The organism is Nocardioides antri, assembly GCF_008373765.1.
GTDB lineage: Bacteria > Actinomycetota > Actinomycetes > Propionibacteriales > Nocardioidaceae > Nocardioides > Nocardioides antri.
Window position 1 is genome coordinate 1 of record NZ_VUJW01000006.1, and the last position, 54,611, is coordinate 54,611.

Here is a 54,611-nt window from a genome sequence, read left to right on the forward strand (position 1 = left end):
CCGCGGAGCCGGCGTGGGTCCGCGACGCCAACCACCCCGCCACATCCCGAGCGCCGCGGGCGTCGGCGACGTCGGCCGCCGCGGCGATCACCCGCAGCCTCAGCTCAGCCAACCTCCGCTCGGCATCAGTGAGCGCGAGCAGCGCGGCGCGCTTGTCCTCGGGGCTCATGTACACCGCCGGCACCCCAGCGACCTCCGCAAGCACGGCGGAGAGCTGGTCGGCGCAGGCCGTGATCGGGTGCGGCCGGGGCATCAGCTGCGCGACCACGGCACCGCCCGAGACAACCATCGACGTTGAGTTCATAATAGAACATCTGATCGAGCCGGACAAGCGCGTCCACAGGACATCCGGGGGTGGTCTCGAGACGGTCGCTGCGCGACCTCCTCGACCAGCGAGCCCGTCAGCCGAGGCGGTCCTCGGGGGTGTGCGGCAGGATCACCGCAGCGATTCCCGGCCAGGCGTCGTCGATGAGCGCGGCCATGTCGAAGTCGGTCGCGCGGCGTACGTAGGGCTTGGAAAGCTCGGTGCGGACGACCTTCACCAGGAAGCGCCGCAGCTCGGGCTCGAGCCGCGCGAGCTTCTGGAGCACGGCGCCGCGACGGGTGTCGCTCTGCAGGGTGAGCGCGACGTCCTCGTCGGACGGCACGGTGATGTCGATCCGGATCCGCAGCGGGGCGACCGTGTGCACGGTCAGCGTCAGCGGAACGACGACGTCGGCGGCGAAGTGGTGCTTGTCGACCCGCAGGTCGACGTCGAAGTCGACGCTGATCGGCAGGAACACCCGGTAGGAGAGCAGGTCGCCGGGGATCTCCTCGCCCTTGGTCTGCCGGAAGGTCCCGACCGCGCTGATCGTGGCGGCCTTCCGCCCGGGGCCGGCGCCGATCGGGCCGAGCCTGATCTCCGGGCCGAGGACGTCGTTGACCATCTGGAGGATCCGGTCCTTGTGGAGGACCCGGCGGATGTACTCGTTGCCGAACTGCTCGTAGGAGATCTCCTCGCGCTGCTGGGTCTCGCCCGTGCCGCCCACCGCGACGGGGGCGCTCGCCTCGTCCGGGTCGAGCGCGGCGAAGCCGCTCAGCTCGTCGGCGCTGACGAGCACCACCTCGAGCAGCGCATCGACGGAATCGTCCTGCTGGGCTGCCTCGGTCACGCGTCCCCCGGTCTCGTCGTTCACTCGGCCTCCATCGACCCAGCGAGTCTAGTCAGCGGGCCGGGACGATCCGCCCTCGCACCTCGCCGAGCCCGACCACGGCGCCGTCCGGTCCGGGTGCCGTCGCGGTGATCACGACCTCGTCGCCGTCCTCGAGGAACGTCCGGGTCCCCCCGTCGGGCAGCACGATCGGCTCCGAGCCGTTCCACGACAGCTCGACGAACGAGCCCCGCTCGTCGCGCTCCGGCCCGCTCACCGTGCCGGACGCGAACAGGTCGCCGGTCCGCAGTGACGCCCCGTTGACCGTGAGGTGGGCGAGCTGCTGCGCTGCCGTCCAGTACATCTGAGCGAACGGCGGCGTCGCCACCACGTGGCCGTTGAGCCGCACCTCCAGCCGCAGGTCGAGGCCGTACGGCGGTGCCCCCGCGTCGTCGAGGTAGGGCAACGGCTGCGGGTCCCGCGGCGGGGGCGCGACCCAGGCCTCGCTCAAGGCAGCGAGCGGTGTGATCCACGGCGACACCGACGTCGCGAACGACTTGCCGAGGAACGGGCCCAACGGCTGGTACTCCCAGCCCTGGATGTCGCGCGCCGACCAGTCGTTGACCAAGCAGACGCCGAAGACGTGCTCGTCGAACGACTCCAGCGGCACGGGACGACCGAGCTCGGAGGGCATGCCGACGACGTACCCGACCTCGGCCTCGATGTCGAGGCGCGTCGTCGGCCCGAACACCACGTCACCGTCCGGCGTGCGGCGCTGGCCGCTGGGCCGGACGACGTCGGTGCCCGACACGACGACCGTGCCCGCGCGGCCGTGGTAGCCGACCGGCAGGTGCAGCCAGTTCGGCGGCAGCTCGGGCTGGCCGGGCCGCAGGATCCGGCCGAGGTTCCGGGCGTGGTGCTCGGAGGAGTAGAAGTCGACGTAGTCGGCGACCGTGAACGGCAGCTCCAGGCGGACGGCGGACAGCTCGGTCAGGTTCGCCTCCACGACCGGCCGGCAGGCCGGGTCGGTGAGCCAGCTCGTCACCGCACCGCGGGTCGCGGCCCAGGTGACCGGGCCGGCGGCGAGGAGCCGGTCGAGGTTGTCGCCCTCGACCATCGGCACCAGCCGCGGCTCCAGCTGCACCGCGGCGCCGACCAGGTCGAGCACGGCGTCGCCGACCCGCACCCCGATCCGGGTGCGGGGGTCGCCGGGAGGCGCGTAGGCGCCGTACGGCAGGTGCGCGACGCCGAAGGGGTGGTCGGCGGGGAGATCCAGCCAGGTCACCTACGTCCTCCCGCCCAAGACCACGCGTAGACGCCGTCGTCGCTGGCCCGCCCGGCCTCGCCGAGCTCCAGCGGCCGGAACGTGTCGACCATGACCGCGAGCTCGTCGAACCGCTCGGCGCCGAGGCTGGCCTCGATCGCGCCCGGCTGCGGTCCGTGGGCGTGCCCGCCCGGGTGCAGGGTGATCGAGCCGATGCCGATCCCCGAGCCCTTGCGCGCCTCGTAGTCGCCGGCCACGTAGAACATCACCTCGTCGCTGTCGACGTTGGAGTGGTAGTAGGGCACCGGCACCGCGAGCGGGTGGTAGTCGACCTTACGGGGCACGAAGTTGCAGACCACGAAGTTGTGGCCCTCGAACACCTGGTGGACCGGCGGCGGCTGGTGCAGCCGGCCGGTGATCGGCTCGAAGTCGGCGACGTTGAACACGTAGGGGTAGAGGCACCCGTCCCAGCCGACGACGTCGAACGGGTGGTGCGGGACCACGTGGACGGAGCCGGCGAGCCCGCCCGGGCCGGTGCCGCGGTGCTTGATGAAGACCTCGACCCCTTCGCTGGGGGTCTCGTCGCGGACCTCCGGCGGCTCCGTCCACACGGGCAGCCGCAGGTCGCGCTCGCAGTACGGCGCGTGCTCGAGGAACTGCCCGTAGCGCGACAGGTACCGCTTCGGCGGCGCGATGTGGCTGTTGGCCTCGATGGCGTAGAGCCGCAGCGGGCCGTCGTCCAGGCTCGTCGGCACCCAGCGGTGCGTCGTCGCCCGCGGGATGACGACGTAGTCGCCGGTGTCGACCGTGAGGTGGCCGAAGACCGTCTCCACGGTCGCCGTACCGCTCTCGACGAAGACGACCTCGTCGCCCACCGCGTTGCGGTAGAGCGGCGAGGTCGTGCCGACGGCGGCGTAGCTGATCCGCACGTCGGCGTTGCCGAGGACGAGGCGGCGCCCGGTCACCGCGTCGACGTCCTTCCACTCCTGGCCCGGGAACAGGTCGTGGAGCGCCAGGTGCCGGGGCGCCAGCGGCGCGTTCGGCTGGGTCGCCTGGTCGGGCAGGTCCCACGTGCGGGCGTCGACCATCGCCGACGGGACGTGCCGGTGGTAGAGCAGGGACGAGTCGGAGGAGAACCCCTCCTCGCCCATCAGCTCCTCGTAGTAGAGGTTCCCGTCGGGGTCCCGGTGCTGGGTGTGCCGTTTCGGCGGTACGTCGCCGACCCGCTGGTAGTGCGCCATCTCTCCCGCTTTCGGTGGTCGAGCCTGTCGAGACCCCTAGAGGTTGCCGCGCCGCTCCTGCTCGCGCTCGATCGCTTCGAACAGGGCCTTGAAGTTGCCCTTGCCGAACCCCAGCGAACCATGCCGCTCGATCAGCTCGAAGAACACCGTCGGCCGGTCGCCGATCGGCTTGGTGAAGATCTGCAGCAGGTAGCCGTCCTCGTCGCGGTCGACGAGGATCCCGCGCTTCTGGAGCTCCTCGATCGGCACCCGGACGTTGCCGATCCGGGCCCGGAGCTCGGGGTCCTCGTAGTAGGAGTCGGGCGTGACGAGGAACTCCACGCCGGCAGCGCGCAGGTGGTCGACGGCGGTGAGGATGTCGTTGGTCGCCAGCGCGAGGTGCTGGGCGCCGGGACCCTGGTAGAACTCGAGGTACTCGTCGATCTGGCTCCGCTTCTTGGCGATCGCCGGCTCGTTGAGCGGGAACTTCACCCGGTGGTTGCCGCTGGCGACGACCTTGCTCATCAGGGCCGAGTAGTCGGTGGCGATGTCGTCACCGATGAACTCCGCCATGTTCGCGAAGCCCATCACCCGCCGGTAGAAGTCGACCCAGTCGTCCATCCGGCCGAGCTCGACGTTGCCGACGACGTGGTCGAGCGCCTGGAACAGCCGCTTCGGGGCCCCCGCCGGGCGGACGTACGACGACCGGCGCTCGACGTAGCCGGGCAGGTAGGGGCCGTGGTACCGGCTGCGGTCGATCAGGGTGTGCCGGGTCTCGCCGTACGTCGCGATCGCGGCCCGGCGGATGGTGCCGTGCTCGTCGGTGACGTCGTGGGGCTCCTCCAGGACCGTGGCGGCCTGGGACGCGGCGTGCGCGACGCAGCGGTCGACGTCGGGCACCTCGAGCGCGATGTCGACGATGCCGTCACCGTGGCGGGCGTGGTGCTTGATCACGTCACTGTCGGGGTGTACGCCGCCCTCGACGACGAACCGGACGGCGCCGCTCTCGAGGACGTAGGACTTGCGGTCGCGGTTGCCGGTCTCCGGGCCGGAGTAGGCGACCAGGTCCATCCCGAAGGCGGAGATGAAGAAGTGCGTGGTCTGGGTCGCGTTGCCGACCGCCCAGACGACCGAGTCCCACCCGGTCACGGGGAACGGGTCGTGGCTGGCGTCGTACTCCACGAGGCCGACCAGCTGGTGGAGCTGCTCGAGGCTGAGGTGGGCGAGTCGCTCCGCGTCGGTGAGCTGTTCCAGGGTCATGGCACCAGCCAAGCCGGTCGGGGAACTGCTGTTCAACCGCGCCAGCACCTCCTGGGCGGATTGGCAACTACTGACCAGTTGCGGCCCATTGAACTAGGCTGTCTGCCTACCATGCACCTCGACCGGCTCGACCTCGCCCTGCTCACCGCGCTGCGGGAGCATCCGCGCGCCGGCGTGCTGGAGCTGTCCCGCCTCACGAAGGTCGCCCGCGCGACCGTGCAGGCGCGGATCCAGCGCCTCGAGTCGACCGGCGTCGTCACCGGCTACGGCCCCGACATCGACCTCGAGGCAGCCGGCCAGCACGTCTCGGCGTTCGTCACCCTCGAGATCGCGCAGGGGGCCCTCGACCAGCTCGCGCCCGAGCTCGAGGCGATGCCGACGATCCTCGAGGCCTACGTCACCACCGGCACCGCCGACGTGCTCTGCAAGGTCGCCGCGACCTCGCACGGCGACCTGCAGGAGACCCTGATCGAGCTCAACCGGTCGCCGTCGGTGGTGCGTACGACGAGCGTCGTCGTGCTCGGCACCGTCGTCGCTCCGCGCGTGCTGCCCCTCCTCGAACGGTCCGCCGAGGAGCGCGACGCGCGCGCCCCGGCGTACCGCTCCCGCCGGGACGCGTGACCCGGAGGGGCTAGAACGCGTTATCCTCCCGGGACCCCGGGGAGGGAGATCGCATGCGTCGTCGCCAGCTCGTCCGCACCGCGCTCGTCGCAGCCGTGGCGCTCGTCGGCATCACCGCGAGCCTGCCGGCCGCGCCGGGCCATGCCGGGGACGACGACCTCCCGGTCACCTACAACTTCCTCGTCAGCGCGATCGCCGCCGGCAGGCAGGTCGACGCAGACCCGCCGGGCGGCAACGACTGGGACTGCCGGCCGACCAAGCGTCACCCGCGGCCGGTCGTCCTCGTCCACGGGACCGGCGGCAACAAGAACACCAACTGGCAGACGTACTCACCGCTGCTGGCGAACAACGGCTACTGCGTCTTCGCCCTGACCTACGGCGTCGAGCCCGGCACGCCACTGCCCCTCAACCAGCTCGGCGGCATGACCCGCATGCAGGACAGCGCCCGCCAGCTCAAGGCGTTCATCAGGCGGGTGCTGCGCGCGACCGGTGCCCGCAAGGTCGACCTGCTCGGGCACTCCCAGGGCACGTTGATGCCGGAGTACTACGTGAAGTTCCTCGGGGGCGCCAAGCACGTGAAGCGCTACGTCTCCCTGTCCCCGCTGTGGCACGGCACCCGGATCGCCGACATCGGGCTGCTGCTGACCAGGGTGTTCGGCGTACCCGAGGACGGCGGCCCCGTGTGCCAGGCCTGCAACCAGTTCGGGACGGACTCGCGGTTCATGCGTCGCCTGCGGGCAGGCGGGCTCGTCGTCGGCGACATCGAGTACACCAACATCATGACCAAGTACGACCAGCTGGTGGTCCCCTACACCAGCGGCCGCCAGCGCGGGATGCGCAACATCGTCGTCCAGGACAGGTGCGCGAAGGACTACGCGGAGCACTTCGAGATCGCCGCCGACCCGGTCGCCGCGCGGATCGTGCTCAACACCCTGGATCCGAAGCACAAGCGGCCGGTGCCCTGCATGGTCGTGCTCCCCTTCACCGGTCCGGTGTCCTAGCCCGGTCGGCGGCCGCACCTAGGCTCGGCGCATGCCGCTGCCCTTCCGCCAGGTCGATGTCTTCAGCACCCAGCCGCTGCGCGGGAACCCGGTCGCAGTCGTGCACGACGCCGACGGGCTGGACGACGAGCAGATGGCGGCGTTCGCGCGCTGGACCAACCTGTCCGAGACCACGTTCCTGCTCCGGCCGACGTCCGCGGAGGCCGACTACCGGCTGCGCATCTTCACGCCCGGCGGCGAGCTGGCGTTCGCCGGGCACCCGACGCTGGGGTCGGCACACGCCTGGCTCCAAGCAGGCGGGGTGCCGCGCGGCGAGCAGGTCCTGCAGGAGTGCGGCGTCGGGCTGGTGCGCCTGCGGCTGACCGATCGGCTGGCGTTCGCCGCGCCGCCGCTGATCCGCTCCGGCCTGGTCGAGGACGCCGACCTCGACCGCATCGCGACCGCGCTGCGGATCGACCGCTCCGACGTCGTCGACAGCCAGTGGGTCGACAACGGCGCCGGCTGGGTCGCCGTCCGGCTGCGTGACGCGGCGGCGGTGCTGGCGCTCGAGCCCGACTTCGGCGCGTTCCACGGGCTCGACGTCGGTGTCGCCGGCCTGCACCCCGACGGCAGCGAGGCGCAGCTGGAGGTGCGCGGCTTCGCGCCCGACGTCGGCATCCCCGAGGACCCGGCGACCGGTTCGCTGAACGCAGGTCTCGCGCAGTGGCTCACGGAGAGCGGCATCCTGCCGCCGTCGTACGTCGCGGCGCAGGGTACGGCGATCGGCCGCGCCGGCCGCGTGCACGTCGACACCGACGACGACGGCACCATCTGGGTCGGCGGCGACACCAGTACGACGATCAGCGGCTCGGTCAGCCTCTGACGACCCGGACCCGGGTGCCGACCCGGCCGAAGTCCCACAGCCGCGCCGCGAACGCCTTCGGGAGCCGCACGCAGCCGTGCGACTGCCGCAGGTTGGTGCCGACCAGCCACGCCGGGTGGATCTGGGAGCCGCTGCGGTGGGTCGGGATGCGGTGGAAGCCGATCCCGCAGGGCGCGAAACGGGTGAAGTGCTCCAGGACGAGGGCGCCGCTCGTGTCGGTGTTGCGCCGGATCTTCGCGGACCGCCCGCAGTAGGAGCCGACCTTCTTCCAGCCCGTGCCGAGCTCACCGGGGTTGTCGATCATCCCGCTCTGGCCGACGACCCGGCCGCCGCTCGCGACCAGCCATACCCAGTTCTGGCGCTGGCTGACGACGATCCGGCGTCCGGTCCCGCTGCGCGGCGGCACCGGTCGTACGTCGCACCGGCGCGCGTCGTCGGCGTACAGCCTGCGCGTGGTGGCGTTGTTGAGGTTGCCGGTCTGGCTGAGCCGGTGCCGGGACTGGAAGCGGAGGACGGCCGAGCGGGTCCGCTCACCCATCGCCCCGTCGGCCGGGCCGGAGTCGCACCCGAGCTGGTTGAGCCGACGCTGCGCGCGCTCGACCGCCGGGGTGGCGTCGGCCGGCGCGACCGGCGCCGCTGCCAGGACCAGGCAGGTCACGACGAGGGCGAGCAGGGCGCGGAGCATGACTCAAGTCTGCGCCGGATCGACCCGGCGGGAGACCAGATAGCCCCAACCGGCAGCGAAGACGAACATGAAGATGGAGTAGACCGCGGCCGGGATCGACGCCTCCGTCTCGTCGAGGACCTCCACGGCGATGTAGATCGCCAGCGTCGCGTTGTGCACGCCGATCTCCATCGACGAGGCGATCGCCTGCTTCTCCGTCACCCCCACCACGCGCGGGACGGCGTATCCCACGAGCAGGCTGGTCGCGCAGAACAGGGCGGCCACCAGGCCGACGTCGGCGAGGTAGCCGGTCACGTTGTCGCGCTGGTCGACCAGGATCGCGACCACCAGCGCGGCGAGGATGAGCGCCGAGCCGACCCGCACCGGCTTCTCCATACGCCCGGAGAACCCGGGCGACCGGCGGTGGACCCACATCCCGACCGCGACCGGGACCAGCACGATCGCGAACACCTTGACCACCTCGACGAGCGGCAGCGACACCGAGTCGCCCTGGTCGAAGTAGTCGATCGCGAAGTTCGTGATCAGCGGCAGCGTGACCAGCGACAGGACCGAGTTGATCGCCGTCAGGGAGATGTTCAGTGCGACGTCGCCACGGAAGAGGTGGCTGAACAGGTTGGCCGAGGTGCCGCCCGGGGACGACGCCAGCAGCAGCATGCCGATCGCCAGCAGCGGCGGGAGGTCGAGGAGCAGCACCAGGCCGAAGCACACGGCGGGGAGCACCAGCAGCTGACAGGTCAGCGCGGTGACGACGGCCTTCGGGCTACGGCCGACCCGGCGGAAGTCGTCGACGGTCAGGTCCAGGCCGAGCCCGAACATGATGACGCCGAGGGCCAGCGGCAGTGCCACCGTGGTGAGGATCGTGTCCATGGTGCGCGCTCCTCGCCGGCGTGCTCGTCGTCGATGTCAGGTCCCGGGGATGACCTCGAGCGACAGCCTGACAGCACGCTCGGTGCCGGACCAGTCGTCCGCGCCGCTCAGCTGGTCCTGGGTGTTCCCGGCGTTGAGGAAGGCGTCGATCCGGAACGCGTCGTCCTCCGGGCTCTCGGACCCGGCGGCGACGAGCTCGGACTCGAGCAGGTCGAGCCACTCGCGCTTGAGGCGTCGTACGGCGTCGGCCACGGGGCCGGTGCGGTGGCCGTACTCCACCGAAGTCGCGGCGATGAAGCACCCACCGGGGAAGACGCCCGCGTGCAGGTAGTCCACCCAGGACCGCAGGAGCGCGCGCAGCCGCGGTGCACCCGCCGGCTCCGACCAGATCGGCGCCAGCACGACCTCCTGGTAGATCCGGCGCGCCTCGGCGACGGCCGCGACCTGGATCGCCTCCCGGCTGCCGAAGACGGTGAGGATGCCGCTCTTGCTGACGCCCGTGCGCTCGGCGAGGAGCCCGACGGTGATCGAGTCGAGGCCGCTGATGGTGGCGACCATCGAGGCCTCGCGCGCCACCCGCTTGCGGGTCGCGTCGCCGCGCACGCGGCGGCCGTCGGTGACAGGGGCATCGGTGGCCATGGGCAAACTATAAGACCGACTGGACGTAAAGGTCGAGACGGAGTACGCTTTCGAAACAACACGACCGATCGAACGTATAGTTGGGAGCACCCGATGATCGACACCAGCGCCGGCGTCCTCGTCCGCAAGCGGATCTACCTCGACGACCTCGACGGGTTCGGGATGCTCCACCATGCGCGGTACGCCCTCCTCTTCGACAACGCCGTCATCGACTTCTGGGCGGACGCCGGCTGGGAGCTCGACCCGAGCCGCTCGGTCTTCGTGATCCGCGAGCTGACGATGACCTACCACCAGCCGGTCGTCGGCCTCAGCGAGGTCGACGTCCACTTCTGGGTCGACCGCGCCGGACGGACCAGCGTCACCTACGGGTTCCAGGTCATCTCCGCCGACCACACGGTCGTCCACGCCGACGGCCACCGGGTGGTGGTCAACCTCGACGGCAAGACGCTGCGGCCGGCGCCGATCGGCGACGACGTCTGGGAGCTCGCCGCGCCGTTGCTGGCGCCGGGGGTCGAGCGCCCCGCTGCGTGACCGGCCCCGGGCTCAGAGCTCGCCCAGGATGCGGGCACGGGCGGCGTCGTACTCCTCGCGGCTGAGCAGGTCCCGCTGGAAGAGGCTGTCGAGCTCGGCCAGGCGGTCGGCGATCGGTCGCTGGTCCGCAGGTACCGCCGAGGGCACGCCCACCGCGGTGAACGACGCCGGCCGGGCCGAGTCCCAGTCGAACTCCCACTCGAGCGTCTCGGGGTCGACCAGCACCGGCAGCGGGCCGGCATAGAGGAGCGGCAGCCGTACGTCGGAGATCACGCTCCTGGACTCGGCCTCGAAGGGCGTCACGTCCCCACCCTCGATCCGGAGCCGGAGCTCGAGCAGCGGCTGGTCGTTGATGCGGACGCCGGTCTGCTCGACCGACAGCACCTGGGCCAGCGCACGGCGGCCGGTGCGCCGCAGCCGGTGGGTGCGCCGCTGCGCGCGGGTCCGGCCGGCGGCGATCGCCACCGCGAGCACCACGTCGAGCACGGTCACGCCGAGGCCGGTCCACAGCATCCACCCGATCTCCGGGACGCTGCCGCTGGCGAGGTAGATCACGAGGAAGATCGGCCCGACGATGCCGCAGATCAACATGAACGGCAGCGTCCGCGCGAGGTTGCGCACGAACGACGGCGGTGGGGCGTCGGCCCGCTCCGCGGGTGGGCTCACGAGCCGGAGCGTAGTGCGACCCGGCGTCGCGTCGCAGCGGTTCGTCGCACTCGCCAGGGGTCAGAAGACCCAGCGGGTCGCGCCGTACGGCTCGATGGCCTGTACGGCGTGCGCCGAGCCGGGATCGAGCCGGAACACGTGCCACGGCGGTGGTCCCGCGGACTGCGCGCTGTAGGGCGCGGTCAGGGCCGTCCCGGACTCGTCGACCTGGCACGGCCAGCCCTCCTCGCCGGCGTAGATCCGGGCGACCTCGGCCACCTGCTCGGGGTCGTCGGCGACCGTCGCCCGCCCCTCCACCACGAGGTCGAGCTCGCGGAGGCTCAGCGCCATCAGGCAGCGCGGGTCGCGGACGAGGTTGCGGCCCCGGCGGGTCGTCAGGCCGGTCACGAACCAGAAGGTGCCGCGATGCCAGATCGCCCCGACGGCGTTGGTGTGCGGACTTCCGTCCGCGTTGACGCTGGTGAGCCAGCACGTGTGCCGGCCGGGGCCGCCGTCCTCCGCAGCCTGCGCGAATCCGGCGTCCAGCCGGCCGGCGACGTCGTCCCACGCCAGCGCCGGCCGGTCGTACAGCTCTGCCAGGTTGATCGTCTCCATGCCGGTGCAGACCCGCGGCCCGGCGCCGACTCATCGCGACCGGTCAGGCGACCGTGGCCTGCGGCTCCCGGAAGCTCTCGACGTGCTCGGCCACCCACTGCTCGAACGTGCGGGCGGGACGGCCGGTCACCTGCTCCACCGTGTCGACGACGGTCCACGCCTCGTCGGGCGGCGTGGCGTACCAACCGACGACGAAGTCGGCGTCGGCCCGCGAGACGCCGGTCGCCATCAGCCGGTCGACGGCCTGCTCGTGGGTGATCCGGACCAGGTCGATCGGCGTGCCCAGGGCGCGGGACAGGACGCGGATCCGCTGGCTGGGTGTCAGCGCCTCCGGGCCGGTGAGGGTGTAGACGCGGCCGTGGTGGCCGTCCTCCATCAGCGCTGCCGCGGCGACCGCGCCGATGTCGGCCTCGTGGACCAGCGCGCTCGGCAGGTCGTAGGGCTCGCGGACCACCCCTTCCGCCCGGATCGAGGCGCGCCACGTCAGCGTGTTGGACATGAACTCCTGGGGCTCCAGGCGCGTCCACTCGACGCCCGAGCCGGCGACGGCCTCCTCGACCGGGCCCACGTAGCCGCCCCAGAGCACGGTGATGCGGCGTACGCCGGCGTCGACCGCGCGGCGCACCAGCGCGGGCCCGACCTCGGCGAGGCCGCTCGTCACCGTGATGTGCAGCCGGTCCACGTCCTCGAGCGCGGCGTCCAGCGTCTCCGGCGCGGTGTGGGTGCCGCGGACCAGGTCGACGCCGGCCGGCAGCACCGCCGCGGCCGCGGCCGGGTCGCGGGTCAATGCGCGGACCTGCTCACCTCGCCGGACCAGCTCGGCCACCACCTGCCGGCCCGAGTTGCCGGTCGCTCCTGTCACCAGTGTCGTCATTGTCGTTCTCCCTTCGTCGGTGTCGACGGTAGAACTTCAAGTCCACTTGAGTTCAAGGACGAAGGAGGCGGGCGATCTCCTCGAAGCCGCGCTCCTCGGCGTGCTGGAGCACGGTCACCCCGTCGCCGTCCGGGATTGTCGGGTCGGCCCCGGCGGCGAGGAGGATCCGGACGATCTCCTGGTGGTCGGCTCCGCCGTCGCCGAGGATCACGGCCTCCAGGAGAGCGGTCCAGCCAAGGTCGTTGACGTGGTCGACGTCGATCCCGGTGCTGACGACCCGGCGCACGTAGTCGACGTGACCACGCTCGCTGGCCGGGATGACCGAGACGCCGCCGTACCGGTTGACGATCGTGAGGTCCGGCCGCGCGGGCAGCAGCGCCTCCAGCATCGCGACGCTGCCGGTCACGCCGGTGACCAGCCACGGGGTGTCGTGGCGATCGTCGAGCGCGTCGGGGTCGGCGCCCATCGCCACGAGCACCTGGGCGACGGCGACGTGGTCGTAGGTCGCGGCGAGGAGCAGCGCCGTGCGCCGGTGCTCGTCGCGGGCCTCGATGTCCGCGCCCGCGCGCAAGGCGAGCGCGACCGCGTCGGCGTCCCCGGCAGCGGCCGCCCGCAGCAGCGCCGCGTCCGGCTCGTCCGACACGTCGTCGGTCGTCAGCTCGGTCAACACCTGCTCCAATCCTGCGAGTCCTCGCCGGCGGGCCATCTCCAGCGGCGTCAGCCCCTCGGTCACCGACCGGTCGGACAGTCTCACGCCGCCCGCCGCGAGGACGCGGAGGGTGGTGGCGTACGCCGCCGTGTCCTCGCCGAGCCAGACGGCCTCGTGGATCGCCTGGTAGCCGATCCGGTTGACGTGGTCCCGGTCGATCCCGGCCCGGAGGAGCTCGCCGACCACGAGCGCGTGACCGCGCTCGGCCGCCCGGATCAGCCCGGTGCCGTTCCAGCTGTCCTTGTCGTCGACCCGGGCGCCGCTCCGGAGCGCGAGCCGGAGCAGCTCCAGGTAGCCCTCGCTGGTGGCGATGAGGTACGCCGACTGCTCGGTCTCGTCCTTGGCGTTGACGTCGGCGCCGCGGACGACGAGGCGCCGTGCCGTCGCGACGTCGTTCGCCCAGGCGGCGACGCGCAGCCGCTCGTCGAGCCTGCGCTGGTCCACCTCGTCGACTCCCTCGGGTGGGCGAGCCTCGCGGACGGCGCCGGGGTCGCGCGACGGTCGGGCGGTCTCCTCGACCTCCGCGGGCCGCTCGGCGGACCGCTCGGCCTCCGGCTCACCGCGGCAGGCGGCCAGCAGGAGGGCGAGCGGAAGGGCTGCCAGCGTCGTCCGTCTCATCGGGTGGGGTCGGTGACGACCTCGTAGGGACCGGTCGCGGTCGGCTCGTCGAATTTGCTGTCGACGTAGAGGATCCGGCCGTCGAGCACCTTCGCCGTGGTCAGCACCCGGCTCGGCGAGGTCGCCACCTGGCGCACGGGCGTCGCCGTACGACCGTCGGAGGAGAGGCGGAGTGTGGCCACCATCCGCGAGAAGTTGCGCATCACGGTGAGCGTGCTGCCACGGCGGACGAGGCCGTCGGCGTTGACCAGGTCCGCGCCTCCGGTGTCCACCTCGGTCACCGCACCCGTTGCCGTGTCGAACCGCCACAGCCTGCCGACGTTGCCCTGGGCGACCACGAACGCGCTCCGGTCGGCAGTCAGCACGATGCCGCCGAGGTTGAAGCCGGTCGTGCGGTCGACGGCGCCGCGGGCGTCCGCCCACAGCGTCGCCTCCCAGCCGTCGGCACCCGGCGCGACGCGGAAGACCTGAGGGTCGTTGGAGTTGGTGAAGTACGCCGCGCCGTCCGGCCCGATCGCGACGTCGTTGAGGAACACGTCGGTGCCGGGTGCGCGCAGCGCGGCGAGCAGGGTGCCGTCGGGGGCGTAGACCCAGAGGTCGGGACGTCCGGTGCCGATGCCGTTCGGGCCGCCGGCGACGTACACCCGGCCCTGGTCGTCGACGGTGATCCCCCGCGCGGTGAACCGGCCGTCGGTGCCGTCGCCGGCGAGCCACTCGACGGTCTGCTCCTGGTCGGCCGCACCGCGGTGGATCTCGCCGCCGGTGACCTCGCTGACGTAGAACAGGCCGCGCTGCTGGTCGGCGCCGATCCCCTCGAACCGGGAGCCGGCGGGGTCCCCGGTCAGCTGGTAGGTCGCCGGCCGGTCGACCTCGTCGGCGGCGGACGGCCCGGATCCGGCGGCAAGGGCGGCGAGGGCGGCCACGGAGAAGGCGGTGGCGGTCGCGAGTGCTGAGATCTGCATGGGTCCAGCCTCCGTCGCCGACGGGCCGTCGTACGTCGGCCGGGCGGCCACCGTCCGATAGCCGATTGGATGATGCCGGGACCATCCCTCCTCCCTACGCTGAGGCCGACATGAGCGCTCCGACGGATCCGACCGGTCCGACAGACAGCCGCGGCCTGCGCGGGATCCTCGCGCCGGTCGCGCTGCTCGACCGCTGGCTCCAGGTGGTCCTGGTGGCGCTGGTGGCGACCTGCGCCGTGCGGTACGTCGACCGCCACGGTCTCGACGCGCTCGGGGTCGCGATCCTGGCCGGTGCCGCCGTGCTCGCGCTGGCCTACGCCACCCGGGCCGCGCTGCCGGGACTCTCGTGGTGGCCGACGGTCTGGGTCGCCGGGATGGTGGCGATCTGGGCAGGACTGACGGTCGTGGCTCCGTCGTTCGCGTGGTGCGCGGTGCCGGTCGCGTTCGCGGTGCTGCGCGTGCTCCCGTTCGGATGGGCAGCGGCGACCGTGGTCGCGATGACGCTCCTCGTCGCCGGCTCGACCACGAGGATCAGCGACTCCCCCGACCCGACGCTGCTGGTCGGGCCGGTCGGCGTCGCGATCGTGACCGTGATCGCCTACCGCTCGCTCGAGCGGGAGTCGCGGGCCCGCCAGGACCTCCTCGACGAGCTGGGCGAGGCGCAGGCGGAGCTCGCCGAGGAGCAGCACCGCTCCGGCGCGCTCGCCGAGCGGACCCGGCTCTCACGCGAGATCCACGACTCCGTCGGCCAAGGTCTGTCGAGCATCAACCTGCTGCTGCAGGCGGCCGAGCGGGCGTGGGACGACCAGCCGTTGGCCGCCCGCGAGCACGTGCGCACCGCGGCAGCCACCGCCCGGGACGGCCTCGAGGAGGTGCGGCACGTCGTCCGCGACCTGGCTCCGGCCGAGCTCGGCGACGGGTCGGGGGACGCGCTGGCCGGTGCGCTGCGCCGTGCAGCCGACCAGGCGGTGCCGGGCCTGGCGGTCGAGGTCCGGGTCGACGGCGGTCCGGTGCCGCTCCGGCCCGAGGTCGCGGCCGCGCTGCTGCGGACGACCCGCGGTGCGCTCGCGAACGTGCGCGAGCACGCCGGGGCCGGCCGGGTCGCCGTGACGCTCACCTACCTGGGCGACGAGGTGCTGCTCGACGTCCGCGACGACGGCCGGGGGTTCGCGCCCTGGCAGGGGCGCGGTCCCCAGGGGTTCCGCGGGCACGGGCTGCGCGGGATCCGCGACCGCGCCGCCGCGCTGGGCGGGACGGCCGAGGTCGAGAGCGCGCCCGGCGAGGGGACGACGGTCTCGGTACGGTTCCCGGTGTGATCCGCATCGTGCTCGTCGACGACCACCCGGTGGTCCGCGCCGGGCTGCGCGCGCTCGTCGAGAGCCAGCCCGACCTGGCGGTGGTCGGCGAGGCGGACGGGGCCGAGGCCGCGATGACCGTGGTGGGCAACACCGCCCCGGACGTCGTGCTGATGGACCTCAGCCTCGGCGCGGCCGCGGTCGGCGGCGCGGAGATCACGGCCCGGCTGCGGACGCTGCCGGAGCCCCCCGAGGTGCTGGTGCTGACGACCTACGACACCGAGTCCGACATCCTGCGTGCCCTCGACGCGGGTGCGCGCGGGTACCTGCTCAAGGACGCCCCGTCCGAGGACCTGTTCGCCGGCATCCGGGCGACCGCGCGGGGTGAGACGGTGCTCGCGCCAACGGTCGCGGCAACCCTCGTCCGTCGTACGTCGAACCCGGCGCCGACCATCACCGAGCGCGAGGTCCAGGTGCTCGAGCTGCTCTCCCGCGGCCTCGGCAACAAGGAGATGGCGCGCGAGCTGTTCGTGTCCGAGGCGACGGTCAAGTCCCACCTCTCGCACATCTACACCAAGCTCGGCGTCGACACCCGGGCCGGCGCGGTCGCCGCGGCGATCGAGCGGCGGATCATCCGCACCTGACCGCCTCGTCCGGGACTGGTCAGGAATCGAGAAGCGGCCGGACCGGGCCCGCTCCTAGCGTCACGGGCATGAACTCCATCGACTCCATCACCCTCGAGGTGGCCGACCCGGCCGCCGCCCGTGCCTTCTACGCCGAGGCCTTCGGCCTCGACACCCAGCTCCGGTTCCGGACCGCCGACGCACCGAGCACCGGCTTCCGCGGCTTCACCCTCTCGCTGACCGTCGCCCAGCCGGCCGACGTCGACGCCCTCGTCGACGCCGCGCTCGCCGCCGGTGCGACCACGACCAAGCCGGTCGCGAAGTCGTTCTGGGGCTATGGCGGCGCCGTCCAGGCACCCGACGGCGCGATCTGGACGATCGCGAGCTCCTCGAAGAAGAACAAGGGGCCGGCGACCAAGCAGTTCGGCGACCTCGTGCTGCTTCTCGGCTGCGCGGACGTCGCGGCCAGCAAGGCGTTCTACGTCGAGCACGGCCTGACGGTGGCCCGCAGCTTCGGCAGGAAGTACGTCGAGTTCGAAGCCGGCTCCGGCCCGGTCAAGCTGGGCCTCTACGGCCGGCGCGCCCTCGCCAAGAATGCCGGCGTGCCCGCCGAGGGCAGCGGCTCGCACCGGATGGCGCTCAACGGCGGCGGCACTCCGGCCGTCGACCCCGACGGCTTCGCCTGGGAGACCGCCCGCGTCGACGCGAGCTGACCCCCGTGTGCCGGACCTTCCCCCTCCTCGACGCGGGGAGGCTATCCCCCGTCCTCCAGCATCACCGACACCTGGACCTGGTCGTGGCCGACGACAGCCACGGCGGTGCACAGGCGCCGGCGGTCGAGCAGCCCGTGGGCCCGGCATTGGGTCACCGGGGCGAGTGCGTCGACCATCTCCCCCGGCGTCGTTCCCGGTGGCCCCTCCACGTCGGCGACCAGGTAGCAGCCGCCGGACCCGCAGCCCGGGTGCACGGTGCCGACCGAGTAGCCGTCCGGAAGCTCCGGAAGCTCGTCTGCGGACGGTTGCGGGTCACCCGCCAGGGTCGCGAACAGGACCGCGCCGGCGAGGAGGACCACGAGGGAGAGCAGGAGCCCGACTGCCAGGACCAGCAGGCCGACCCGCCGCCTGAGCCTCCCGGATGAACGCACGGGGCGGAGCCTACTGCTGCGACGTCAGTCGATCGGCTCGCCGGCGAGCGCCCTCGCCGCCAGTCGCTCCTCCACGCTGACCTCCTGACCCCCGCCCCCATCGCTCATGCGTCGGTCGGCCGGGTGGTGATCTCGACGAAGGGCACCGGGCAGCAGTCAGTGGTCGCGCACACGTGCAGGTCGTCGCAGCCGGCGTCGATCGCGGCGACCAGGTTGGACCGGATGGTCTCCAGGTCGGCGATGCGCTCCTCGACCTCGACGAGCTTCTCGCGCGCGCGGGCCTGGAGCCCGGAGTCGCGGCCGCGCCGTCGCCCCACCTCGATCAGGTCCGCCACCTCCTCGAGCGTGAACCCGAGCCGCTGCGCGGCCTTGATGATCCGCAGCGTGTGCACGGCGCGCTCGTCGTACAGGCGGTGGCCGCCGGGGCTGCGGTCGGGCTTCTCGAGCAGCCCGCGGCGCTCGTAGTAGCGGAGCGTCTCCCGGTTCACCCCGGCCGCTTGGGCGACCTCGTTGATCCGCAGGCTCACGCCGACAGCTCCCGGGCTCGGTCGGCCAGGGCGTCGAGGATGTCCTGGCGGGCCGGGGGCACCGAGACGTCGAGGGTCAGGTCCTGGTCGGTGCCGTCGACGGCGAAGGTGAAGAAGGAGCAGCACGACGTCTCGCGCGCGGTGAGGTCGCGGACGGTGTCGGCGAGGCCATCGTCGCCCGAGAGGTGCATCCGCACCTCGGTGCCGCGGGCCTCGACGCGGCGCACCGCCGAGGCGAACAGCGCGTCGAACTCGGCCACCCTCAGCGGCCGCTCCGCGGTGGGCAGCGTGCAGGCGTCGGTGTTCAGCAGGTTCTCCATGCCGTCCACGATAAACCCGTACCTGGATACAGGTTGCAATCCCTGTCCTCAGGCAGCTGTTCTCCGGGTGAACGTGAGGTGGGTCACCCCGCTCGGGGACGAGACCGTCTCCACGTCGTACGCGTCCTCGAGCGCCTCCAGGCCGTCCCAGATCCGGACGCCGCGGCCGAGCACGATCGGGACCTGGACCAGGTGCATGTGGTCGACGAGACCGGCGGCGACGAAGTCACGGACGACGGTGGGGCCGCCGCCGATCCGGACGTCCTTGCCGTCCGCCGCGTCGCGAGCGGCCGCGAGGGCGTCGGCCGGGGACGCGTCGAGGAAGTGGAAGGTCGTGCCGCCCTCCATCTCCATCGGCGGTCGCGGACGGTGGGTCAGCACGAAGGTCGGCGTGTGGAACGGCGGGTTCGGGCCCCACCAGCCCCTCCAGTCCGGGTCGTCCTGCCAGCCGGGCGGGCCGAACTTGTTGGCGCCCATGATCTCCGCGCCGAAGCCCTGGCCATGACGCTCGGCGAAGGCGTTGTCGACGCCGGCGATGCCGCCGGCGTCCCAGAACCGGGTGGCGAACATCCACTCGTGCAGACGCTCGCCCGCATGGCCGAACGGCGCTTCGAGGGACTGCGGCTCACCGGTGCCGAAGCCGTCGAGGGAGATGGACATGTTGTGGATCCGGGCGAGTGACATCCGTGCGCTCCTCGGTGATGGCTCGTGGCGTCGGGTGAGCTGGCAGGTGGGACCGCCGGCCCGGCGCAAACTCATCGGCGCTCTGGCAGTTCCGCCGTTTCCCGGACAGTCCCGGGCATCGGGATCATTGTGGATCGCATGAGCGCTCACGTCGCGCCGGCAGAGCAGGCCCTCCGCGCAGCAGTCGAGAGCAGCTGCGCGATCCAGGTGTCGCGAGAGGCCGCGGCGGCGTTCCTGAGCAACGAGCTGGACCACTGGCTCGACCCGTCGGTGCCGCCGGACGAGCTGGACGGCCTGGTGCTCGCCCGGCTGGTCACCCACGAGGTCCGATGGGTCGGCAAGCACTTCCTGGAGGCCGACCGGCTCGAGCGGCTCGCCGCCATCAAGAAGCGGTACGACGGAGCCGATCCCTACCTCGACGCGTTCCTCGGCTGCATCCTCGACAAGCACGAGGGCCGCTTCTGGAACCGCACCTACCTCTCGCTGCCGGTGCTCGAGGTCATCCTGGCCGAGCACGACCTGCTGCCCTCGGGCGTCGCCGCCCTGCTGGCCGCCGACATCATCCGCTACGAGCTGTGCGCGGCGCACCGCCGTACGGACATGTCGCCGGTGGGGCGCCCCGAGCCGCGGACCCTCCGCACGCGGGTGCGCCACTCGCTGAGGTTCATGACCTCGCACCTCGGCGGCCCGGACTCCGAGGGACTGCTCGCTGCCATCGCGCACGAGCCGGAGTCGGACCTGCCGACCCTCCTGCTGGAGCTGCCGGCGCCGCCCATCGCACTGGCAGGCGAGTGGCTCGAGCTGACGGTGCAGCCCGTGTCGACCGTGCACGACGAGTACTTCTTCATGCGCGTCCTCCAGGCGCACGAGATGGCGTTCACCGGGATAAGCCGCCGCATGCGGACGGCGATCGCCGCCCTCCGCGAGCAGGAGCTCGGCGCGGCCATCGGCCTGCTGGAGGAGATCGTCGCGTTCATGGACCGCAACGCGTCGCTGTTCCGGATCGTCGCCACGATGCGGTACGAGGCGTTCCACACGTTCCGTGAGTTCACCGACGGGGCGAGCGCCATCCAGTCCGAGCAGTACAAGCGGTTCGAAGGGTTGTGCGGCGCGCCGCCGGCGACCCGCCTGGGGTCGCCGGCCTTCGACAGCGTGCCCGAGGTCCTCGCCGAGGTCAGCGACGGGCAGGACACGATGTCCGACGCCTACCGCGACGCACGGACGGCCGGGCGCCACCCGGAGGAGCTGGCGACCGTCGCCACCCTCCTGCGGAGCCTCGAGGACAGCCACCGGCGCTGGAAGGCCACCCACGTCACCCTGGCGACCCGGATGCTCGGCGACGCCCGCGGGTCCGGTCACACGTCGGGGGTCGGCTACCTCAGCCAGTGGGTCGACCACCGCCTGTTCTGGCAGCTGCCCGAGATCGGGGTCACCGACGCCCGCCGTCCCGCCGCGGACTAGGCAGCCGTCGCCCCGACCGAGCGGACCTGCCGCAGGGCATGGCCCCAGAGCGTCACCTCGTCGAGGAGCGTCTCGAGGTAGCCCGCGAGCTGGGGACGGGGCGCGAGCCGCTCGAAGTCCTCGAAGTCGAGGTAGAGCGAGAGCCCGACGTACTGCCGGACCACCGGGACCTTGAGCTCGCCGAAGATCTGGCGAAGGTGCTCGGCGGCACGGGCCCCGTTCTCCGCGCCGTAGGCGACCACGCCGGCGACCTTGTGGTTCCACTCCGCGAAGAGGTAGTCGATGGCGTTCTTCAGCACGCCCGGGATCGAGTGGTTGTACTCGGGCGTGACGACGATGAACCCGTCGTACGCGGCGATGGTCGAGGCCCAGGCGCGGGTGTGCGGCTCGCTGTACGAGCCGAGGATCGGAGGCAACGACTCGTCGAGGTGCGGGAGCGGGTGGTCGGCGAGGTCGATGACGTCGTACGTCGCGTCGTCCCGTCGCACTGCGGCCTCGTGCACCCAGGTGGCCACCTGGCCGCCGCGCCGGCCGGGCCGGGTGCTGCCGACGATGATCGCGATTCGGAGCTTGTCGTGTTCGTTGGTCATGCCTCCAACCTGGCGCCGCTGCACGGCGGGCGGGAGGCCGTGGTGAGGGTGGCCCCCGCAGGGCCACGCTGCGGTCTTGGGTCCGGTGGAGAATGACGGGGTGATCGAAGGTGAGCTGGGCAGCTTCCTGAGGGCGCGCCGGGAGGCGGTGCAGCCCGAGGACGTCGGCCTGCCCCGGGGCGAGCGCCGTCGGACGCCGGGACTGCGGCGCTCGGAGCTGGCGACCCTGGCCGGCATCAGCGTCGAGTACCTCACCCGGCTGGAGCAGGGACGGGACCGACGGCCGTCGACCCAGGTCGTGGCGGCGGTCGCGGACGCGCTCCGGCTCGATGCCGGCGACCGGTTGCACCTCCACCAGCTGGTGGCGCTGAGCCAGGGCACCGAGCTGGTCTGCGGCGAGGGCTGCCCGGGCGAGCGGGACGTGCCGCCGGGACTGCTCTCCGTGCTCGACCGGCTCGAGCCGACACCCGCCGTGGTGGTGGGCCGTCGTACCGAGCTGGTGGCGTGGACCGACGCGTTCGACCGCCTGGTCCGGCCGCTCGGCATGCTCGAAGGAGAGCAGCCCGACCTGCTTCGCTACGCCTTCACGGACGAGCGCGCCCGGAGCGCGGTCGACAACTGGTCGGTCCTGGCCGACGCGCTGGTGACGTGGCTGCACCTCCAGAGCGGGGCAGACACCGGCGCCGTCGTCGCGGATCTCTCGGCATCGCTCGGCGAGGAGTTCAGCTCGCGCTGGGAGAGCCGGCCGACGGGCACCCCCGACCTGGGCCTGCGCGCCGTCGCGCATCCCGAGGTCGGGCTGGTGCGGATCGCCCCGCAGGTCCTGCTGGCCGGTGGCGGACTGACCCTGGTCGTGCTCCTCCCCGAGGACGCCGCGGCGCAAGCGGCCCTCGACCGCCTCGTCGGCATGCGCCCCGGCGGTCTCCGCCAGGTCTCTCCCTAGCCCGGCAGCGGGGTCTCCCGCAGCGGGCCGCCGTCGACGAGGAGCCGGCCACCCGTCCTTGACCGTTCTTGCGCGGTCACCGGCTCCTGCGCGGCGCCAGTGCGGCGAGGCCGTCGATCACCCGGGCGAGCCCGAACTCCCACGCCACGGCCGGGCTGCTGACACCGTCCAACGCCTCCCCGGCCGCGGCTCCGACGCTGCGGGCGACCGGGTGGTCGTCGCCGACGTACGACGCGAGCCTGGCGCCCCACTCCGGCCAGTGCTCGGCGAGCTCGCCGGCCCGTGGCTGAGGGCGGAGGTTGCGGGCACTGGAGCGGACGAAGTCGAGGACGAACGTGAGTGCCGCGTCCCACGTCACCGGGTCCAGCCGGAGCGGGGCGAGAGCACCGAGCTCGTGGTCGTACTTGGCGATCGTCCCGGGTCCCAGGGCTGCGCGGTCGTCGGTGATGTCGAGCAGCCACGGGTGCGCCCCGAGCAGCGCCAGGTTGGACTCCGCCACCCGCCGGACCCGGGCCCGCCAGCCCAGGCGACCGAAGGAGGGGCGGTCCATCTGCGCGTGGGCCGCGTCGACCATCAGCACCAGGAGGTCGTCGCGGCTGTTGACATGGGTGTAGACCGACATGGTCGAGACGTCGAGCTCACCGGCGAGCCGGCGGATCGTCACCGCCCCCAGCCCGTCGGCATCTGCGAGCCCGAGCGCTGCGTCCACGACCGTCCCGGTCGAGACCCGGGCCCGCGGTCCGCGGCTGCCCCGGGCAGGAGCGCCCGGGTGGTCGCGCCAGAGCAGGTCGATCAGCGGTCGCGGCATTTCTTCTCCATCGCGGGAATCTTCCCATAACGCTGTACGTTGTACGGCGTACAGAGTTAGTGTCACGAAAGGAACCCGCATGCAGGCCACCTCCGCCGCCATCTCGCTGAACGTCCCCGACGTCCACGCGTCCGTACGTTTCGCCACCACCCACCTCGGGTTCACCGAGGCGATGGCGGCAGAGGGGTTCGTCTCGCTCGAGCACCCGACTGCCGGCGCCAACGTGATCTTCCTGAGCGTGGGCCTTCCCACCTTCAAGCCGCAGGAGATCGCCGGAGCCGCCGGCCAGGGCACGCTGCTCGTCCTGGTCGTGGACGACCTGGACTCCGAGTTCGCCCGCATCGCCGGCGGCGGCGCCCGCGTCGTGACTCCTCCGGAGACCGAGCCCTGGGGCGAGCGCTACTGCCAGTTCGCCGACGACAACGGTCTGATCTGGCAGCTGGTGCAGTGGGTCACTCCTCCGGAGTGACAGTTCGGCAGGAGGAGTCACGGGCGATGTCCGCGCCGGCGTCGCCCCGGTCGCAACAGGACCTAGAGATCGGCGCCGAACACCAGTGCGTCGCCGCCGTTCTTGAAGACCCGACGCTCCAGCCGGAGCCCGATCTTCTCCGCCACCCGCTGCGACGGCAGGTTCTCGGGACGGATGATCGCGACCAGGTGGGACACACCGGCATCCCGGGCCACGTCGCGGACCGACGCGGCGGCCTCGGTCGCGAGGCCCTGGCCCCGCAGGGCGAGGTGCACGTGGTAGCCCACCTCGACGAAGGGCTCGCCCTCGACGTCCTGGATGGTGAGCCCGCAGTCACCGACGAACCTGCCGTCGTGCGTCTCGACCACCCACAGCCCGTGACCGTGCTCGGCGTAGTTCCGCCTGTTCCACGCGATCCAGTGCTCGGCGTCGGCCCGGGTCCGCTGCCGGCGGCCTGGCCGGGCGGGGTCAGGCGCGGAGAGGACTGCCTCCACCTCGTCGAGATCCGCGTCGGTCATCTCACGGAACCGCAATCGGGCGGTCGGGGCCGGGAGCACGCACGCACCTTAGTGGCGTTCCCGCGTGCTCCCGGTCGCCCCTTGCCTCAGCCCATCCCGGTGCGGAAGCCTTCGCGCCAGCTGGCGTACCGCGGCGTCCAGCCGAGCTCGCGCTTGGCCTTCGCGTTCGACGACCCTCGCACCGTGGTCATCAGGGCCACGCCGAACTCACCGATCAGCGGCTTGGCCAGCCAGGCGGGCAGCCGCATCGGCTTCTTGCCCCCGAGCTGCTCGGCCAGGTAGGGCAGCCACTCGCCGATCGGAGCGGGGTCGTCGTCGACGATGTTGTAGACGCCCGGCGCTCCTCGCTCGATCGCGGCGACAGTCGCAGCCGCGGCGTCCTCGATGTGGATCCACGACCACACCCCGGTCCCGCCACCGACCACCGGGAACTTCGCGCGCCGCACCATCTCACCCATCTCCCCGGTGCGCGACAGGGCGTTGCCGGGCCCGTAGAAGTTGCCGTAGCGCAGCACCACACCCTCGATGCCGGGGGCCGTGGTGACGGCCCGCTCGACGTGCTTGATGGCGCGCAGCGACTCCCGCGCCGCCTTGCCCGGGTCGTCGATGAGCGGGTCCTCCTCGGTCTTGACCGGCCCGCCTGTGCGCTGGTTGGTCCAGTGCCCGCCGTAGCTCTGGGCGACGAAGCGTCGTACGCCGACCTCCCGTGCGGCGGCGAGCAGGTGGTCGGTGGCCTCGGTCCGCAGCCGGTTGGTCATCGCGAATTCCCGGTCCCACTTCTTCATGTTCCCCGACAGCGAGCTCAGCGCGGTGAGCTGATGGACGACGACGTCCGGCTTGGCCTCGACGACGGCGGCGCGCACGCTGCGGGCGTCGAGCGGGTCCATCACGATGCCGGTGGCGCCCAGCGCGTCGACGGCGGCGCGGCCTGCCTCCTTGCGACTCGATCCGAACACCTCGTGGCCGGCCTCGGTCAGCAGCGGCACGAGACGGCTTCCCAGCGCTCCGGTCGCACCGGCGATGAAGATCCGCATGGTCCTTCTCCCTTCGGGTTTGCGAGTTTGGCCCCTTCGACGGGAGTGGCCAGGCGTTTTGTGACAACCCCGCGAAATCCGTGGCCGGGTGGTTGCCCGAGGGCGGCACGCTGTGGCCATGACGACCACGCTTGCCGAGGCCCACGACGAGCTGCGGCCGCTGATGTTCTCGATCGCCTACCGCATGCTCGGCAGCGTCGTGGAGGCCGAGGACGTCGTGCAGGAAGCCTTCCTCCGCCTGCACCGCAGCCCTCAGGACGGGGTGGACAACCTCGAGGCCTACGCGACCACCGTCACGACCAGGCTGGCCATCGACACGTTGCGCTCCGCCCGCGTGCGCCGGGAGCGGTACGTCGGGCCGTGGCTGCCGGAGCCGATCGTCGACTCCGCCGACGCGGACCCCGCGCACCGGCTCGAGCTCGACGAGACGGTGTCGACGGCGTTCCTCGTGCTGCTCGAGGCCCTCTCGCCGGTGGAGCGGGCGGTGTTCGTGCTGCGCGAGGTGATCGGCTACGAGTACGCCGAGGTCGCGGCGGTCGTCGACAAGAGCGAGGCGAACTGCCGGCAGATCTTCGCCCGGGCGAGGAAGCGGATCAACGACGGAAGGCCGCGGTTCGAGGCGTCCCGCGAGGACCGCGACCGGCTGGCGGCGGAGTTCCTCGCCGCGATCAGCGACGGGGACCTTACCGGCCTGGAGCGGTTGCTCGCCGAGGACGTGGTGTTCGTCGGCGACGGTGGCGGCCGGGCTCCGGCGATCCAGAAGCCGATGACAGGTGCGGTGTCGGTGGCCAGGTTCCTGCTCGGCCTGATGCGCCAGGGCGAGCGGTTCGGCGTACTCCTCGACCTCGTGCACGCCAACGGCCAGCCGGCCCTGCGGACCCGGGCCGCCGACGGCGCGCTGCTCGGCGTGATGACGATCGACGTCGACGCCGACCGGATCGTCGGGCTCCACAACGTCCTCAACCCCGACAAGCTCGGCCACCTCGGGCCGGTGGGTGACCTCAACACGCTGCTCGGCCGCCGCGCCTGAGCGCTTCGAGAGCGGCACCCCCGAACGGGAGAGGTGTCGAGATGCAGCGAAGGTTGACGGGCTGCACGTGGCGAACCTTGACGGAACGGCCCGCCTTCGACGCGTTGGTCAAACTACGGGCAGCGGCAAGACACGGTGCCCGTGTTCTGTTGACCTTGCGCAGCGCGAATCATGACTTGGTGTTCGGCATGAGATGGTGCGGGCCGACGAACCCGACGTGCACCTTGCCGCTGTTGCCGCCAGTGTCGTCGTAGAAGTAGACACGCGGAGCCAGGTCTCCGCCACCTTCCGAGATCTTGAGATGGCTGAGCATCAGAATTTTGGCACTGGGGTCGACTTCAGTCGACACGGGAAGGACGCGGGTTCGACTCAGTTTGGCGCTGTTCTGCACGGTCTCCGATTCGGTCATCGACAGGTGCTTGGTGTTGGCGGGCCAAGCGAAGGGGCGACCCTCGGTGCACCAGTCCCAGAAACTCCCTCGGAACCCGTTGCTCCGTTCCTCGGCGTAGGCAGCCAGTGCCCGGAATCCTCGCCACGTCTTGTTGCCCCACGAGTACGCCTGCGGGCAGGTGTCGATCCCGTCCAGTTCCCGGGGGGCGTCGTCGTGCACGAGTAGTCGATCTGTGAGGTACATCTGTGCGGCGAACACAGCGGTCGAGGTGTCCTGCACTTCGTCGGGGATCTCAGCCCCGGTTTCGTGCTGGGTTCCCCAGAACAGCTCATGCAGCCCCTGCTCTTCGAGCGCGAGACGGATCCGGTCAAGGTGACCAATCTTCTGGGCCAGTTCCCGCTCCGAAGCATTCGTCTCAGCGACCTGCTGCTCGAGGAGAGTCTCCCAGTGGATCCTTTCCCGCTCCTGTTCGTCTTCTGACACGAACCCGGCGGAGGCGCCGGGCGCGGCCTCGGCCGGTGCGGTGGTTGTGAACCCCAGGAACTCGTCGGGCACGCGGCGTCGAGTCGACATCTGCGCCACTACGTACACGATGCGGTCGACCATGGCGTCCTCGCGGGAGGCCATCAGGTGACCCGGCGTGTATCGGTGTCGCCAGCCATCGGTTGGGTCGACGACGGGCGTGGGCGTGTAGACCCGGACCCCACCTCCCCACACCGCAAGGTCGCCGAGGGCTCGACGGAACGCGGTTACCGCGCCCGAGTCCAAGGTGATGACGGTGGCGATGCCACCTGCTCGCCTGGCGATGCGCTCGGCCCAGATTGTCCAGCGGTCGTCATGGTCCCCGCCTGGCTCGCTGCACACGATCACCGGCAGAGCCCGGGTCGGGGATTGAAGGAGTTCTGTGAGTGCAGCCACCTCGTCGGCGAGGATCGGCTGCACCTCAGTGAACAATCCCGAGCCGGCGAGGTGGGGCCTTCCCGGGATGGAAAGTAGGTCATCGACGAGTCGGGGTCGGCCCACTTGGACGCGTAACGACAGGTCGTCAGTCTCGACTCTGTTCTCCACCCAGACGTGCACGGACGAGAGGTCCGTGACCACCCGCACAATGGTGGTCCAGTTCGTGCGGCTGGCATCGGCCTCGGTCGCCGAGTCTTGCGTCACGCACTCGATTCCGACGTGGGACACGATCTCGCCATCAGCGTCGCCGGGAGTGCTGCTCTCGGCGGTGCGAATAGTGATGATGCGGCTGCGGTTCTGCGTGAGCGTCACCTTGGTCGAGCCATCATCGAGGGGTCGCGCGGCAGGGTCCTCCAAGGCCCAGGAACTGAACCGTGTTCGGACCAAATCGACGTAGGTAAGTGGATCGTTTTGACTGTCGTCGGTCCACAGGGCCCGGTACAACACGCTCATTCCGACAGCCTCCCGACGGCACCACTGTTCCTGTCAAGGACAAGGTAGGACCAAGCTCCGACACTCGCCGTCGGTTCACTCGGACAACTCCGGCACGACCCTGCTACCGCCTGCCCAACAGGATCGGCGGACCAACCCCCGTCCGTTCCCGGTGACTGTGACCGTCGTGGACAGACGCCAGTGCTCCACACGCTCCGCTGAGCTCTGTGCGGTGATGCCGCGTCCCCAGCTCAGCCCGTCCTGGTTCGGATGTAGGTCTGCTAGCCAGCACAGCGTTGCTAGTCGTTGGCCAATACCGACGGGGCTTCGAGGAGGGTCACGATTTCGCGCTGTAGTCGCTCGATCTGTAGGTGCCGGCTCTCGATCTCTTCCCGCAATTCGTCGATGAGCCGGTAGATTCGGGTGACATCGTTGAGTGTTGCGGTGCGATCCCTGACCCGTGCGTCTGTGTCGTCGCGCCTGGCGGACCGCCGAGCCATCCTCCCGTTTGCCTCGGCCTCGCGATCGACGTCACCCGCCTCGACCTCCCACAGCTTTCGCTTGCCAGCTGACACCATCCGAGCGCGCACGCGGGGTGGTTCTGAGAGTGCCCACTTGCGGATGGTTTCCGTGGTCAGGCCGGTCCTGTCGGCGGCCTGCGCGAGGGTGAGCCAGGTGTCCACGGCCTGTCCTCGCTAAAACTGTCGGCGGCTTGGTCTAGGTTGGGCAACGATGGGCAACAGTGGGGAGAACAAGAGTAGCCTGACTCTGGCCGAGGAAGCCACGGTCGGGCTACTGCTCGCCCTCTCCGAGGTAGGCGAGCTGCCGGCACGCCCCTGGCCGCTTGTGGCTGCATGCCAAGTCTTGACCAAACGGTTGCCCGCTGCTTCCCCGTACTCGGCCCAGCTGGGCCTAGCAACTGACTCGGTCCGCGGTGAGTCGGTGGTGGCTGCCTGGATGCTGGTCTTGGCGGAGGCGGGGTCCGTTTCCAGCCGAGGTCAGATGGCCTACGCAGCCTGGATCCCGGCGGCCGGCTGGATCGAGGGGTGGAAGCTCGCCGCTGACAACCTGCCGCGAGACGAGGCGCAAGCATGGATTGCAGCGGCTCAGACTCTGACGAGGACCCTGTCGATCTGGCGGAATGCAAGCTCTGCGGCCTGATCGCGCGTCGGGCCGTCGGCTCTCAAGGCCGCGATCTCACGCCAGCCGGAGGCGTAGTGGCGTTCGGTCTCGTAACGCCACGTCCCGTTCCGCATCCTCCGACCCCGCACCCGCAGGTCCTGGCCGTTCCACGTCCCCAGGTATTCGACGCTGTCATCGGCATACGTGGGCCATTCCCAATCGACAAACCTCGCGCGGTTGAGCGCGGTGATCATCTCCGCGGCGCTCTGGTATCTGCCATCAGGGGTAGGGCGCGTGGCCTTGCGGACGATTCGGCGGAGCGAGTCCGGCACGTGTGGCGCGAAGACGGCATGGCGCGGCATGATCGCCGGTCGGCCCGCCGCCAGCCTGCTGGCCACGGTTTCGACGTCGTAGGAGTCGTACGGGATTGGTCCGGACAGTATCTCGCCGATCGACATCCCCATCGAGTAGAGGTCGGAGCTGACGCTGTGCGGGTATCCAGTGAACGTCTCCGGCGGGGTCCAAAAGCCCGGGCTCAGGAGCGGCGGCGCCTCACGGCGGTCGTCCATGCGCACGGCCTCGCCGAGGTCCCCAACCTTCACGAGCGAGCCGTCGCCGGAGAGAAGCAGGTTGGGTGTCTTGAGGTCGCGGTGGAGAACCTGGTGGACATCGTGAAGATGCGCGACACCACGGAGGGCCCGGATGGCGAGGTCGCGGCCAACTGAAGTGCGAAACCGCACTCCCCGTTCCATCGCATCGAAGGTGCTGCCCTGCTCGTAGTACGGCATCGTCATCTCGATGATCGCGAGCGTTGGGTCTGATCCCGCGACCTCGGCAACGTCGTAGATGTCCGCGACATTCGGGTGGTCAATCTCCCGCAGCAGGGTTGCCTCGGTTGCGGCCAGAGTGCCTTCGCGGCCAAGGCGGCTGATCCTCTTGCCGACTTGGCGTGTTTGAGTGATCAGATTGCGGTAGAGCCTAACCTCGCCTCCGCCGTAGTGGAGGGTTCGTACTACCCCGTAGGGGAGAGTGAGAGTGCCCTCCGCAACCAAGTGATCACTCATCGGCGGGTCCCGCTGCGACGACGAGCGCTGCGGCAGTGGCCGGAGCTCGGGATGCCCAGTTTGTCGGGGCGGTGATCCCCAGCGCTTCCGCCACCTTGGAGCGGAGTGCTGGCTTGGTCGGAGCGACGTCGAACCGCTTCTTGACCGCGGCGTGGGTCACCCGTGTGATCGGGACGCCGGCGCGTTCCGCAGCGATCAGCACGACCGCTTCCACCTGGCCCCGTCGGTGGGCGACGTGCACGGCACGGGCCTGGTTGGAGGTGCCAGCGTCCAGCAACGCGATCGCAGCTGGACCAAGACGCGTCAGATGCGCCTCCAGGCTGTGCTCGAGTTCGGAAAGGGCCCTGGCCTCGCCCAGCATGTCGTAGTCAACCCGAAGGCGGTCATCGCGGTCTTCGACCTGCGTGCCGTCACCGTCAACGCAGCCGAACCAGAGTCCGCCTGCGACGATGTTCACCCCGAGGATCATCTCGGTGGTTTCGGTGTCGGGCATGGCGTCGAGTATGCCGGGATCCAGCGATCGTTGCTGCGAATCGGCGTCTGCACCGGGCGACTCGAGCCGGCCTCCATGGATCCATCGTCGGCGGCCGAACGCCAAGGCGCGATAGTCTGCGACGCCCTCATCGGAGACGGGCGCTGGTTGCATGTCGAGGGCAGGTCCGATGAAGTCGCCGATGCGCGCAGCTTGGAGACCGCCAGCCACCAATCTCGACGGATCTGGTGTTCTTTGAACGACATCGCGTTTGCTCAATGTTCGCTGCATCTCGACAAGAGGCCTGGCTCAGTGCGCCATGTCGACGAAGCGGGAGTAGTGGCCCTGGAACGCCACGACGATGTCGCGGGTCGCGCCGTTGCGGTGCTTGGCCACGATCAGGTCGGCCTCGCCGGGGCGGGTCGACTCCTTCTCGAAGACGTCGTCGCGGTGCAGCAGGATCACCATGTCGGCATCCTGCTCGATGCTGTTGTGGAGCGGTATGCCCTCGGCGACGAAGTTGTGAACACCCAGCACTGTGGCGTCGTAGACCGGCTCCTCGCCGATGGGTTCGATCGACGCAACCGAGTCCCAGTAGACGTCGTTGGTCGCGAGGACGTCGAACTCTGCCGCGTCCAGCACTGCGGCGACCTTCGCCATGCGCTGCCGACTCGGGGCGCGCTTCCACATGGTCGACCCCGAGAACTGGGTGCCCATGGCGGCTGCGAACTCGCGGTGGGTCATGCCCTGATCGGCCAGCACGCCCTTGACGTCCTGCCAGACGTCGACCGGGATCGTGTCGAGATTGGTGTTCGGCACGACGTCGCGAAGCTGCTTCGCGAGCAGCCGCGCCTTGTCGCCGCGCGCACCGTGCACACCGATCTCGTCGAGGAAGCGCAGCTGGTTCTCGACGCCCACGACGTGCAGGTGCCACCCGTCGCGGTAGCCGTTCTTGCGCACTCGCTTGATGCGGGTGAAGACGTTGTAGCGCCCCAGCAGACGGGCAAGGTCGTCGACGAGGCGGCGGCTCGTCGACGCGTAGTAGACGCGGCCGAGGTTCCGCTTCTCATCGAGGTGCACGCACCCGTCGGTGGACCAGATGTGGCGGAGGAACAGGCCGACCTGCTCCTTAGGCAGCGAGAACACCCAGGAGGGCACGAACTTCTCGTGGCTGCGAAGGCCGAACAGCCCGTCCTCGTCGAGCCAGGCGGCGATCGGGTTCCGGCGACCGTGCGTCAGGCGGTACGGCGCTGGCAGGCGCAGTGTCGTGACGCGGGCTGCGGCGTGCTCGTCACGCTTCGGAGTGATGCCGAACCGACGCCTCGCCGCCTCAGCGACGGCAGCCAGGTTGGCCTCGTCGATGCTGGCGTACCGAATCGGCTGGCGCCTGACGAACGAGCCGTCGCCGAGCAGGTGGGCGAGGAGGACGATCTCGTCCTGCTCGCGGGGCGTGATCTCGAGGGGCGGCGGAACGTGCCGGATCGCGCCGACCCGGCTCCCGACTGCCAGCTCACCGAGCGGCATCCAGCCGTCGTATGTCAGGAACGGGTGGTTGGCGGTCGCCTTGACGCGACGACCGGAGGCGAGGGTGGCCTCGAAGACCTGCTTCGTCCCGCTCGGGAACGCGTGGGTGAGCGTGCGCGGCACCAGCTTGAGGCGGTCGTCAAGGGCCCAGACCGGCACGTCCTTGGCACCCGACGCCATGAGCTCGCCGAGCGTGATCTCCGCGTTGGTGTCGGCCCGCATCAGGCGGGTGTCGGCCGTCAGACAGCCCGATTCGCGAAGGTCGCTCATCATCGGGCGCTTGTCGGCGCGCTGCTCGGGGCCACGGTTCAGCTGCGACAGCGCGATGATCGGGACGCCCAGCTCCTTGGCGAGGAGCTTGATCTGCCGGGAGAACTCCGAGACCTCGAGCTGGCGGGACTCGACCTTCTTGCCCGACGTCATCAGCTGGAGGTAGTCGATGACGACAAGCTTGAGGTCGTGCTTCTGCTTCAGCCGCCGGGCCTTGGCCCGGATCTCCATCATCGTCATGTTGGGGCTGTCGTCGATGAACATCGGCGCTGCCGACACCTTCGCGACGTGACGGGCGAGGCGGTCCCACTCCTCGGTCGACATCTTGCCGTTGCGGATGTGGTTGAGCGGGATCCGGGCCTCCGCGGAGAGCAACCGCATCGTGATCTCCGAGCGCGTCATCTCCAGGCTGAAGAAGGCGCTCGTCAGGTTGTTGTGGACCGAGGCCGCCCGGCACAGGTCGAGAGCCAGGGTCGACTTGCCCATGGCAGGTCGGGCGGCGACGACGATCATCTGGCCGGCGTGGAGGCCGTTGGTGAGGTCGTCGAGGTCGGCGAAGCCGGTGGGCACGCCGTAGATGCCGGCCTCGCGGTTCTCGATCGCCTCGATCTCGTCGAGGACCGCGTCCATGATGTCGCTCAGCGGCGCATAGTCCTCGGACTTGCGGCGGTCGGTGACGCCGTAGACCTCCGCCTGCGCGGCGTCGACGATGTGGTCGACCTCGCCCTCGCCGGCATAGCCGATCTGCACGATCTTGGTGCCGGCGTCGACGAGGCGCCGCAGGATCGCCTTCTCGCGCACGATCTCGGCGTAGTAGCCCGCGTTGGCGGCGATCGGGACGTTGGCCGCCAGCGTGTGGAGGTACGGCGCACCGCCGATCCGCTGCAGCTCGCCGCGCCGCTGCAGCTCGCCCGCGACCGTCACCATGTCGGCCGGCTCGCCGCGGCCGTAGAGGTCGATGATCGCGTCGTGGATCGCCTCGTGCGCCGGCCGGTAGTAGTCCTGGCCGCGGACCGCCTCGAGCACGTCGGCGATCGCGTCCTTCGAGATCAGCATCGCCCCGAGCACGGACTGCTCGGCCGCCATGTCCTGCGGAGGCGTCCGGCCACCCGAAGGCGCATCACCCGGAGCGTACGACGCGGGCCCGTCGCCCCACTCGTCGTCCGGCGGCGGCACCTCGGCGAGGCTCAACCCGCTCCCCTTCCCTCGTGCTGAACATGTTGACGATGACCGTGCCGTGAGCATGCTGACGCCGGGGTCCTACTCATCCCCTGGGGCGCCGCGCGTCGAGTCGTACGAGAGACTCGATCCGCCAAACTACGCACCGTGGAGGGGCTCTGGACAGCGGCCTATCCCCAGGCGCCCGTCGTGCCTGGGGATAACCACGGGTGGAGGGTGGACGACACGCAGGGACCGTGTGCACGGCCTGGGGAGGAGATTGTGGAATTGACGCCGCGATCCAGCCCTGACCCCCCGCTGACCTGCGACGATGCGGTTCCACAGGTGTGGAGCGAAAATATTTCGCCACTGATCTCGTTCACCTGCGCGACATCTTCGGTTTCTCAGCGCGCCATGACCGGATCTGGTAATTGGCAGGGATATCCACAGCCGGGGAGCGCCGGTCGATGCGGCTGACCGCTGACGACAGAGAGATCGCCCGGCTCGCCGTACCCGCGTTCCTGGCGCTCGTCGCGGAGCCCCTCTTCCTCCTCGGCGACGCCGCGGTCGTGGGCCACCTCGGCACCCGCGAGCTCGCCGGCCTCGGCATCGCGGCCACGGTGCTGCAGACCCTCGTCGGCCTGTGCGTCTTCCTGGCCTACGGCACCACGGCGGGTGTGGCGCGGCAGCTCGGCGCGGGCCGCCGCGGGGCCGCGCTCGCGCAGGGCGTCGACGGGCTCTGGCTCGCCGTCGTGATCGGCGTGCCGACGACCGTCGCGGGGATCGTGCTGACCGGTCCGCTGGTCGCCGCGCTCGGACCCGGCGCCGCGGTGGCGCACGAGGCCGAGACCTACCTCCGGGTCGCCCTGCTCGGTGTCACGCCGCTGCTCCTCATGCTCGCCGCCACGGGCGTGCTGCGCGGGCTGCAGGACACCCGTACACCGCTGGTCGTCGCGATCGCGGGCAACGCCGCGAACCTCGTCCTCAACGTGCTCCTCGTCTACGGCATCGGCCCGCTCCCCCACCTCGGCATCGCCGGCTCGGCGCTCGGATCGGTCCTGGCCCAGGTGGGCTCGGCGGCAGCGCTCGTCTACGTCGTGGTGCGGGCGGCGCGCCGGGAGGGTGCCTCGCTCCGCCCCGACGCACCGGGGATCCGCACGGCAGCGCGCGCCGGCGTACCCCTCCTGGTGCGCACCCTCACCCTCCGCGCCTCCCTGCTGGTCACGACGTACGCCGTCGTGCTGACCGCCGGCGCCACCACCGACGAGGCGGTGCCGATCGCCACCCACCAGCTGGCGATGACGCTGTGGGGCTTCCTCGCCTTCGTCCTCGACGCCATCGCGATCGCCGCGCAGGCGATCACAGGACGGCACCTCGGCGCGGGCGACGTCGGCGCGGCGCGCACGGTCACCCGCCGGATGGTGGGCTGGGGCGTCGTCAGCGGCGTCGTCACCGGCCTCCTGCTGGCCGCAGCCAGCCCGGTGCTGGGCGTGCTGTTCACCACCGACGACGACGTACGACGTGCGCTCGTGCCGGTCCTCCTCGTCGCGGCCCTGGCGCAGCCGGTCGCGGGCGTGGTGTTCGTCCTCGACGGCGTCCTCATCGGGGCCGGCGACGGCACCTACCTGGCCTGGGCCGGGGTCGCCGTGCTGGGCGGCTACGCTCCGCTCGTGCTGGGTGCTGCAGTGGTGACCGACGACTGGGTCGGCGGGGGCCTGCCCTGGCTGTGGGCCGTCTTCGGCCTGGTCTTCATGGGCGGCCGGTTCGTCACCCTCACCCGCCGCGCCGCCGGCGACCGCTGGCTGGTGACCGGAGCGGCCCGGTGAAGCCGCTCTACTTCTTCGCGCTCGGCATCCTGCTGGTCGTCCTCAGGCCGACGGACCTGGAGTGGGACATCTACCCGAACCCGCTCGGCTGGGTCTTCGTCCTGCTCGGGCTCTACGGCCTCGGGCGGGCCAGACCGGTCCGCTGGGCGCGACCGCTTGCGCTCACGGCTGTGGTCGCGCTGGTCGTCGACTCGGTCCTCTTCTGGCCGGCGGCCGCGGCGTGGCTGGAGGACGCCGAGCCGGCGCTGGGCTGGGCGGCCAACCTGCCGCGGTTCGGGTTCTTCGCCCTGTTGTGCGCCGAGCTGAGCCGGGCGGCCGTGTCGGCGGCGGACCGGCGAGCAGGCGCGTGGTTCTCCTGGACCGGCGTCCTCATGATCCTGGTGATGATCGCCCCGGTGCTGGTGTTCGGCGCGGGCTGGAGCGATTTCGGCCCGGCGGCGGAGGCCGCGGCCCAGGTCAGCCAGCTCCTGCTGCTGGTGCTCTGCGCGGTCTACGGCAGCCGGGTGTGGGCGGGCGCGCCGGAGCCGGCTCCTTCCGAGTAGCTAGCTGCCCAGCTTCTCCAGCACCGTCTCCGCGAGGGCGATCGACTGCTCCTTCGGGTCTCCCTCGAAGTCGACCCCGTCCTCGTAGTCCAGGTCGATGTCGAAGTTGTAGCCCTCCGTGCACACCCGGAGCGTCGCCTCGAGCGGAGGGGCCTCGTCGCGCTCCCACCAGGCGGACTGGCCGACGCCGGCGACCGGCTCGACGGTCGACGCGATCGCGCTCGGCTCCGGGCAGGTGAACTCACCCTCGGTGAAGTCGTCCGGACCGGTCAGCGCCAGCTGCACCTCGACCAGGTCCTCGGCCTCGTAGCTGCAGTTCTCGCTCTGCCAGGCGAGGTCCTGCTCGGTGGTCCCCCCGCCGCCGAACGACGGGTCTCCGACCGGGACACCGAACGCCGCCTCGACGTCCTCCGGCGTCAGCACGTCGCACGGGGCCGGGAGCGCACCGGCCGTTCCGGTGCCCGTCGTCTCGCTCGTCGTCTCGCTGGTCGTCTCGCTCGACGTCTCGGTCGGCACCTCCGGGGAGTCCGGCGAGGACGACGTGGGAGGCGCGTCCTCGGGGTTGTCGTCGTCGCCGCCGCAGGCAGCGAGCCCGGGGGCGGTGAGCAGGACGAGGACCGGCGCGAGCCTCCGCAACGAGCGCATGGAGCCACCCTAGGTGGCGACAGCCCTACGGCGCGGGGAACCGCTCGGCGGTCAGCAGCACAAAATGACGAACGGCCGGCCCCCGAGGGGACCGGCCGTTCGGTCAGTCGATGGCCCGTATCGGGGCCGTCAGGCGGGGATCACGTTGAGCGCGACCGCCGCGGACACGTCGTCGTGCAGCTTGATCGAGACCTGGTGGGAACCGAGGGTCTTGATCGGGTTGCCGAGGACGATGGTCCGCTTGTCGATCTGCTCGCCGGTGACCTCACCGAGCGCGTCGGCCACGTCGCCGACGGTGACGGCGCCGAAGAGGCGACCGCCCTGGCCGGCCTTGACCTTGACGTCGACCGGGCTCTTCTCGAGCTTGGCCTTGATCTCGGCGGCGTGCGCCTCGTCGCGGACGGCGCGGGCGGACCGGGCCGTCTTGATCGCGTCGGCCTGGCTCTGCGCACCGCGGGTCCAGCGGATCGCGACGCCCCGCGGGAGGAGGTAGTTGCGGCCGTAGCCGTCCTTGACCTCCACCACGTCGCCGGCGGCACCGAGGCCCTCGACCTCCTGGGTCAGGATGATCTTCATGTCAGCGTCTCTCCTTCCGGCTGCTCAGCGGCCCGAGGCCGTGTAGGGCAGCAGGGCGACCTCGCGGGCGTTCTTGACGGCGATGGCCACGTCGCGCTGGTGCTGGACGCAGTTGCCGGTCACCCGACGAGCGCGGATCTTGCCGCGGTCGGAGATGAACTTCCGGAGCAACGCGGTGTCCTTGTAGTCGACACCGGTCGCCTTCTCCTTGCAGAACTGGCAAACCTTCTTCTTCGGCTTGCGGATGACTGCCTTGGCCATTGTGGTGCTCCTCCTAAAGAAGCCCGACCCCGTCAGTCGAAGGGGGCGGAATGGTGGGTTGATGATGGGATGGATCAGAAGGGCGGTTCGTCGCTGCCGACGCCCGGGGCACCCCACGGGTCACCGGCCGGCGCGCCGCCGCCCTGGTTGCCGCCGCCGGCCGGAGCCGACGAGGCCCACGGGTCGGCAGCAGGGGCGCCGCCGCCGGCGTAGCCGCCGCCACCGCCGCCCTGGCTGCCGTAGCCGCCGCCACCACCGGACCGGGTGGCCCGGGTGACCTTGGCCGTGGCGTACTTCAGCGACGGGCCGACTTCCTCGACCTCGATCTCGAACACGGTGCGCTTCTCACCCTCGCGCGTCTCGTACTGCCGCGACTTCAGCCGGCCCTGGACGACGACCCGCATGCCCTTGGTGAGGGACTCCGCGACGTTCTCGGCGGCCTGCCGCCACACCGAGCAGGACAGGAACAGCGCGTCCCCGTCCTTCCACTCGTTGGACTGCTTGTCGAACGTGCGCGGCGTCGACGCGATCCGGAAGTTCGCCACGGCCGCACCCGACGGGGTGAAGCGCAGCTCCGGGTCGTCGACGAGGTTGCCGACGACGGTGATGACGGTCTCGCCTGCCATTTCAGGTCTCCCTAGCGTTCGTGTTCAGTGAGTACGACGTACGTCGGCGCTCATCGTGTCGCGACCAACCGACAATGGGTAGGCCTCTTCCACAGTGGTCCGAGCGCCGCGTCGTGGTTCACACCGTCGGACGCAGGACCTTCGTGCGCAGGATGGCCTCGTTGAGGCCGAGCTGGCGGTCGAACTCGGCGACCGTCGCGGGCGTAGCCGTCAGGTTGATGACGGCGTAGATGCCCTCGGCGTTCTTGTTGATCTCGTACGCCAGGCGGCGACGGCCCCAGATGTCGACGTTGTCGACCGAGCCACCGTCCTTGCGGACGACGTTGAGGTACTTGTCGAGCGACGGCTCGACCGTGCGCTCGTCGAGGCTGGGGTCGAGGATGACCATGACTTCGTATGCACGCAAAGCGGTCTCCACCTCCTCTGGACTAGGCGGCCACGGACTCTCCGTGGCAGGAGGGCTCTGCACTCGCGACTCCCCCTATGGGAGCGCGACGGGACAGGTTAACAACGACGTACGTCGCGCGACGAATCCTCGCTCACTGGAACCGGACCGGGTTGACGACCTGGAGGTCGCCGATGACCAGCACCGCGGCGATGCCCTCGATCGGCTCGGCGATGTCGACGGGGAACGCCACGCAGGTCTCGTCGGGGCCGTACTCCCACACCCCGGGCGTGGACCCCAGCTGGGTGGAGCCGTTCACCGTGAAGAACTGGAGCTCGAGCGGCGTGCCGTCGGGGACACCGACGGCCGCGAACTCGGCGTAGACCGTCCCGGGGATCTCTGCTCCGGCCAGGATCTGCGGGTCGGCGGTCGAGGTCGTCGCGCTGCACGTCGCCGCGCCGTCGAGCGACCAGCCGCCGGCGGCGAGCCCGGCGTCCGCGCCCATGTCGGGCGGCGTGTCGGCCCCGACGTCGTCGACCCACTCCGAGGAGTACGTCGCACCCGACTCCGCCGCCGCGACCACCGGCTCCGCCCACTCGGTGGGCCGCATGAGGGCCGAGCCACTGGTGAACACGCCGCCCTCGCCGCCCTCGCCCTGCGTCTCCCGCGTGCGCACCTCGGTGTTGACGCCGATGATCTCGCCGTCGTCGTTGATGGTCGGCCCGCCGGAGTTGCCGGAGCCGAGGCGCAGGTCGCTCTCGATCCACGCGTCCTCGCCGAACGGCGGAACTGCCTTGATGGTCGAGGCCACGCCCTCGGTCACGGTGACCGAGCGGGCGAAGGGGTCCTCGAGGTCGACCGAGGCGAGGCCGGGGTAGCCGAGCGCGACCAGCTCGTCGCCGGTCCGGACCTCCTCGCTGTCGCCGATCGGCAGCGGCTCCGGCAGGTCGAGGTCCCCCTCGACGGGGTTGCCGTCCAGGTCGCCGTCGATCCGCAGGACCGAGAGGTCGAGCGGCCCGTCGGTCGCCACCGGCGCCGCGCGGTAGCGCAGCTCGACCGGCGCGTCGGGGTCGTCGGCCGGGACGATGCCCACGACCAGGTAGTCGGGGCTGACGTCCTGCGGCTCGAAGCCGGGCGCGCCGGGGTCGGCGACGTGGGCGTTGGTGAGGATCAGGCCGTCGTCGCTGATGATCGCGCCGGACCCGGTGTGGGTCGGCTCACCGTTGCTGACCGCGACCAGGAAAACGGTGGCCGACTTCGCCCGGTCGAGCTCGGACTCGGTCAGCCCGGCGACGGCGGTCGTCGGGTCGCCGCCGCCCCCGCCCTCGTCGTCGTCACCGGCGAGCAGCGCGGCCGCGGTGATACCGCCGCCGACGAGCAGGACCGCCGCGGCGATCCCGCCGACCAGCAGCGCCGTGCGCTTGCGCTTCCTGCCGGCGAGCGCCTTCTGCGCCTCGCGCGCGGCGACGACCGGGACGACCTCGACCTCGACGCCGGCGGTCGGGTGGCCGAGCATCAGCGTGAGGGGCCCGGTGAGCTTCCGGGACGACACCCGGTCCTCGCCGTCGAACGTGCCCGCGGACGAGCGGTCGACGTACCACCAGCCGTCGGGCCGGCTCTCGACGACGGCGTGCAGGCGGGAGACCGAGGAGTCGTCGACGACGACCTCGTTGGCCGGGTCGCGACCGATCCGCACCGTCGTGCCCGGCACGAATCGCCGGCTGCTGCCCCCGGTGCGCACCAGCAGCGCGGGACCGGGGACGAAGGACCCGGGCAGGGCACCGCCGGGCACGACCGTCTGCTGGAGCCCCGGAGGGGGGAGCACGACGTCCGCCGCCGATGTCGCGGGACGCGCGCCGACCACGGTGAACCGCAGCTCCTCGCCCGCGGCGCCCCCGATGCGGACCGTGCCCTGCCCCGACAGCCGGAGCTCGGTGACCCGGGTGCCGCCGCTGAAGGTGCCCGACGAGCTGCCGACGTCGACGAGGGTCCATCCCGTGCCGTCCGGGCGGATCTCGGCGTGACGGCGTGAGACCGTGTCGCCGGTCAGGATGACGTCCGAGCCGGGCTCGCGACCGATCGTGACCGGGCGGGTGCCGTCGAACGTGAAGGACCGGCCGCCGGCCTCGATCTGCAAGGGCGTCATGGCCCGGGATCGTAGGGCCAGCAGCGCGCCCGCGGGGCGGGTCCGCGCGAATACCCGTCGGTGGGCGCTCCTAGGGTGGACCCATGAGCGAGACCGGCACCCTCAGGATCGGCGCCCATGTCGACCAGACCGACCCGATCGCGGAGGCTCAGGCGCGCAGCGCGCCGCTCGTCCAGTTCTTCCTGGGCAACCCGCAGTCCTACAAGGGGCCGGTCCTGGCCTACGACGGCGGCGCCGAGCAGCTGCGGACGGACGCCGAGGCCGCAGGCGTCGACCTCTACGTCCATGCGCCCTACCTGATCAACGTCGCCACCACCAACAACCGCCAGCGGATCCCGAGCCGCAAGCTGCTCCAGCAGCACATGGACGCCGCGGCCGAGATCGGCGCCAAGGGCCTCATCGTCCACGGTGGCCACGTGCAGGACGCCGACGACCCGGCCAAGGGCTTCGACAACTGGCGCAAGGCGATCGAGGCGACCAACCTCAAGATCCCGCTCCTGATCGAGAACACCGCCGGCGGGACCAACGCGATGACCCGCTACCTCGAGCGGATCGCCGGCGTCTGGGCCGCCATCGACGGCACCGAGGGCGCGGAAATGGTCGGCTTCTGCCTCGACACCTGCCACGCCCACGCCGGCGGCAACCCGCTCGAGACCATCGTCGACGACGTGCGCGCGATCACCGGCCGGATCGACCTGGTCCACTGCAACGACAGCCGCGACGAGTTCGACTCGGGGGCCGACCGCCACGCCAACTTCGGGGCCGGCCGGATCGATCCCGATCTCCTGGCCGCGGTCGTCCGCGACGCCGGCGCGCCGGTGATCGTCGAGACGCCCGGCCCGGCCGAGGCGCACGTCGCCGACTTCGCCTGGCTGCGCGAGCGGGTCTGACGGCGGGGGACGCCGCCTGCTCCTGCTACTCCGTCTGCCAGCCCAGGTTGAGCGCGATCCGCTCCAGCGTGGTGATCAGCCGCTGGTAGTCGTCCTCCGAGACGCCGTCGGTCGCCTGGTCGCGGACCCGCTGCGCGGCGATCTCCTGCACCTCGTCCACGCGCTCGACGCCGCGGTCCGTGAGCCGGTACTCCGGCTCCTGGTGCACGACCAGCCCGTCGTCGGTCAGCCGGCGCAGCGGGTCGTCCAGGCTCTCGTCGCCGTCGAGGAAGGGTGCCATCGCGTCGCGGAGCGAGTCCTCGGCGACCGCGCCGATCCGGAGCCGGTTGAGGAGCTGCCACTCCCGTCGGGTCAGGTCGCTCTCCTCCGCCGCCACCTGGAATTGCTCCTCGATGAGCTGGGCGACGGTCCTCACCCAGTAGCCGAGCGGGCGCGGTGCGGTCATCGTTACCTCCTTGCGGTCGTCTGGGCGAGGTACCCGCGCCGCACGGGCCTACTCGACGGGGACCGGCTCCCGGTCGGGCCGACGGTCCATGTCGCGCCAGCGCGGGTCCACCGCGGGCAGCATGGTCACCACGAGGTACGCCGACCCGATCGCCAGCATCGCCACGCTGAGGCCGTGCCAGGAGACGAGCGCACCGCCGAGGAGGCCGCCGAAGGGCATCAGCGCGAAGCACATGGCCGTCGTCAAGGAGGACACCCGGCCGACCAGCCGGTCGGGGATCCGCTCGAAGATCACCGCGCCCAGCACGGGGTTGAGGAACCCCGAGGCGAACCCGCCGACCACCACCACGGCTCCGACCAGCCACAGCGGAGAGTCGTACGAGAAGACCGCGAAGCGGGGCGCGCCGGCCAGCAGGAACGCCACCAGGTAGACCCAGTACCGCGGCAGCCGCACCGCCCACGCCGCAGCGCACACCGAGCCGAGGGCGGAGGCGCCGGCGAAGATCGCGAAGACGGTGCCGAGCCCGGCCGCGCCGACGTCGTACTCCTTCGCCCAGACCGGCATCAGCACGGTCGCCCACGCGACGTCGAGCAGGTTCGTGAGCGCGACCATCACCGCGATCCCGAGCAGCACCGGGTCGCGGCGCAGGAAGTCCCAGCCCTCCCGCAGCCGGACGAGGTACGGCGCCGTGTCCCTCTCCTCCTCCGCCGCCGGGTCGGGTCGCAGGGCGACCGTCGCCCAGGCGAGCACGAGCGCCGAGAGGCCGAAGCTGGCGGCGTCCACCAGCAGGGCGTTCGCCGCGCCGACGACCGAGACCAGTGCCGCCGCGGCCGCCGCGCCGAGCAGGGTCGCGGTCCGTTCGACGGTGCTGGACAGGCCGGTCGCGCGCTCCATCGGCACCCCCGCGGTCGCGGCGAGCGCCGGCACCAGTGCGTGCTTGGCGGCGTCGCCCGGTCCCCGGAGCGCGCCGGCGGCGGCCACGATCGCGAGCAGGGCGGGGAACGAGAGCAGGTCCGCCTCGTGCAGGAGCGGGATCGCACCGACCGCGACGACGCTCGCGACGTCGCAGGCGATGGCGACGCGACGGGCCCCGAGGCGGTCGATCAGCGGTCCGCCGAGCACCTTGAGCAGGACCATCGGCAGCATCTCGGCGAGCGCCACCAGCCCGGTCCGGGTGGGGCTGCCGGTCGTGGTGAGGACGAACCACGGGATCGCGATCATCGAGACCCGGGTGCCGACCAGGGAGATGGCGTCGGCGACCAGCCAGCCGTAGAGCGGCCGCCGGACGCTCACGACTCGCCCCCGAGCCGCCCGGGCTGGGGGAAGGCGCTGATCTGGACGGTGAAGTCAGCTGCCTCCTCGGCGTCGTCCTCCTCGACGTCCTCGACCACGGCCGCCAGCGCGTCGACCAGCGCCCTCGCCCGCTTCGGCGTCAGCCGCACCATCCAGTCGCTGAACGTCTCGGCCTCCCGCCACTCGGGCGGCAGCAGCGGTCGCTCCTCGACGGCACGCTGGAGCTGCTCGGTGTGGATCGTTGCCACCGCCTGCAGGTAGGCATCGAGGTTCTCCTGCGCCTCGGCCTCACCGGGCCCGGGCTCGTCGGTTCGGGTGGACCGATGGGCGGCCCTCCACCACCGGTCGCGGCCGTTGCCGCGCTCGCTGTCCTCGACGACGAACCCGTGCTGCGCCAGCTGGCGCAGGTGGTACGACGTCGCGCCCGTGTTGAGCCCGAGCCGGGTCGCCAACGTGGTCGCGGTCGCGGGCCCGTCGGCGCGCAGCAGGCCGAGCATGCGCAGCCGCACGGGGTGCGCCAGCGCCCGCAGCATCGTCGGCGTGGGGGTGATCGAGGTGAGCTCCACCGGGCGATCCTAGAACCACAAAGAGATGTTTGCAAAGATTGCTTTGGTGTTTTGGGAGGTTCACGGGGAGCGGTCCCGCAGCACGCGACTGAGGGCGCCGGACGACGGCCGATAGCCTGACCCCATGCCGAGCATGCGCGTGATCTCGCCCGAAGAGCACCGCGACTACCTCGCCACCCTCCCCTCCGCCAGCTTCCTGCAGACACCCGGCTGGGCGAAGGTGAAGAGCGAGTGGCGATCCGAGCACCTCGCCTGGGTCGACGGGTCCGGTCGGCCGGTGGGTGCGGCGCTCGTGCTCTACCGCAAGCTCCCCAAGCTCAACCGCTACCTCGCCTACCTCCCCGAGGGACCGGTGATCGACTGGTCGACCGACCGGCTGGGCGACTGGCTCGACCCGCTGGTCCGCCACCTCAAGGGCGAGGGGGCGTTCGCCGTACGCATCGGGCCCCCGGTCGTCACCCGCCGCTGGTCCGCGGCGCAGATCAAGGAGGGCATCGCCGACGCCGGCGTCTCCCGGCTCGGCCAGGTGCCCCCGCTCGACCGCTCCGCCGCGGGCGCCCGCGTCGTCGCGCAGCTCCACGAGCTCGGCTGGCGACACCAGGCCCCCGACAGCGGGTTCGCCGCCGGGCAGCCGCAGTTCGTCTACCAGGTCCCGCTGGTCCAGGCGGACGGGGTCTCGACAGGCTCGACCACCCCGGCGACCGAGGAGTCCCTGCTCAAGGGGATGAACCAGCTGTGGCGCCGCAACATCAAGAAGGCGGACAAGGCCGGCGTCGAGGTCAGCGTCGGCACGGTCGACGACCTCAAGGCGTTCCACGACCTCTACGTCCACACGGCCGAGCGCGACGGCTTCACGCCGCGCCCGCTCAGCTACTTCGAGGTGATGTACGACGCCCTCAACGCCGACGAGCCGGACCGGCTCAAGGTGTGGCTGGCCCGCCACCAGGGCGACCTGGTCGCGTCGACCATCTCGGTGCGGGTCGGCGAGCACTCCTGGTACTCCTACGGCGCCTCCTCGACCGAGAAGCGCGACGTCCGCGGCTCCAACGCCGTGCAGTGGGCGATGATCCGCGACGCGCTCGCCGCCGGCGCGACCGTCTACGACCTGCGCGGCATCACCGAGACCCTCGACGCCGACGACCCGCACGTCGGGCTGATCCAGTTCAAGGTCGGCACGGGCGGCGAGGCCGTCGAGTACGCCGGCGAGTGGGACCTGCCGATCAACCGGGTCCTGTACCGGGCGTTCCAGATGTACCTGGCGCGTCGATAGAGGTCACCGATGAGCCTCACCCTCACCGTCGACGGCCCGCGGTGGCGCGCCCACCTCGAGTCCTTCGCCGACACCCACCCCGGCATCGTCCCCGTCGCCAAGGGCAACGGCTACGGGTTCACCCTCGGCCGGCTGGCCCGCAAGGCGCAGTGGCTGCGCGACCGCGGCCATGACGTGACCACGCTCGCGGTGGGGACCTACGACGAGATCGGCGAGGTCGCGAGCCGCTGGGCCGGCGACATCCTCGTGCTCACGCCGTGGCGCCCGTTCATCGAATCCGAGACCGTGCCGTTCGACGCGTCTGTACGGAAGCGGGTGATCCACACCGTCAGCCGCCTCGTCGACCTCGAGCAGCTGCTCACCGACGCCCCGACTGCCCGGGTCCTGCTCGAGCGCACCACCAGCATGAAGCGCCACGGCATGTCCAGCCGCGAGCTGTGGGAGGCCGGCGAGGTCCTCCGCCGCCACCCCGACGCCCGGCTCGAGGGAATCGCGCTGCACCTGCCGCTCGCGCAGGGCAGCCACCTCGGCGAGGTCGCGCGCCTGCTCACCGACGCCGTAGCCGCCGACTGCGGGATCGAGACCGTGTGGGTCAGCCACCTCACCGACGGCGAGCTCGCCACGCTCCGCCAGCAGTACGGCGACTTCACCATCCGCCCCCGCATCGGCACCCAGCTCTGGCTCGGCGACCGCGGCGCCCTCCAGGTGACGGCGACCGTCCTCGACGTGCACCCGGTCGAGCGCGGTGACATCTTCGGCTACCGCACCCGCACGGCCCCGAAGTCGGGCCACCTGCTGGTGGTCAGCGGCGGCACCGCGCACGGCATCGGCCTCGAGGCACCGACCGGGGAGAGCTCGATCAAGGCCCGGGCCGCCACCCTCGCGAGGGGGGGCCTGGACGCAGTGGGGTTCGTCCGGTCGCCGTACTCCATCGACGGCAAGCAGCGGCTCTTCGCCGAGCCGCCGCACATGCAGGCCTCGATGCTCTTCCTCCCGCACGGCGCGCGAGTGCCGGAGGTGGGTGACCGGATCCAGGTGCGGGTGCGCTACACCGCGACCTCGTTCGACCGGGTCGTTCTCGAGGGCTGACCCTCCGGCCGCTCGCCCGCCGGGTCGTGCTGCGGCAGCAGCATGTCCCGGACCACGACGGCGACCAGGTAGAGCTCGCAGGCGATCCGGACGGCGATGCCGACCCAGTAGAAGCCGACGTCCCCACCGCCGGCCGGCTGCAGGTAGCCACCGAGGTACCACCACACGGTGCAGAAGTAGAAGACCTCACCGGCCTGCCAGATGATCTGGTCGCGCCAGCGCGGCCGGGCGAGCACCGCGAGCGGCAGCAGCCACAGAACGTACTGCGGCGAGTACACCTTGTTGACCAGCAGGAAGCCGACCACGATCAGGAAGCCGATCTGCGCGAGCCGCGGCACGTGGCCGGTACGACGCCCGGCCAGCAGGCCCAGCACCAGCACGCCCACGCACCACGCGCCGAAGAAGATCCAGGACCAGTCGTTGATCGTGTCGACCGCGACGCCCTGCTCCCGGACCTGGTCGATGATCAGCCACACCGACCCGAGGTCCGCGCCGCGATCGGCGTTGAACGTCCAGAACACCTTCCACTGCTCGGCGCCGCCGCCCAGGATCGCGGGCACATTGACTGCCGCCCAGGTGACCGCGGCCCAGACGGTGGCGAGCCCGAAGGCGACGTACCGCCGCTGCCGCAGGCAGATGATGAGCAGCCCGCCGAGCAGGAACAGCGGGTAGAGCTTGACCGCCGTGCCGAGCCCGATGAGCACCCCGGTGAGGACCGGCCGGTCGCGGGACCAGGTGTAGAGGGCGCCGGCCACCAGGGCGACCGCGATCAGGTCCCAGTTGATCAGCCCGGTGAGGAGCAGCGTGGGTGAGAGGGCGAACGCCGCCGCGTCCCACGGCCGACCGGGATCGACCCGGCTCATCAGCCACACCGAGAGCAGGGCCAGCGCCCCGAACCCGACCGCGTTGACGAGCACGAAGATCGTCAGCTCGTCGGCGACGTCCTCGTCGGCGTGGAGGTCGTCGACCGGCTGGTCGCCGCGGGCGTCCACGTCGGGGTTGCCGTTGAGGAGCTGGGTCAGCCAGGCGGTGCCGTAGGCCCAGTAGGCGATCCCGGCGGGGTACTCCATGACCTCGTAGCGGTCCCGGGTCTGCTCGTCGTCGCTGTAGGGCCACGCGCGCTCGGCCAGTCCGCGCGGGACGTAGAGCGGGCGCAGGTCGGTGTAGCACATGTGGGAGTAGACCCACGGCTGGTCCTTGCCCTCGGCCAGCGAGCACGGCGCCTTCTGCACCATGCCGAGCACGAAGACGATCGCGGTCAGCAGCAGCAGCACCCGGGTCGGGGTCCACCACGGGTGGCGGCCGGCGTGCTCCCCCACCGGGCCGCCGACGGACTCGCTGACGGCGGCGACGACCCGGTCGTCCCGGGTCGGGTGGACGTGGGTCATCGACGTCCGGCGCGGCGTCCGGATCGACGGTTGCGGGGGGTCCGGGTGCCCTGCTGGCCGGGCGGTGTCGACGGCGGAGTGGGCTCGTTCGTGGGGGGCGTCGTCGGCGGCGTCGTGGGCGGCGGGGGCGTGGGCTGGGTCGTCGGCTGCTGCGTCGGCGTGGTCGGCTCGGTGCTCGGCTCCGTCGTCGGCTCGTTGGTCCGCGACGGCCGGTTGGGCTCCCTCGTCTGGTTCGTGGTCGGCGGCGGGGGCGGGGGGGTGTAGGGCTCGTGGCCCTCCTCCGGCGCCTCACCGTCGACGTACGCCGGCGGCGGGAACTCGATCGGCTCCTCGCCCTCCATCACCCGGTCCATGACCGCGCGCCAGGTCTGCGCCGGGAACTTGCCGCCGAAGTAGTAGGGCAGCCAGTCCTTCAGCTGTCCGGTGCCGTCACCGCGGACGTACATGACCGCGGTGGCGTACTGGGCGGTGAAGCCCGAGAACCACGCGGACGTCACGTCCCCGTCGTCGTTGGTGGCGGTGCCGGTTTTGCCTGCCGCCGGCCACGCGAACCCCGAGAGGGCCTCCGCGCCCGAGCCGCTCGCCACCACCTGCTGCATCGCGTAGCCCACGTCGGCGGCGATGTCCTCGGTGAGGGCGCGGTGGTCCTGGACCTTGTGGTCGTAGCGCTCCTCGCCGTTGCGGTCGACGACCTTCTCGATGATGTAGGGCTCCGCGGCCACGCCGCCGTTGGCGATGGTGGCGTAGGCGTTGGCCATGTTGATCGGGCTCACCGTCTGGGAGCCCAGCGCCACGCCGGTCTGGGGGACGAGGGCGGGCGAGGACGTCGGGAAGCCCCACGGCTCCTTGGCCGGCTCGGCCGGCGGGATCCCCATGTCGATTGCCGTGTCGATGATCTTCTCCGGGCCGCCGTCCATCGAGACGGTCAGGTCGATGTAGGCCGTGTTGATCGAGTCCTCCGTGGCCTGGATCAGGCTCACCGGTCCGTAGGAGTAGTTGCCCTGGTTCTCCCACGGGTTGCCGTCGTCGGTGTAGTACGGCGAGTTGCCGTCGAAGGTGTCCTTGAGGGAGAACCCGTCCTTGATGCCGGCGGCGAGGGCGAACGGCTTGAACGTCGACCCCGCCTGGCCACCGGACACCGCCCAGTTGAGCTGGGAGAGGAGGTAGTCCTGGCCGGCGAAGATGCCGCGCACCGCGCCGGTGCCGGGCTCGACGGTGGCGACGGCGGCATGGAGGGCCTGGTAGCCGAAACCGGGCGGTCGCGCCTCCCTCATCCCCTCCAGCGCGGCGTCCATCGCCTTCTCCGTGAAGGTCGTGGTCACCTCGAGGCCGCCGCCGTTGATCTCCTGCTCGGTGAAGCCGAGACGCAGCAGTTCCTTCTTGACCATCTGGAGCACGTGACCGGTCTGGCCCTCGTAGGCGTCCTCGGTGTCGACCGGGGGGAAGTCGGGCAGCCGCTTGTAGGCGCGCTCGCCCTCGCCGTTGTCGACCTCGTCCATCTCGATCATCTCGCCGATGACGTACTGGTAGCGGCCCTTGAGCGCCTGCTTCGCCGCCTTGCCGTTCGCCGGGTCGAGGTCGTTGGGGTCGTTCAGGAGCGCTGCGAGGACGGCGCTCTGCTTGAGGTTGAGGTCCTTGGCGTCGACCTCGAAGTAGGCCTGCGCAGCGGCCTGCACGCCGTAGGCGCCGCGACCGAAGTAGATCGTGTTGAGGTAGCCCTCGAGGACGTCGTCCTTCGTGAGCTGGTTCTCGACCTTGAGGGAGAGGATCGCCTCCTTGACCTTGCGCTTCCAGGAGCGCTCCTGGGTCAGGTAGAGGACCTTGACGTACTGCTGGGTGATCGTGGACGCGCCCTGGGTGACGCCGCCGGACGCGTTGCTGAACGCCGCGCGGAGGATCCCCTTGGGGTCGATGCCCTCGTTGGTCCAGAACGACTGGTCCTCGGCCGCGACGACCGCGTCCTTCAGTGTCTCGGGCATGTCCTCGAGGTCGATCGGGTCACGCTTCTGGATGGCGAAGGCCCCGAGCTCGTTCTTGCCGTCGGAGTAGTAGACGTGCGTCGTCTCGGTGGTGAAGTCGGCGTTCGCGCTGGGGATGTCGATGGACCGGTAGGCGATGAAGAACAGGCCGGCGAGGATCAGGACCATCACCAGGCCGGTGATCGACCCCCACTTGGTGATCGTGAGCAGCCGCTGCTTCCACGGGCTGGACGCCTCGGTGGACGATCCCTTGGGACGCGGGGTCACCCGTTTGGTCGTGCCTGCCCTGCGCTTGCCGTCCGCCAACTTCCTGCCTCACTCGATGCACCGGGGGGCGGGTCGGTGTCGACCCGACATGCCGCCCATCAGGGTACGGGCCGTTCCCGTGGCTCCCTATCCGGCGCCGGTGATACCCCTTCTCGGCACCGGCGATCCATCGATTGTTCAGATTCCACGGATATATCGCTACGATAGGTTGCATGGCACGGCGCGGGGACACCATCGAGCTCGCAGTCCTCGGACTGCTGCACGAGGGACCCATGCACGGCTACGAGCTCCGCAAGCGCCTCAACCTGATGCTGGGTTGGGGCCGGTTGCTCTCCTACGGGTCGCTCTACCCGGCACTGAAGAAGATGCTCCGCGGCAACCTGATCGAGGAGGTGACGGGGACGCCGAGCTCGGCAGGGTCCCCGACCTCCCGGCGCACGCGGATCACCTACCAGGTGACCGAGAAGGGCACCGCCGAGTTCCACCGCCTGATGTCGGAGGTCGGTCCCACGGCGTGGGAGGACGACAACTTCGACATCCGCTTCCGGTTCTTCAGCTCCACCGACATGGAGATCCGGCTGCGCGTGCTCGAGGGACGGCGGTCCCGGCTCCAGGAGCGCCTCGACCGGGTGCAGCGGGAGCTCGCAATGACGCAGAAGGAAGTCGACCGCTACGCCACCGAGCTCCAACGGCACGGTGTCGAGTCAGTCGAGCGCGAGGTGCGATGGCTGTCGGACCTCATCAACGCAGAGCGGGGCACCGGCTTGAGTGCGACCCCGCAGCCTGCAACTGACAACGAGTGAACAAGTGCCAGTTGGCAAGAGGGAAGGAAACCCATGGGTTCGGTTCGAGTAGCGATCGTGGGCGTCGGCAACTGCGCCACGTCGCTCATCCAGGGCGTGCACTACTACCGGGACGCCGACCCCAGCGGCACCGTCCCGGGTCTCATGCACGTGAAGTTCGGCGACTACCACGTCAGTGACGTGAAGTTCGTCGCGGCGTTCGACGTCGACGACAAGAAGGTCGGCAAGGACCTCTCCGAGGCGATCAACGCGTCGGAGAACAACACGATCCAGATCACCGAGGTGCCGACGCTCGGCGTCGAGGTCCAGCGCGGCCCGACCCTCGACGGTCTCGGCAAGTACTACCGGGAGACCATCGACGAGTCGACGGCCGACCCGGTCGACGTCGTGCAGGTCCTCAAGGACACCGACGCCGACGTCCTCGTGTCCTACCTCCCGGTGGGCTCGGAGGAGGCCGACAAGTTCTACGCCCAGTGCGCGATCGACGCGGGCGTGGCCTTCGTCAACGCGCTCCCCGTGTTCATCGCCTCCGACCCCGAGTGGGCCAAGAAGTTCGAGGACGCGGGCGTCCCGATCGTCGGCGACGACATCAAGTCCCAGGTCGGTGCGACCATCACCCACCGCGTGATGGCGAAGCTGTTCGAGGACCGCGGCGTGGCCCTCGACCGCACCTACCAGCTCAACGTCGGCGGCAACATGGACTTCAAGAACATGCTCGAGCGCGAGCGCCTGGAGTCCAAGAAGGTGTCGAAGACCCAGGCGGTCACCTCGAACCTCAACGGCTCGCTGGCCGGTCTGATCGACTCCAAGAACGTCCACATCGGCCCCTCCGACTACGTCGCCTGGCTCGACGACCGCAAGTGGGCCTACGTCCGTCTCGAGGGCCGCGCGTTCGGCGACGTCCCGCTCAACCTGGAGTACAAGCTCGAGGTCTGGGACTCCCCCAACTCCGCCGGCATCATCATCGACGCCGTCCGCGCCGCGAAGATCGCCAAGGACCGGGGCATCGGCGGCCCGATCCTCCCCGCCTCGGCGTACCTCATGAAGTCGCCGCCGGTCCAGATGGAGGACAGCCTCGGCCGCGCCGAGCTGGAGAAGTTCATCAAGGGCGAAGAGAGCGCGTGAGGAACGAACGCGCTCTCGTCTCGCCCGCAGGTTGAGCAAGCCCCGCGGCTGAGGGACGAAGCCGCGACGGGCGCGTCGAAACCAGGCGAGTCGCACTGAGCACGACGATAGGGCCGGCCCCGGTGGGGCCGGCCCTATCGTCGCTCTAGGCCCGGAAGGCCGCGGCCGCGCGGGCCAGGTCGGCGATCCGCTCGTAGTCACCGGCAGCGAGGGCGTCGGGCGGGGTGAGCCACGAGCCGCCGACGCACCCGACGTTGGGCAGGGCGAGGTAGTCCGGTGCCGTCGCGGGCGTGATCCCCCCGGTCGGGCAGAACCGCGCGTCCGGCACCGGGGCGCTGATCGACCGGAGGTACGCCGCACCGCCGGCCGCCTCGGCCGGGAAGAACTTCATCTCGGTGAACCCCGCCTCCAGGACGGTCAGCACCTCCGACACGGTGGCCGTCCCCGGGAGGAACGGCAGCCCCGTGTCGGCCATCGCCGCCAGCAGGGCGGGCGTGGCGCCCGGCGACACGAGGAACCGCGCGCCCGCCGCCACGGCCTGCGCGGCCTGCTCGGGACGGACGATCGTCCCGGCACCGACGAGGATCTCGGGCACCTCGTCGGCGATGGCGCGGATGGCGTCGAGCGCCACGTCGGTGCGGAGGGTCAGCTCGATCGCGGGGAGTCCCCCGGCGACCAGGGCCTTCGCGACCGGCACCGCGTGCTCGAGGCGCTCGAGCACGACGACCGGCATGACGGGCACCCCTGTGACGGAGTCGAGCAGGTCACCGGACACGGCTGGCCTCCCGGACAGGTGCGGCGGCCACGCCGTACGACGGGAAGACGCTCGCGCCCGCGTCGGCCGGTCCGACGGACGCCCGGAACGCCCCGAAGAGCTCCCGTCCGGTGCCGGCCCACGCCGACGACGCGCTCGCGACGTCGGCGGGCTCCCGTCCGCGCAGCGCGTCCGCGTCCACGACCCCGAGCACGCCGCGATCGGCGTCGACGGTGATCAGGTCGCCGTCACGTACCCGGGCGAGCGGCCCGCCGAGGGCGGCCTCCGGGGTGACGTGGATGGCGGCCGGCACCTTGCCGGACGCCCCGGACATCCGCCCGTCGGTCACCAGCGCCACTCGCTGCCCGCGGTCCTGCAGCACGCCGAGCGCCGGCGTGAGCTTGTGCAGCTCGGGCATGCCGTTGGCGGCAGGCCCCTGGAACCGGAGGACCGCGACCAGGTCCCGGCCGTCGAGCCGGCCTTCCTGGAACGCTGCCAGGAAGTCGGCCTGGTCGTCGAAGACCTGGGCCGGCGCGCTCACCACCCGGTGCTCGGGCCGCACCGCCGACACCTTCATCACGCCGGTGCCGAGCGGCCCGTGGAGGACCTTGAGGCCTCCGTCGGCAGCGAAGGGGTCCGTCGCCGGGCGGAGCACCGTGGGGTCGAGCGGGGCCGCCGGGCCGTCCGCCCAGATGAGCTCGCCGTCCCGCAGCCGGGGCTCGGCGGTGTAGCGCCCGAGGCCCGGGCCGGCGATCGTCCGCACGTCATCGTGGAGCAGGCCGGACCCGAGCAGGGTACGGACCAGGAACCCCACTCCGCCGGCGGCGTGGAAGTGGTTCACGTCGGCCGAGCCGTTGGGGTAGATCCGGGCGAGCAGCGGCACCACCGCCGACAGGTCGGCGAGGTCGTCCCAGGTCAGCGTGATCCCCGCGGCGCGCGCGATCGCCACCAGGTGCATCGTGTGGTTGGTCGAGCCGCCACTGGCGAGCAGCGCCACGCAGGCGTTGACGACCGCCTTCTCGTCGACGAGCTCGCCGATCGGTGTCGACTCGCCGCCGTGCTCGGTGATCGCGACGGCCCGCGCCGCCGCGGCGCGGGTGAGCGCCTCCCGGAGGGGCGTGCCCGGGTTGACGAACGACGAGCCCGGCAGGTGGAGGCCGAGGACCTCCATCAGCAGCTGGTTGGAGTTGGCCGTGCCGTAGAACGTGCACGTCCCGCGGGAGTGGTACGACGCCGCCTCCGCCGCGAGCAGCTCCTCGCGCCCGACCTTCCCCTCGGCGTGGAGCTGGCGGACCTTCGCCTTCTCGCCGTTCGGGAGGCCGGAGGCCATCGGCCCGGCGGGGACGAAGACCGTCGGCAGGTGACCGAACGACAGGGCGCCGATGAGCAGCCCCGGCACGATCTTGTCGCACACCCCGAGCATCACCGCGCCGTCGAACATGTCGTGGCTCAGCGCGATCGCGGTCGACATCGCGATCACGTCGCGGCTGAAGAGCGAGAGCTGCATGCCGTCGCGGCCCTGCGTGATGCCGTCGCACATGGCCGGCACGCCGCCCGCCACCTGCGCGATCCCCCCGGCGCGGATCACCGCGTCCTTGAGGACCGGCGGGTAGTCGCCGTACGGCTGGTGCGCGGAGAGCATGTCGTTGTAGCTGGTGACGATCGCCAGGTTCGGCTTGCCGCCCCGGCGCAGCGACTCCTTCTCCGCGCCCTCGGCCGCGGCGAACCCGTGGGCGAGGTTGGCGCAGCCGAGCCGGCCGCGCGCCGGGCCGCGGACGGCGGCGGCGCGGATCCGGACGAGGTACTCCTCACGTCCCGGCCCGCTCCGCTCGACGATCCGCGCGGTGACGTCAGCGATGACAGGGTGGGGCCTCATTCGTCCTCCTCCTGCCAGGCGCGGCCGTCCCGTTCGATCAGCGTGGTCGCGGCGGTGGGCCCGCTGGTGCCGGCGGCGTAGCGCCGCGGCCGCTGGGGGGTCACCGCCCACCGCTGGAGGATCGGCTCCGTCCACGCCCACGAGGCCTCCACCTCGTCGCGGCGCATGAACAGGGTCGGGTTGCCGCGCATGACGTCCATGAGCAGCCGCTCGTAGGCGTCGGGAGAGCGGCTGCCGAACGCCGTGGCGTAGCTGAGGTCGAGCGACACCGGCCGCAACCGGATGCCGCCGGGCCCCGGCTCCTTCGCGGTCAGGTGCAGGTGCATGCCCTCGTCGGGCTGGACCCGGATGTGCAGCCGGTTCGGCGCGTTCACCCCCTGGCTGTGCGGGAACATCGCGTGCGGCGGCTCCTTGAACACCACCACGATCTCGGAGATCTTGCGGTCCATCCGCTTGCCCGTGCGCAGGTAGAACGGCACGCCGGCCCAGCGCCAGTTCTGCACCTCGGCCTTGATCG

General features: G+C 71.2%; 57 protein-coding genes and 1 pseudogene (1 of these 58 running past the window's edge). 18 read left to right on the forward strand and 40 right to left on the reverse strand.

Features of this window, described 5'->3' with window-relative positions; genetic code table 11:
* From F0U47_RS12040 to hppD, 5 genes and pseudogenes are all read right to left on the reverse strand, one after another.
* A pseudogene (locus F0U47_RS12040) lies at window positions 1–304 on the reverse strand (hypothetical protein); the annotation flags it as partial.
* Between the two features lie 97 nt (window positions 305–401).
* Window positions 402–1,175, reverse strand: coding sequence for a hypothetical protein (locus tag F0U47_RS12045; protein WP_149750733.1), 774 nt, complete (start codon window positions 1,173–1,175; stop codon window positions 402–404).
* Between the two features lie 28 nt (window positions 1,176–1,203).
* Window positions 1,204–2,415: a fumarylacetoacetase gene (gene fahA, locus F0U47_RS12050; RefSeq protein ID WP_149750734.1), complete on the reverse strand. Its 1,212-nt coding sequence runs from the start codon at window positions 2,413–2,415 to the stop codon at window positions 1,204–1,206.
* Window positions 2,412–3,635 carry a homogentisate 1,2-dioxygenase gene (locus tag F0U47_RS12055; protein WP_149750735.1) on the reverse strand — a complete coding sequence of 408 codons (1,224 nt, stop codon included), beginning with the start codon at window positions 3,633–3,635 and terminating at the stop codon, window positions 2,412–2,414. The genes fahA and F0U47_RS12055 overlap by 4 nt, the downstream gene beginning before the upstream one ends.
* Window positions 3,636–3,671: 36 nt before the next feature.
* Window positions 3,672–4,874 (reverse strand): 4-hydroxyphenylpyruvate dioxygenase, encoded by a 1,203-nt coding sequence (hppD, locus tag F0U47_RS12060; protein WP_149750736.1) that lies wholly within the window; start codon window positions 4,872–4,874, stop codon window positions 3,672–3,674.
* A 111-nt stretch (window positions 4,875–4,985) separates the two neighbouring features.
* Here hppD and F0U47_RS12065 point away from each other — a divergent pair, with 111 nt between their 5' ends.
* From F0U47_RS12065 to F0U47_RS12075, 3 genes are read left to right on the forward strand one after another with little or no spacing between them, the layout of a single operon-like run.
* Entirely contained in the window at window positions 4,986–5,495 is a 510-nt protein-coding gene (locus F0U47_RS12065) for an Lrp/AsnC family transcriptional regulator (RefSeq protein WP_149750737.1), read from the forward strand.
* 53 nt (window positions 5,496–5,548) lie between these two features.
* Window positions 5,549–6,496, forward strand: a complete 948-nt coding sequence (locus tag F0U47_RS12070; protein WP_149750738.1) for an esterase/lipase family protein — start codon at window positions 5,549–5,551, stop codon at window positions 6,494–6,496.
* Window positions 6,497–6,527: 31 nt separating this feature from the next.
* The gene (locus F0U47_RS12075) at window positions 6,528–7,358 is read left to right on the forward strand and encodes a PhzF family phenazine biosynthesis protein (RefSeq protein ID WP_149750739.1); all 831 of its coding nucleotides are present in this window, start codon (window positions 6,528–6,530) and stop codon (window positions 7,356–7,358) included.
* Here F0U47_RS12075 and F0U47_RS12080 read toward each other — a convergent pair.
* Genes F0U47_RS12080 through F0U47_RS12090 form a run of 3 tightly spaced genes read right to left on the reverse strand, consistent with a single transcriptional unit; the run spans window position 7,348 to window position 9,549 of the window.
* Entirely contained in the window at window positions 7,348–8,043 is a 696-nt protein-coding gene (locus F0U47_RS12080) for a L,D-transpeptidase family protein (RefSeq protein ID WP_149750740.1), read from the reverse strand. The two genes, F0U47_RS12075 and F0U47_RS12080, sit on opposite strands and share 11 nt — an antisense overlap.
* Before the next feature lie 3 nt (window positions 8,044–8,046).
* Window positions 8,047–8,910, reverse strand: coding sequence for a bile acid:sodium symporter family protein (locus tag F0U47_RS12085; RefSeq protein ID WP_149750741.1), 864 nt, complete (start codon window positions 8,908–8,910; stop codon window positions 8,047–8,049).
* 36 nt (window positions 8,911–8,946) lie between these two features.
* The gene (locus F0U47_RS12090) at window positions 8,947–9,549 is read right to left on the reverse strand and encodes a TetR/AcrR family transcriptional regulator (RefSeq protein WP_149750742.1); all 603 of its coding nucleotides are present in this window, start codon (window positions 9,547–9,549) and stop codon (window positions 8,947–8,949) included.
* A gap of 93 nt (window positions 9,550–9,642) precedes the next feature.
* On the opposite strand from F0U47_RS12090, the gene F0U47_RS12095 reads away from it, so the two are divergent.
* Complete coding sequence (locus F0U47_RS12095) at window positions 9,643–10,080, forward strand: acyl-CoA thioesterase (RefSeq protein WP_149750743.1); 438 nt, start codon at window positions 9,643–9,645, stop codon at window positions 10,078–10,080.
* 12 nt (window positions 10,081–10,092) lie between these two features.
* On the opposite strand, the gene F0U47_RS12100 is transcribed toward F0U47_RS12095, so the two are convergent.
* The 5 genes from F0U47_RS12100 to F0U47_RS12120 are packed head-to-tail and all read right to left on the reverse strand — an operon-like array spanning window position 10,093 to window position 14,503.
* Window positions 10,093–10,746: an SHOCT domain-containing protein gene (locus F0U47_RS12100; RefSeq protein ID WP_188111319.1), complete on the reverse strand. Its 654-nt coding sequence runs from the start codon at window positions 10,744–10,746 to the stop codon at window positions 10,093–10,095.
* A 60-nt stretch (window positions 10,747–10,806) separates the two neighbouring features.
* Window positions 10,807–11,340 (reverse strand): pyridoxamine 5'-phosphate oxidase family protein, encoded by a 534-nt coding sequence (locus F0U47_RS12105; protein WP_149750744.1) that lies wholly within the window; start codon window positions 11,338–11,340, stop codon window positions 10,807–10,809.
* Between the two features lie 43 nt (window positions 11,341–11,383).
* Window positions 11,384–12,214, reverse strand: coding sequence for an NmrA family NAD(P)-binding protein (locus F0U47_RS12110; protein WP_149750745.1), 831 nt, complete (start codon window positions 12,212–12,214; stop codon window positions 11,384–11,386).
* Window positions 12,215–12,266: 52 nt separating this feature from the next.
* Window positions 12,267–13,541, reverse strand: a complete 1,275-nt coding sequence (locus F0U47_RS21610) for an ankyrin repeat domain-containing protein (RefSeq protein WP_223162753.1) — start codon at window positions 13,539–13,541, stop codon at window positions 12,267–12,269.
* Window positions 13,538–14,503, reverse strand: a complete 966-nt coding sequence (locus tag F0U47_RS12120; RefSeq protein ID WP_149750746.1) for an SMP-30/gluconolactonase/LRE family protein — start codon at window positions 14,501–14,503, stop codon at window positions 13,538–13,540. Before F0U47_RS12120 ends, F0U47_RS21610 begins: the two co-directional genes overlap by 4 nt.
* A 110-nt stretch (window positions 14,504–14,613) precedes the next feature.
* Here F0U47_RS12120 and F0U47_RS12125 point away from each other — a divergent pair, with 110 nt between their 5' ends.
* The 3 genes from F0U47_RS12125 (at window position 14,614) to F0U47_RS12135 (ending at window position 17,134) form a co-directional block, all read left to right on the forward strand.
* The gene (locus F0U47_RS12125) at window positions 14,614–15,819 is read left to right on the forward strand and encodes a sensor histidine kinase (RefSeq protein WP_149750747.1); all 1,206 of its coding nucleotides are present in this window, start codon (window positions 14,614–14,616) and stop codon (window positions 15,817–15,819) included.
* Entirely contained in the window at window positions 15,816–16,442 is a 627-nt protein-coding gene (locus F0U47_RS12130; protein WP_149750748.1) for a response regulator, read from the forward strand. The genes F0U47_RS12125 and F0U47_RS12130 overlap by 4 nt, the downstream gene beginning before the upstream one ends.
* A 68-nt stretch (window positions 16,443–16,510) precedes the next feature.
* Window positions 16,511–17,134 (forward strand): VOC family protein, encoded by a 624-nt coding sequence (locus tag F0U47_RS12135; protein ID WP_149750749.1) that lies wholly within the window; start codon window positions 16,511–16,513, stop codon window positions 17,132–17,134.
* 41 nt (window positions 17,135–17,175) lie between these two features.
* Here F0U47_RS12135 and F0U47_RS12140 read toward each other — a convergent pair whose 3' ends face one another.
* The 4 genes from F0U47_RS12140 to F0U47_RS12155 form a co-directional block, all read right to left on the reverse strand.
* Entirely contained in the window at window positions 17,176–17,565 is a 390-nt protein-coding gene (locus tag F0U47_RS12140; protein ID WP_149750750.1) for a hypothetical protein, read from the reverse strand.
* 104 nt (window positions 17,566–17,669) lie between these two features.
* Window positions 17,670–18,092, reverse strand: coding sequence for a MerR family transcriptional regulator (locus F0U47_RS12145; protein WP_149750751.1), 423 nt, complete (start codon window positions 18,090–18,092; stop codon window positions 17,670–17,672).
* Window positions 18,089–18,412 (reverse strand): hypothetical protein, encoded by a 324-nt coding sequence (locus F0U47_RS12150; protein ID WP_188111320.1) that lies wholly within the window; start codon window positions 18,410–18,412, stop codon window positions 18,089–18,091. Before F0U47_RS12150 ends, F0U47_RS12145 begins: the two co-directional genes overlap by 4 nt.
* A 48-nt stretch (window positions 18,413–18,460) precedes the next feature.
* Window positions 18,461–19,096 carry a dihydrofolate reductase family protein gene (locus tag F0U47_RS12155; protein ID WP_149750753.1) on the reverse strand — a complete coding sequence of 212 codons (636 nt, stop codon included), beginning with the start codon at window positions 19,094–19,096 and terminating at the stop codon, window positions 18,461–18,463.
* A gap of 138 nt (window positions 19,097–19,234) precedes the next feature.
* On the opposite strand from F0U47_RS12155, the gene F0U47_RS12160 reads away from it, so the two are divergent.
* Window positions 19,235–20,557, forward strand: coding sequence for a tryptophan 2,3-dioxygenase (locus F0U47_RS12160; protein WP_149750754.1), 1,323 nt, complete (start codon window positions 19,235–19,237; stop codon window positions 20,555–20,557).
* On the opposite strand, the gene F0U47_RS12165 is transcribed toward F0U47_RS12160, so the two are convergent.
* Entirely contained in the window at window positions 20,554–21,147 is a 594-nt protein-coding gene (locus F0U47_RS12165; RefSeq protein ID WP_149750755.1) for an NADPH-dependent FMN reductase, read from the reverse strand. The two genes, F0U47_RS12160 and F0U47_RS12165, sit on opposite strands and share 4 nt — an antisense overlap.
* Before the next feature lie 100 nt (window positions 21,148–21,247).
* On the opposite strand from F0U47_RS12165, the gene F0U47_RS12170 reads away from it, so the two are divergent.
* The gene (locus F0U47_RS12170; protein WP_149750756.1) at window positions 21,248–22,090 is read left to right on the forward strand and encodes a helix-turn-helix domain-containing protein; all 843 of its coding nucleotides are present in this window, start codon (window positions 21,248–21,250) and stop codon (window positions 22,088–22,090) included.
* A 76-nt stretch (window positions 22,091–22,166) separates the two neighbouring features.
* On the opposite strand, the gene F0U47_RS12175 is transcribed toward F0U47_RS12170, so the two are convergent.
* Entirely contained in the window at window positions 22,167–22,898 is a 732-nt protein-coding gene (locus F0U47_RS12175; RefSeq protein WP_149750757.1) for a TetR/AcrR family transcriptional regulator, read from the reverse strand.
* Between the two features lie 79 nt (window positions 22,899–22,977).
* On the opposite strand from F0U47_RS12175, the gene F0U47_RS12180 reads away from it, so the two are divergent.
* The gene (locus F0U47_RS12180; RefSeq protein ID WP_149750758.1) at window positions 22,978–23,367 is read left to right on the forward strand and encodes a VOC family protein; all 390 of its coding nucleotides are present in this window, start codon (window positions 22,978–22,980) and stop codon (window positions 23,365–23,367) included.
* Between the two features lie 62 nt (window positions 23,368–23,429).
* Here the strand turns inward: F0U47_RS12180 and F0U47_RS12185 are convergent, their stop codons facing one another.
* Window positions 23,430–23,924 carry a GNAT family N-acetyltransferase gene (locus tag F0U47_RS12185; protein WP_149750759.1) on the reverse strand — a complete coding sequence of 165 codons (495 nt, stop codon included), beginning with the start codon at window positions 23,922–23,924 and terminating at the stop codon, window positions 23,430–23,432.
* A gap of 47 nt (window positions 23,925–23,971) precedes the next feature.
* The gene (locus F0U47_RS12190; protein ID WP_149750760.1) at window positions 23,972–24,919 is read right to left on the reverse strand and encodes an NAD-dependent epimerase/dehydratase family protein; all 948 of its coding nucleotides are present in this window, start codon (window positions 24,917–24,919) and stop codon (window positions 23,972–23,974) included.
* 118 nt (window positions 24,920–25,037) lie between these two features.
* Between F0U47_RS12190 and F0U47_RS12195 the strand changes: the two genes are divergently transcribed.
* Window positions 25,038–25,949, forward strand: a complete 912-nt coding sequence (locus tag F0U47_RS12195; protein WP_149750761.1) for an RNA polymerase sigma-70 factor — start codon at window positions 25,038–25,040, stop codon at window positions 25,947–25,949.
* Window positions 25,950–26,118: 169 nt separating this feature from the next.
* On the opposite strand, the gene F0U47_RS12200 is transcribed toward F0U47_RS12195, so the two are convergent.
* The 5 genes from F0U47_RS12200 to F0U47_RS12220 all read right to left on the reverse strand — a co-directional run bounded on the left by F0U47_RS12200 (window position 26,119) and on the right by F0U47_RS12220 (window position 33,429).
* On the reverse strand, window positions 26,119–27,753 hold the full coding sequence (locus F0U47_RS12200) for a hypothetical protein (protein ID WP_223162755.1): 1,635 nt from the start codon (window positions 27,751–27,753) through the stop codon (window positions 26,119–26,121).
* A 278-nt stretch (window positions 27,754–28,031) separates the two neighbouring features.
* Entirely contained in the window at window positions 28,032–28,415 is a 384-nt protein-coding gene (locus tag F0U47_RS12205) for a hypothetical protein (RefSeq protein WP_149750762.1), read from the reverse strand.
* A gap of 423 nt (window positions 28,416–28,838) precedes the next feature.
* Window positions 28,839–29,918: a protein kinase domain-containing protein gene (locus F0U47_RS12210; protein ID WP_149750763.1), complete on the reverse strand. Its 1,080-nt coding sequence runs from the start codon at window positions 29,916–29,918 to the stop codon at window positions 28,839–28,841.
* Window positions 29,911–30,411 carry a hypothetical protein gene (locus tag F0U47_RS12215; protein WP_149750764.1) on the reverse strand — a complete coding sequence of 167 codons (501 nt, stop codon included), beginning with the start codon at window positions 30,409–30,411 and terminating at the stop codon, window positions 29,911–29,913. The genes F0U47_RS12210 and F0U47_RS12215 overlap by 8 nt, the downstream gene beginning before the upstream one ends.
* A gap of 288 nt (window positions 30,412–30,699) precedes the next feature.
* The gene (locus tag F0U47_RS12220; protein WP_149750765.1) at window positions 30,700–33,429 is read right to left on the reverse strand and encodes a replicative DNA helicase; all 2,730 of its coding nucleotides are present in this window, start codon (window positions 33,427–33,429) and stop codon (window positions 30,700–30,702) included.
* Window positions 33,430–33,809: 380 nt separating this feature from the next.
* On the opposite strand from F0U47_RS12220, the gene F0U47_RS12225 reads away from it, so the two are divergent.
* Together F0U47_RS12225 and F0U47_RS12230 are read left to right on the forward strand one after the other, a co-directional pair.
* The gene (locus F0U47_RS12225; RefSeq protein ID WP_149750766.1) at window positions 33,810–35,168 is read left to right on the forward strand and encodes an MATE family efflux transporter; all 1,359 of its coding nucleotides are present in this window, start codon (window positions 33,810–33,812) and stop codon (window positions 35,166–35,168) included.
* A complete protein-coding gene (locus F0U47_RS12230) occupies window positions 35,165–35,710 on the forward strand; it encodes a hypothetical protein (RefSeq protein ID WP_149750767.1) in 546 nt (181 codons plus the stop codon). The genes F0U47_RS12225 and F0U47_RS12230 overlap by 4 nt, the downstream gene beginning before the upstream one ends.
* Here the strand turns inward: F0U47_RS12230 and F0U47_RS21185 are convergent, their stop codons facing one another.
* The 6 genes from F0U47_RS21185 to F0U47_RS12260 form a co-directional block, all read right to left on the reverse strand.
* Entirely contained in the window at window positions 35,711–36,355 is a 645-nt protein-coding gene (locus F0U47_RS21185; protein ID WP_188111321.1) for a hypothetical protein, read from the reverse strand.
* Window positions 36,356–36,484: 129 nt separating this feature from the next.
* Window positions 36,485–36,931: a 50S ribosomal protein L9 gene (rplI, locus tag F0U47_RS12240; protein WP_149750768.1), complete on the reverse strand. Its 447-nt coding sequence runs from the start codon at window positions 36,929–36,931 to the stop codon at window positions 36,485–36,487.
* Between the two features lie 24 nt (window positions 36,932–36,955).
* The gene (gene rpsR, locus F0U47_RS12245) at window positions 36,956–37,192 is read right to left on the reverse strand and encodes a 30S ribosomal protein S18 (RefSeq protein ID WP_149750769.1); all 237 of its coding nucleotides are present in this window, start codon (window positions 37,190–37,192) and stop codon (window positions 36,956–36,958) included.
* Between the two features lie 74 nt (window positions 37,193–37,266).
* Window positions 37,267–37,818 carry a single-stranded DNA-binding protein gene (locus F0U47_RS12250; protein ID WP_149750770.1) on the reverse strand — a complete coding sequence of 184 codons (552 nt, stop codon included), beginning with the start codon at window positions 37,816–37,818 and terminating at the stop codon, window positions 37,267–37,269.
* Window positions 37,819–37,936: 118 nt separating this feature from the next.
* Window positions 37,937–38,224 carry a 30S ribosomal protein S6 gene (gene rpsF, locus F0U47_RS12255; RefSeq protein ID WP_149750771.1) on the reverse strand — a complete coding sequence of 96 codons (288 nt, stop codon included), beginning with the start codon at window positions 38,222–38,224 and terminating at the stop codon, window positions 37,937–37,939.
* Between the two features lie 133 nt (window positions 38,225–38,357).
* Window positions 38,358–40,349, reverse strand: coding sequence for an FHA domain-containing protein (locus tag F0U47_RS12260; protein ID WP_149750772.1), 1,992 nt, complete (start codon window positions 40,347–40,349; stop codon window positions 38,358–38,360).
* Window positions 40,350–40,432: 83 nt separating this feature from the next.
* On the opposite strand from F0U47_RS12260, the gene F0U47_RS12265 reads away from it, so the two are divergent.
* On the forward strand, window positions 40,433–41,239 hold the full coding sequence (locus F0U47_RS12265) for a deoxyribonuclease IV (RefSeq protein ID WP_149750773.1): 807 nt from the start codon (window positions 40,433–40,435) through the stop codon (window positions 41,237–41,239).
* Between the two features lie 25 nt (window positions 41,240–41,264).
* Here the strand turns inward: F0U47_RS12265 and F0U47_RS12270 are convergent, their stop codons facing one another.
* The 3 genes from F0U47_RS12270 to F0U47_RS12280 are packed head-to-tail and all read right to left on the reverse strand — an operon-like array spanning window position 41,265 to window position 43,543.
* Window positions 41,265–41,684 (reverse strand): winged helix DNA-binding protein, encoded by a 420-nt coding sequence (locus tag F0U47_RS12270; RefSeq protein ID WP_149750774.1) that lies wholly within the window; start codon window positions 41,682–41,684, stop codon window positions 41,265–41,267.
* A gap of 48 nt (window positions 41,685–41,732) precedes the next feature.
* Window positions 41,733–42,977, reverse strand: a complete 1,245-nt coding sequence (locus F0U47_RS12275; RefSeq protein ID WP_149750775.1) for an MFS transporter — start codon at window positions 42,975–42,977, stop codon at window positions 41,733–41,735.
* Entirely contained in the window at window positions 42,974–43,543 is a 570-nt protein-coding gene (locus F0U47_RS12280; protein WP_223162756.1) for an ArsR/SmtB family transcription factor, read from the reverse strand. The genes F0U47_RS12275 and F0U47_RS12280 overlap by 4 nt, the downstream gene beginning before the upstream one ends.
* A 124-nt stretch (window positions 43,544–43,667) precedes the next feature.
* Here F0U47_RS12280 and F0U47_RS12285 point away from each other — a divergent pair, with 124 nt between their 5' ends.
* Entirely contained in the window at window positions 43,668–44,813 is a 1,146-nt protein-coding gene (locus F0U47_RS12285; RefSeq protein ID WP_223162757.1) for a lipid II:glycine glycyltransferase FemX, read from the forward strand.
* Between the two features lie 9 nt (window positions 44,814–44,822).
* Entirely contained in the window at window positions 44,823–45,902 is a 1,080-nt protein-coding gene (locus F0U47_RS12290) for an alanine racemase (protein WP_149750776.1), read from the forward strand.
* Here the strand turns inward: F0U47_RS12290 and F0U47_RS12295 are convergent.
* Window positions 45,860–47,290, reverse strand: a complete 1,431-nt coding sequence (locus F0U47_RS12295) for a glycosyltransferase family 87 protein (protein ID WP_149750777.1) — start codon at window positions 47,288–47,290, stop codon at window positions 45,860–45,862. The genes F0U47_RS12290 and F0U47_RS12295 overlap by 43 nt on opposite strands.
* Window positions 47,287–49,536: a transglycosylase domain-containing protein gene (locus F0U47_RS12300; protein WP_149750778.1), complete on the reverse strand. Its 2,250-nt coding sequence runs from the start codon at window positions 49,534–49,536 to the stop codon at window positions 47,287–47,289. The genes F0U47_RS12295 and F0U47_RS12300 overlap by 4 nt, the downstream gene beginning before the upstream one ends.
* Window positions 49,537–49,748: 212 nt before the next feature.
* Here F0U47_RS12300 and F0U47_RS12305 point away from each other — a divergent pair, with 212 nt between their 5' ends.
* Window positions 49,749–50,339: a PadR family transcriptional regulator gene (locus tag F0U47_RS12305; RefSeq protein ID WP_149750779.1), complete on the forward strand. Its 591-nt coding sequence runs from the start codon at window positions 49,749–49,751 to the stop codon at window positions 50,337–50,339.
* 33 nt (window positions 50,340–50,372) lie between these two features.
* Window positions 50,373–51,464, forward strand: coding sequence for an inositol-3-phosphate synthase (locus F0U47_RS12310; protein ID WP_149750780.1), 1,092 nt, complete (start codon window positions 50,373–50,375; stop codon window positions 51,462–51,464).
* A gap of 145 nt (window positions 51,465–51,609) precedes the next feature.
* Here the strand turns inward: F0U47_RS12310 and eda are convergent, their stop codons facing one another.
* The 3 genes in view from eda to zwf are tightly spaced (each overlapping or abutting the next) and all read right to left on the reverse strand, a layout consistent with a single transcriptional unit that may run on beyond the window.
* On the reverse strand, window positions 51,610–52,239 hold the full coding sequence (eda, locus tag F0U47_RS12315) for a bifunctional 4-hydroxy-2-oxoglutarate aldolase/2-dehydro-3-deoxy-phosphogluconate aldolase (RefSeq protein WP_281290988.1): 630 nt from the start codon (window positions 52,237–52,239) through the stop codon (window positions 51,610–51,612).
* Complete coding sequence (gene edd / locus F0U47_RS12320) at window positions 52,229–54,094, reverse strand: phosphogluconate dehydratase (protein WP_149750781.1); 1,866 nt, start codon at window positions 54,092–54,094, stop codon at window positions 52,229–52,231. The genes eda and edd overlap by 11 nt, the downstream gene beginning before the upstream one ends.
* Window positions 54,091–54,611 carry the final stretch of a glucose-6-phosphate dehydrogenase gene (gene zwf / locus F0U47_RS12325; RefSeq protein WP_149750782.1) on the reverse strand. The gene runs 970 nt beyond the window's last position, so 521 of the gene's 1,491 nt are visible here — the last part of the coding sequence; its start codon lies off the right edge, out of view — the gene reads right to left on this strand; its stop codon occupies window positions 54,091–54,093. Before zwf ends, edd begins: the two co-directional genes overlap by 4 nt.

Bases quoted from the DNA above. Each gene is read 5' to 3' on its own strand.
- F0U47_RS12055 (WP_149750735.1), bottom strand. From the start codon at position 3,635: ATGGCGCACTACCAGCGGGTCGGCGACGTACCGCCGAAACGGCACACC.
- hppD (WP_149750736.1), bottom strand. From the start codon at position 4,874: ATGACCCTGGAACAGCTCACCGACGCGGAGCGACTCGCCCACCTCAGC.
- F0U47_RS12065 (WP_149750737.1), top strand. From the start codon at position 4,986: ATGCACCTCGACCGGCTCGACCTCGCCCTGCTCACCGCGCTGCGGGAG.
- F0U47_RS12070 (WP_149750738.1), top strand. From the start codon at position 5,549: ATGCGTCGTCGCCAGCTCGTCCGCACCGCGCTCGTCGCAGCCGTGGCG.
- F0U47_RS12075 (WP_149750739.1), top strand. From the start codon at position 6,528: ATGCCGCTGCCCTTCCGCCAGGTCGATGTCTTCAGCACCCAGCCGCTG.
- F0U47_RS12080 (WP_149750740.1), bottom strand. From the start codon at position 8,043: ATGCTCCGCGCCCTGCTCGCCCTCGTCGTGACCTGCCTGGTCCTGGCA.
- F0U47_RS12085 (WP_149750741.1), bottom strand. From the start codon at position 8,910: ATGGACACGATCCTCACCACGGTGGCACTGCCGCTGGCCCTCGGCGTC.
- F0U47_RS12090 (WP_149750742.1), bottom strand. From the start codon at position 9,549: ATGGCCACCGATGCCCCTGTCACCGACGGCCGCCGCGTGCGCGGCGAC.
- F0U47_RS12095 (WP_149750743.1), top strand. From the start codon at position 9,643: ATGATCGACACCAGCGCCGGCGTCCTCGTCCGCAAGCGGATCTACCTC.
- F0U47_RS12105 (WP_149750744.1), bottom strand. From the start codon at position 11,340: ATGGAGACGATCAACCTGGCAGAGCTGTACGACCGGCCGGCGCTGGCG.
- F0U47_RS12110 (WP_149750745.1), bottom strand. From the start codon at position 12,214: ATGACGACACTGGTGACAGGAGCGACCGGCAACTCGGGCCGGCAGGTG.
- F0U47_RS21610 (WP_223162753.1), bottom strand. From the start codon at position 13,541: ATGAGACGGACGACGCTGGCAGCCCTTCCGCTCGCCCTCCTGCTGGCC.
- F0U47_RS12120 (WP_149750746.1), bottom strand. From the start codon at position 14,503: ATGCAGATCTCAGCACTCGCGACCGCCACCGCCTTCTCCGTGGCCGCC.
- F0U47_RS12125 (WP_149750747.1), top strand. From the start codon at position 14,614: ATGAGCGCTCCGACGGATCCGACCGGTCCGACAGACAGCCGCGGCCTG.
- F0U47_RS12135 (WP_149750749.1), top strand. From the start codon at position 16,511: ATGAACTCCATCGACTCCATCACCCTCGAGGTGGCCGACCCGGCCGCC.
- F0U47_RS12150 (WP_188111320.1), bottom strand. From the start codon at position 18,412: ATGGAGAACCTGCTGAACACCGACGCCTGCACGCTGCCCACCGCGGAG.
- F0U47_RS12155 (WP_149750753.1), bottom strand. From the start codon at position 19,096: ATGTCACTCGCCCGGATCCACAACATGTCCATCTCCCTCGACGGCTTC.
- F0U47_RS12160 (WP_149750754.1), top strand. From the start codon at position 19,235: ATGAGCGCTCACGTCGCGCCGGCAGAGCAGGCCCTCCGCGCAGCAGTC.
- F0U47_RS12165 (WP_149750755.1), bottom strand. From the start codon at position 21,147: ATGACCAACGAACACGACAAGCTCCGAATCGCGATCATCGTCGGCAGC.
- F0U47_RS12175 (WP_149750757.1), bottom strand. From the start codon at position 22,898: ATGCCGCGACCGCTGATCGACCTGCTCTGGCGCGACCACCCGGGCGCT.
- F0U47_RS12180 (WP_149750758.1), top strand. From the start codon at position 22,978: ATGCAGGCCACCTCCGCCGCCATCTCGCTGAACGTCCCCGACGTCCAC.
- F0U47_RS12190 (WP_149750760.1), bottom strand. From the start codon at position 24,919: ATGCGGATCTTCATCGCCGGTGCGACCGGAGCGCTGGGAAGCCGTCTC.
- F0U47_RS12195 (WP_149750761.1), top strand. From the start codon at position 25,038: ATGACGACCACGCTTGCCGAGGCCCACGACGAGCTGCGGCCGCTGATG.
- F0U47_RS12200 (WP_223162755.1), bottom strand. From the start codon at position 27,753: ATGAGCGTGTTGTACCGGGCCCTGTGGACCGACGACAGTCAAAACGAT.
- F0U47_RS12210 (WP_149750763.1), bottom strand. From the start codon at position 29,918: ATGAGTGATCACTTGGTTGCGGAGGGCACTCTCACTCTCCCCTACGGG.
- F0U47_RS12215 (WP_149750764.1), bottom strand. From the start codon at position 30,411: ATGCCCGACACCGAAACCACCGAGATGATCCTCGGGGTGAACATCGTC.
- F0U47_RS12220 (WP_149750765.1), bottom strand. From the start codon at position 33,429: ATGCTCACGGCACGGTCATCGTCAACATGTTCAGCACGAGGGAAGGGG.
- F0U47_RS12225 (WP_149750766.1), top strand. From the start codon at position 33,810: ATGCGGCTGACCGCTGACGACAGAGAGATCGCCCGGCTCGCCGTACCC.
- F0U47_RS21185 (WP_188111321.1), bottom strand. From the start codon at position 36,355: ATGCGCTCGTTGCGGAGGCTCGCGCCGGTCCTCGTCCTGCTCACCGCC.
- rplI (WP_149750768.1), bottom strand. From the start codon at position 36,931: ATGAAGATCATCCTGACCCAGGAGGTCGAGGGCCTCGGTGCCGCCGGC.
- rpsR (WP_149750769.1), bottom strand. From the start codon at position 37,192: ATGGCCAAGGCAGTCATCCGCAAGCCGAAGAAGAAGGTTTGCCAGTTC.
- F0U47_RS12250 (WP_149750770.1), bottom strand. From the start codon at position 37,818: ATGGCAGGCGAGACCGTCATCACCGTCGTCGGCAACCTCGTCGACGAC.
- F0U47_RS12260 (WP_149750772.1), bottom strand. From the start codon at position 40,349: ATGACGCCCTTGCAGATCGAGGCCGGCGGCCGGTCCTTCACGTTCGAC.
- F0U47_RS12265 (WP_149750773.1), top strand. From the start codon at position 40,433: ATGAGCGAGACCGGCACCCTCAGGATCGGCGCCCATGTCGACCAGACC.
- F0U47_RS12270 (WP_149750774.1), bottom strand. From the start codon at position 41,684: ATGACCGCACCGCGCCCGCTCGGCTACTGGGTGAGGACCGTCGCCCAG.
- F0U47_RS12285 (WP_223162757.1), top strand. From the start codon at position 43,668: ATGCCGAGCATGCGCGTGATCTCGCCCGAAGAGCACCGCGACTACCTC.
- F0U47_RS12290 (WP_149750776.1), top strand. From the start codon at position 44,823: ATGAGCCTCACCCTCACCGTCGACGGCCCGCGGTGGCGCGCCCACCTC.
- F0U47_RS12295 (WP_149750777.1), bottom strand. From the start codon at position 47,290: ATGACCCACGTCCACCCGACCCGGGACGACCGGGTCGTCGCCGCCGTC.
- F0U47_RS12305 (WP_149750779.1), top strand. From the start codon at position 49,749: ATGGCACGGCGCGGGGACACCATCGAGCTCGCAGTCCTCGGACTGCTG.
- F0U47_RS12310 (WP_149750780.1), top strand. From the start codon at position 50,373: ATGGGTTCGGTTCGAGTAGCGATCGTGGGCGTCGGCAACTGCGCCACG.
- edd (WP_149750781.1), bottom strand. From the start codon at position 54,094: ATGAGGCCCCACCCTGTCATCGCTGACGTCACCGCGCGGATCGTCGAG.